Annotated in this window: 43 protein-coding genes; 21 read left to right on the top strand and 22 right to left on the bottom strand. The window is 64.8% G+C overall.

What is annotated here, in order from left to right; genetic code table 11:
* Window positions 1-119 precede the first annotated feature (119 nt).
* Window positions 120-305, top strand: a complete 186-nt coding sequence (locus AC1DVM_RS10635) for a hypothetical protein (protein WP_477254352.1) — start codon at window positions 120-122, stop codon at window positions 303-305.
* Between the two features lie 102 nt (window positions 306-407).
* On the top strand, window positions 408-1,418 hold the full coding sequence (locus AC1DVM_RS10640; protein ID WP_477254354.1) for a MaoC family dehydratase: 1,011 nt from the start codon (window positions 408-410) through the stop codon (window positions 1,416-1,418).
* A gap of 4 nt (window positions 1,419-1,422) precedes the next feature.
* Here AC1DVM_RS10640 and AC1DVM_RS10645 read toward each other — a convergent pair whose 3' ends face one another.
* The 6 genes from AC1DVM_RS10645 to AC1DVM_RS10670 form a co-directional block, all read right to left on the bottom strand.
* Window positions 1,423-1,968: an adenine phosphoribosyltransferase gene (locus tag AC1DVM_RS10645; protein ID WP_477254355.1), complete on the bottom strand. Its 546-nt coding sequence runs from the start codon at window positions 1,966-1,968 to the stop codon at window positions 1,423-1,425.
* 53 nt (window positions 1,969-2,021) lie between these two features.
* Window positions 2,022-2,897: an S-methyl-5'-thioadenosine phosphorylase gene (locus AC1DVM_RS10650; protein WP_477254357.1), complete on the bottom strand. Its 876-nt coding sequence runs from the start codon at window positions 2,895-2,897 to the stop codon at window positions 2,022-2,024.
* A gap of 63 nt (window positions 2,898-2,960) precedes the next feature.
* Window positions 2,961-3,839, bottom strand: a complete 879-nt coding sequence (locus tag AC1DVM_RS10655; protein WP_477254359.1) for a cytochrome c1 — start codon at window positions 3,837-3,839, stop codon at window positions 2,961-2,963.
* Window positions 3,840-3,862: 23 nt separating this feature from the next.
* Window positions 3,863-5,143 carry a cytochrome b gene (locus AC1DVM_RS10660; protein ID WP_477254360.1) on the bottom strand — a complete coding sequence of 427 codons (1,281 nt, stop codon included), beginning with the start codon at window positions 5,141-5,143 and terminating at the stop codon, window positions 3,863-3,865.
* A 72-nt stretch (window positions 5,144-5,215) separates the two neighbouring features.
* Window positions 5,216-5,764: a ubiquinol-cytochrome c reductase iron-sulfur subunit gene (gene petA, locus AC1DVM_RS10665; RefSeq protein ID WP_477254361.1), complete on the bottom strand. Its 549-nt coding sequence runs from the start codon at window positions 5,762-5,764 to the stop codon at window positions 5,216-5,218.
* A 206-nt stretch (window positions 5,765-5,970) separates the two neighbouring features.
* Window positions 5,971-7,818, bottom strand: coding sequence for an ABC transporter ATP-binding protein (locus AC1DVM_RS10670; RefSeq protein WP_477254363.1), 1,848 nt, complete (start codon window positions 7,816-7,818; stop codon window positions 5,971-5,973).
* Window positions 7,819-7,910: 92 nt separating this feature from the next.
* Here AC1DVM_RS10670 and AC1DVM_RS10675 point away from each other — a divergent pair, with 92 nt between their 5' ends.
* Complete coding sequence (locus tag AC1DVM_RS10675; protein ID WP_477254424.1) at window positions 7,911-8,393, top strand: tRNA (cytidine(34)-2'-O)-methyltransferase; 483 nt, start codon at window positions 7,911-7,913, stop codon at window positions 8,391-8,393.
* A 2-nt stretch (window positions 8,394-8,395) separates the two neighbouring features.
* Window positions 8,396-9,286, top strand: a complete 891-nt coding sequence (gene hemF / locus AC1DVM_RS10680) for an oxygen-dependent coproporphyrinogen oxidase (protein ID WP_477254426.1) — start codon at window positions 8,396-8,398, stop codon at window positions 9,284-9,286.
* Here the strand turns inward: hemF and AC1DVM_RS10685 are convergent, their stop codons facing one another.
* The 4 genes from AC1DVM_RS10685 to AC1DVM_RS10700 are packed head-to-tail and all read right to left on the bottom strand — an operon-like array spanning window position 9,287 to window position 12,007.
* A complete protein-coding gene (locus AC1DVM_RS10685; RefSeq protein WP_477254364.1) occupies window positions 9,287-10,528 on the bottom strand; it encodes a CCA tRNA nucleotidyltransferase in 1,242 nt (413 codons plus the stop codon).
* Entirely contained in the window at window positions 10,525-10,782 is a 258-nt protein-coding gene (locus AC1DVM_RS10690; RefSeq protein WP_477254366.1) for a DUF6111 family protein, read from the bottom strand. Before AC1DVM_RS10690 ends, AC1DVM_RS10685 begins: the two co-directional genes overlap by 4 nt.
* Window positions 10,779-11,408 (bottom strand): CoA pyrophosphatase, encoded by a 630-nt coding sequence (locus tag AC1DVM_RS10695; protein WP_477254368.1) that lies wholly within the window; start codon window positions 11,406-11,408, stop codon window positions 10,779-10,781. Before AC1DVM_RS10695 ends, AC1DVM_RS10690 begins: the two co-directional genes overlap by 4 nt.
* Window positions 11,408-12,007, bottom strand: a complete 600-nt coding sequence (locus AC1DVM_RS10700; RefSeq protein ID WP_477254369.1) for a DUF1285 domain-containing protein — start codon at window positions 12,005-12,007, stop codon at window positions 11,408-11,410. Before AC1DVM_RS10700 ends, AC1DVM_RS10695 begins: the two co-directional genes overlap by 1 nt.
* 192 nt (window positions 12,008-12,199) lie before the next feature.
* On the opposite strand from AC1DVM_RS10700, the gene AC1DVM_RS10705 reads away from it, so the two are divergent.
* Genes AC1DVM_RS10705 through AC1DVM_RS10720 form a run of 4 tightly spaced genes read left to right on the top strand, consistent with a single transcriptional unit; the run spans window position 12,200 to window position 19,045 of the window.
* The gene (locus AC1DVM_RS10705) at window positions 12,200-13,216 is read left to right on the top strand and encodes an AAA family ATPase (RefSeq protein ID WP_477254371.1); all 1,017 of its coding nucleotides are present in this window, start codon (window positions 12,200-12,202) and stop codon (window positions 13,214-13,216) included.
* Window positions 13,217-13,225: 9 nt separating this feature from the next.
* On the top strand, window positions 13,226-14,152 hold the full coding sequence (locus tag AC1DVM_RS10710; RefSeq protein WP_477254373.1) for a DUF58 domain-containing protein: 927 nt from the start codon (window positions 13,226-13,228) through the stop codon (window positions 14,150-14,152).
* Window positions 14,153-16,957, top strand: a complete 2,805-nt coding sequence (locus AC1DVM_RS10715) for a DUF4159 domain-containing protein (RefSeq protein ID WP_477254374.1) — start codon at window positions 14,153-14,155, stop codon at window positions 16,955-16,957.
* Between the two features lie 15 nt (window positions 16,958-16,972).
* Window positions 16,973-19,045: a hypothetical protein gene (locus AC1DVM_RS10720; protein WP_477254376.1), complete on the top strand. Its 2,073-nt coding sequence runs from the start codon at window positions 16,973-16,975 to the stop codon at window positions 19,043-19,045.
* 8 nt (window positions 19,046-19,053) lie between these two features.
* Here the strand turns inward: AC1DVM_RS10720 and AC1DVM_RS10725 are convergent, their stop codons facing one another.
* Window positions 19,054-19,557, bottom strand: a complete 504-nt coding sequence (locus tag AC1DVM_RS10725; RefSeq protein ID WP_477254378.1) for a GNAT family N-acetyltransferase — start codon at window positions 19,555-19,557, stop codon at window positions 19,054-19,056.
* Between the two features lie 149 nt (window positions 19,558-19,706).
* The gene (locus AC1DVM_RS10730; RefSeq protein ID WP_477254380.1) at window positions 19,707-20,195 is read right to left on the bottom strand and encodes an NUDIX domain-containing protein; all 489 of its coding nucleotides are present in this window, start codon (window positions 20,193-20,195) and stop codon (window positions 19,707-19,709) included.
* 499 nt (window positions 20,196-20,694) lie between these two features.
* Here AC1DVM_RS10730 and AC1DVM_RS10735 point away from each other — a divergent pair, with 499 nt between their 5' ends.
* The gene (locus AC1DVM_RS10735; RefSeq protein ID WP_477254428.1) at window positions 20,695-21,597 is read left to right on the top strand and encodes a metallophosphoesterase family protein; all 903 of its coding nucleotides are present in this window, start codon (window positions 20,695-20,697) and stop codon (window positions 21,595-21,597) included.
* Between the two features lie 6 nt (window positions 21,598-21,603).
* On the opposite strand, the gene AC1DVM_RS10740 is transcribed toward AC1DVM_RS10735, so the two are convergent.
* Window positions 21,604-22,662 (bottom strand): acyltransferase family protein, encoded by a 1,059-nt coding sequence (locus tag AC1DVM_RS10740; RefSeq protein WP_477254381.1) that lies wholly within the window; start codon window positions 22,660-22,662, stop codon window positions 21,604-21,606.
* A 267-nt stretch (window positions 22,663-22,929) separates the two neighbouring features.
* Here AC1DVM_RS10740 and AC1DVM_RS10745 point away from each other — a divergent pair, with 267 nt between their 5' ends.
* Window positions 22,930-23,616, top strand: coding sequence for a DUF4142 domain-containing protein (locus tag AC1DVM_RS10745; protein ID WP_477254383.1), 687 nt, complete (start codon window positions 22,930-22,932; stop codon window positions 23,614-23,616).
* Window positions 23,617-23,663: 47 nt separating this feature from the next.
* On the opposite strand, the gene AC1DVM_RS10750 is transcribed toward AC1DVM_RS10745, so the two are convergent.
* The gene (locus tag AC1DVM_RS10750) at window positions 23,664-24,587 is read right to left on the bottom strand and encodes a sugar kinase (RefSeq protein ID WP_477254385.1); all 924 of its coding nucleotides are present in this window, start codon (window positions 24,585-24,587) and stop codon (window positions 23,664-23,666) included.
* Entirely contained in the window at window positions 24,584-26,068 is a 1,485-nt protein-coding gene (locus AC1DVM_RS10755) for an FAD-binding oxidoreductase (RefSeq protein WP_477254387.1), read from the bottom strand. Before AC1DVM_RS10755 ends, AC1DVM_RS10750 begins: the two co-directional genes overlap by 4 nt.
* A 239-nt stretch (window positions 26,069-26,307) precedes the next feature.
* Between AC1DVM_RS10755 and AC1DVM_RS10760 the strand changes: the two genes are divergently transcribed.
* The 5 genes from AC1DVM_RS10760 (at window position 26,308) to AC1DVM_RS10780 (ending at window position 30,537) form a co-directional block, all read left to right on the top strand.
* On the top strand, window positions 26,308-27,153 hold the full coding sequence (locus AC1DVM_RS10760; protein WP_477254388.1) for a lysine/arginine/ornithine ABC transporter substrate-binding protein: 846 nt from the start codon (window positions 26,308-26,310) through the stop codon (window positions 27,151-27,153).
* A 230-nt stretch (window positions 27,154-27,383) separates the two neighbouring features.
* Window positions 27,384-28,229 carry a lysine/arginine/ornithine ABC transporter substrate-binding protein gene (locus tag AC1DVM_RS10765; RefSeq protein ID WP_477254390.1) on the top strand — a complete coding sequence of 282 codons (846 nt, stop codon included), beginning with the start codon at window positions 27,384-27,386 and terminating at the stop codon, window positions 28,227-28,229.
* A gap of 73 nt (window positions 28,230-28,302) precedes the next feature.
* Window positions 28,303-29,025, top strand: a complete 723-nt coding sequence (locus tag AC1DVM_RS10770) for an ABC transporter permease (protein WP_477254392.1) — start codon at window positions 28,303-28,305, stop codon at window positions 29,023-29,025.
* Window positions 29,025-29,750, top strand: a complete 726-nt coding sequence (locus AC1DVM_RS10775; protein WP_477254394.1) for an ABC transporter permease — start codon at window positions 29,025-29,027, stop codon at window positions 29,748-29,750. Before AC1DVM_RS10770 ends, AC1DVM_RS10775 begins: the two co-directional genes overlap by 1 nt.
* Window positions 29,743-30,537: an ABC transporter ATP-binding protein gene (locus tag AC1DVM_RS10780; RefSeq protein ID WP_477254396.1), complete on the top strand. Its 795-nt coding sequence runs from the start codon at window positions 29,743-29,745 to the stop codon at window positions 30,535-30,537. Before AC1DVM_RS10775 ends, AC1DVM_RS10780 begins: the two co-directional genes overlap by 8 nt.
* A gap of 25 nt (window positions 30,538-30,562) precedes the next feature.
* On the opposite strand, the gene AC1DVM_RS10785 is transcribed toward AC1DVM_RS10780, so the two are convergent.
* Together AC1DVM_RS10785 and AC1DVM_RS10790 are read right to left on the bottom strand one after the other, a co-directional pair.
* A complete protein-coding gene (locus AC1DVM_RS10785) occupies window positions 30,563-30,985 on the bottom strand; it encodes a hypothetical protein (RefSeq protein ID WP_477254398.1) in 423 nt (140 codons plus the stop codon).
* Window positions 30,982-31,425 carry a DUF4112 domain-containing protein gene (locus AC1DVM_RS10790; RefSeq protein WP_477254400.1) on the bottom strand — a complete coding sequence of 148 codons (444 nt, stop codon included), beginning with the start codon at window positions 31,423-31,425 and terminating at the stop codon, window positions 30,982-30,984. Before AC1DVM_RS10790 ends, AC1DVM_RS10785 begins: the two co-directional genes overlap by 4 nt.
* Before the next feature lie 295 nt (window positions 31,426-31,720).
* Between AC1DVM_RS10790 and AC1DVM_RS10795 the strand changes: the two genes are divergently transcribed.
* From AC1DVM_RS10795 to AC1DVM_RS10805, 3 genes are read left to right on the top strand one after another with little or no spacing between them, the layout of a single operon-like run.
* The gene (locus AC1DVM_RS10795; RefSeq protein ID WP_477254402.1) at window positions 31,721-32,230 is read left to right on the top strand and encodes a D-Ala-D-Ala carboxypeptidase family metallohydrolase; all 510 of its coding nucleotides are present in this window, start codon (window positions 31,721-31,723) and stop codon (window positions 32,228-32,230) included.
* Window positions 32,231-32,245: 15 nt separating this feature from the next.
* On the top strand, window positions 32,246-33,955 hold the full coding sequence (gene ade / locus AC1DVM_RS10800) for an adenine deaminase (protein WP_477254404.1): 1,710 nt from the start codon (window positions 32,246-32,248) through the stop codon (window positions 33,953-33,955).
* Window positions 33,952-34,833 carry an alpha/beta fold hydrolase gene (locus AC1DVM_RS10805; RefSeq protein ID WP_477254406.1) on the top strand — a complete coding sequence of 294 codons (882 nt, stop codon included), beginning with the start codon at window positions 33,952-33,954 and terminating at the stop codon, window positions 34,831-34,833. Before ade ends, AC1DVM_RS10805 begins: the two co-directional genes overlap by 4 nt.
* Here the strand turns inward: AC1DVM_RS10805 and AC1DVM_RS10810 are convergent.
* From AC1DVM_RS10810 to AC1DVM_RS10820, 3 genes are all read right to left on the bottom strand, one after another.
* Window positions 34,821-35,606, bottom strand: coding sequence for a LamB/YcsF family protein (locus AC1DVM_RS10810; RefSeq protein WP_477254408.1), 786 nt, complete (start codon window positions 35,604-35,606; stop codon window positions 34,821-34,823). The genes AC1DVM_RS10805 and AC1DVM_RS10810 overlap by 13 nt on opposite strands.
* A gap of 2 nt (window positions 35,607-35,608) precedes the next feature.
* Window positions 35,609-36,901, bottom strand: a complete 1,293-nt coding sequence (pncB, locus tag AC1DVM_RS10815; RefSeq protein WP_477254410.1) for a nicotinate phosphoribosyltransferase — start codon at window positions 36,899-36,901, stop codon at window positions 35,609-35,611.
* A gap of 118 nt (window positions 36,902-37,019) precedes the next feature.
* A complete protein-coding gene (locus AC1DVM_RS10820) occupies window positions 37,020-37,526 on the bottom strand; it encodes a pyridoxamine 5'-phosphate oxidase family protein (RefSeq protein WP_477254412.1) in 507 nt (168 codons plus the stop codon).
* A gap of 199 nt (window positions 37,527-37,725) precedes the next feature.
* Here AC1DVM_RS10820 and AC1DVM_RS10825 point away from each other — a divergent pair, with 199 nt between their 5' ends.
* Entirely contained in the window at window positions 37,726-38,847 is a 1,122-nt protein-coding gene (locus AC1DVM_RS10825) for an Mrp/NBP35 family ATP-binding protein (RefSeq protein ID WP_477254414.1), read from the top strand.
* Between the two features lie 13 nt (window positions 38,848-38,860).
* Window positions 38,861-39,130 (top strand): sulfurtransferase TusA family protein, encoded by a 270-nt coding sequence (locus AC1DVM_RS10830; RefSeq protein ID WP_477254416.1) that lies wholly within the window; start codon window positions 38,861-38,863, stop codon window positions 39,128-39,130.
* A 31-nt stretch (window positions 39,131-39,161) separates the two neighbouring features.
* Here the strand turns inward: AC1DVM_RS10830 and AC1DVM_RS10835 are convergent, their stop codons facing one another.
* Window positions 39,162-39,341 (bottom strand): CsbD family protein, encoded by a 180-nt coding sequence (locus tag AC1DVM_RS10835; protein WP_477254418.1) that lies wholly within the window; start codon window positions 39,339-39,341, stop codon window positions 39,162-39,164.
* A gap of 267 nt (window positions 39,342-39,608) precedes the next feature.
* Here AC1DVM_RS10835 and AC1DVM_RS10840 point away from each other — a divergent pair, with 267 nt between their 5' ends.
* On the top strand, window positions 39,609-40,268 hold the full coding sequence (locus tag AC1DVM_RS10840; protein WP_477254420.1) for a sensor histidine kinase: 660 nt from the start codon (window positions 39,609-39,611) through the stop codon (window positions 40,266-40,268).
* 18 nt (window positions 40,269-40,286) lie between these two features.
* Here the strand turns inward: AC1DVM_RS10840 and AC1DVM_RS10845 are convergent.
* Window positions 40,287-40,663: MOFRL family protein (locus AC1DVM_RS10845; RefSeq protein WP_477254422.1), on the bottom strand; the 377-nt coding region annotated here is incomplete at its 5' end.

A 40,663-nucleotide genomic window follows, 5' to 3' on the forward strand; every position in this document is an offset into this window, starting at 1 on the left:
ACCCGGTCAACGACGGCGACGTGCTGCACTTCCGCTTCGCCAACTGACGCTTTTGTGAACGCAAGCTTTGCCGTCCGTTCAGGCCGGTTATGCGTTCATCAGGCATGGAGGATCGGGCCATGCGGGAATCCGTGGAGAATATCGCCTATACGGTCGGCGGAGGTGTGGTGGCGCCGGGCATCGGCGCGGCCGAACTGCTCGTTGCGCTGGTCGTCGGGCTTGCCTTCGCGTGGAGCGCCATCCGCGCGGGCCTGTTCCGGCTTCATCATCACGGCCACGACGACTTGTCGGGACGGCGGGGCTAGCCTGCCGAGAAAGCGCTTGCGGCGTAAGAAGAGCTTGGCGCACAAGGCAGGGAGCATCGAGCTGCCGGACTTCCCGGAGCTCCCCTCCCCGCTGGACAGATCATGACCCGCTACGCGTTTGAAGATTTCACTCCGGGAATGTCGAAGGTCTTCGGTCCCGTATCGGTGTCGCAACAGGACATCGTCGCCTTTGCGACGGAGTTCGACCCGCAGCCCTTCCACATCGACGAAATCGCCGCGCGCGACAGCTTCGTCGGCACCCTGATCGCCTCCGGCTGGCATACCTGCGCGCTCAATATGCGTATGTTCGCCGACGGGATGCTGCTCGATTCGACGGCCCTCGGCGCGCCGGGGATCGAGACGCTGAAATGGCTGCGTCCCGTGAAGCCGGGGGACACCTTGCGTTCGCGCATGACGGTTCTCGATGCGCGCGAATCGAAGAGCCGGTCTCAGGTCGGCCTCGTGCAATTTCAATTCGACGTCGCCAACCAGCAGGACGAGACGGTCCTGATGCAAGGCAACTGGGTGATGTTCGGGAAGCGCGACGCCGCCCCCGTCGAGGCATCGCCCACACCCCCGCGCCCGACGGCGGAACCTGCGCCGCCGGTATCCTCCTCGCCCGAGGGAATTTCTGCGAACCCGTTCCTCGACGACCTGATCGTCGGCTCCACCGACGCGCTCGGCCACTTTACCTTTTCGGCCGAGGACATCGTGCGATTCGCCCGAGAGTTCGATCCGCAGCCGTTTCACCTCGATCCGGAGGCGGCGAAGAGGAGCCTGTTCGGCGGCCTCTGCGCGTCCGGCTGGCATACGGCCTCGGTCTGGATGAAGCTGCTCGCCGCCCATCGCGACCACGTGAGGTCTGAGACGCTTGCCCGGGGAGAGCGCCCGGCCCGCCTCGGGCCGTCGCCGGGCTTCACCAACCTGAAATGGCTGAAACCCGTCTATGCGGGCGACACGATCACCTTCAGCAGCACCCTGACGAGTAAGCGCGTGTCGGCCTCCCGTCCCGGCTGGGGAATTGCGGCGCACCACAATGAGGGCGTGAACCAGCACGGCGAGACGGTGATCGCGTTCGAGGGCGCCGTCTTCTGGGAGCGGCGGCCGACCTGAACCGTCAATGTCCCTCGAAGCTCACGAGGCTGCGGACGTCCACGCCGAGATCCCGCAGCTTCTGGGCTCCGCCAAGATCCGGCAGGTCGATGATGAAGCAGGCGGCCACGATCCTGGCGCCCATCTGGCGCAGGAGCTGCGTGGCGGCGATGGCGGTGCCGCCGGTGGCGATCAGGTCGTCGACCAGGATGACGCTGGCATCCTGCCCGAACGCATCGGAATGGATCTCCATCTCGTCGACGCCGTATTCCAGCGAATAGGCAATCCGGACGGTCTCGTGCGGCAGCTTTCCCTTCTTGCGGATCGGTACGAACCCGGCCGAGAGCTGGTGGGCGACCGCGCCGCCGATGATGAAGCCCCGGGCCTCGATGCCCGCCACCTTGTCGACCCGACCGCCCGCGAAGGGATGGACGAGCTCGTCCACCGCGCGGCGGAACGCACGCGGGTCTCCCAACAGCGTGGTGATGTCGCGGAAAATGATGCCGGGCTTGGGATAATCCGGAATCGAACGGATCGCGGCTTTGAGATCGGTGCGGAGGCGTCGGTCCATGTTGGGCTCGCGATATGCAATGAATGGGTCGGGCCGGAAGCCCGCGCGCTTTCTTAACCCGCGAGAACCCGACCCGCCACCGCGTCCAGTTTTTTCAACAGGGCGGGATTGCGCGCGGACGGCGCCGTCATGATGGCGCCGTCGAGCGCGCGGTCGGAGCCGACCGGGCATAGTGGGTGGTCGGCCGGGAAATCCCGCGCGACGCGGGCGATCAGTTTTGCGACCGTCGCGGCATTCCGTTGGGCGACCTTCACGACCGAGGCCACATCCACATCGTCATGCTCCGGGTGCCAGCAATCGAAATCCGTCACCATGGCGATGGTCGCGTAGGTGATCTCCGCCTCGCGGGCGAGCTTGGCCTCCGGCATCGCCGTCATGCCCACCACATCGTAGCCGAGGCCCTTGTAGGTCAGCGATTCGGCGTAGGTGGAGAATTGCGGGCCCTCGATGCACACATATGTGCCGCCCCGGGTGAATGGGATCGACTCGACTTTCGCCGCTTCCGCGATCGCCTCCTGCAGGAGCGGACCGACCGGGTGCGCCATCGGCACATGGCCGACGCAGCCTTGGCCGAAGAACGAGGTCTCGCGCCGGAAGGTGCGGTCGACGAACTGGTCCACGAGCACGAAGGAGCCGGGATAAAGCTCGGCCTTGAACGACCCGCAGGCCGAGACCGAGATGAGGTCGGTGACGCCGGCGCGCTTCAGGACGTCGATATTGGCCCGGTAGTTGATGTCGGACGGCGAGTGGACATGGCCCCGTCCATGGCGCGGCAGGAAGACCACGCGGGTCGAGCCGACGCGGCCCGTCCGGAGGGCGTCGGACGCCTCGCCCCAGGGCGACGCGATCCGCTCCTCCCGGAGATCCTCGATGCCGGGCAGGTCGTAGACGCCCGATCCGCCGATGATTCCGAGAACGGCCTTCGTCATGTCGGTGGCCCTCGATGATCCCGATGCGAAAAAGGCCCCGGAAAGGGGCCTTTTTCGAGAATGCTAATCCGGCAGGAAGGTCGCGGCCGGCGCCGTGTCCGAATGTCCGACCCTCGCCCAGACCTTCTTCTTGGTGAAGTAGAGGAGGCCGGAGAGCAGGATCAGGAACAGGATCGCCTGCAGGCCGAGGCGCTTGCGGGCCTCGAGATGGGGCTCGGCGGTCCACATCAGGAACGCCGTCAGGTCCCTCGCATATTGGTCCACCGTCTCGGGAACCTGCGGCTGGCCGCTCTCGAGCTTCGGATATTCCACCTGCCCGTCGCTCAGGGGCTTCGGCATGGCGATGATGTGGCCGGGGAAATATTCGTTGTAATGCCCGCCTTCCGGCAGGTTGAAGCCGGACGGGGGCTCCTTGTAGCCGTTCAGAATCGCCGCGACGTAATCGGGGCCGGTCTCGGCGAATTGCGTGAACATGTCGATGACGAACCAGGGGAAGCCGCGCTCATAGGTGCGGGCCTTGGCCATCAGCGACAAATCCGGGGGCGCCTTGCCGCCATTGGCCGCCGCGGCCGCATTCTCGTTCGGGAACGGGCTTGGGAAGCGGTCCGCCGCGCGACCGGGACGGTCGAACATGTCGCCGGCGTCGTTGGGGCCGTCCTTGATGGTGTATTCGGCCGCCAGCGCACGCACCTGCGCCTCGGAAAATTGCGGTCCGCCCGGCTCGCTCAGGTTGCGGAAGGCCACATAGCTCAGGCCATGGCAGGAGGCGCAGACCTCCCGGTAGACCTTGAAGCCGCGCTGAAGCTGGGCCCGATCGAAGGTGCCGAAGGGTCCGTGGAAGCTCCACTTGAGCTGCGGCGGCACCGGGGTGCCCTCGGCCGACAGGACGGGAGCCGAGAAGCCGAGAATCGCGGCGGCGATGAGAAGAGTACGCTTGATCATGATCTTGTTCTCCGGCGCTCTCATCAGCCTTTGGATTGCGGCTCGGCATTGGCGCCGGCTGGCATCCCCGCCCCGTGTTTCTTGCTCCCCATCACCGATTCGAGGATCGAATTGGGCAGGGGAAGCGGACGCTCGACGAAGCCGAGCACCGGCAGGATCACGAGGAAGTGGATGAAGTAATACGCCGTGGCGACCTGCGAAACGATGACGTACCAGCCTTCCGGCGGCTTCGCGCCGAGCCAGCCCAGAAGGACGGCGTCCGCCACGAGGATCCAGAAGAACTGCTTGTAGAGCGGGCGGTAGGCGGTCGAGCGGACGCGCGAGGTGTCGAGCCAGGGCACGAAGGCCAGGACCGCGATCGACGCGAACATGGCGATGACGCCCCCGAGCTTGTCGGGGATGGCGCGCAGGATCGCGTAGAACGGCAGGAAGTACCATTCCGGAACGATGTGGGCGGGCGTGACCGACGGGTTGGCCGGTACGTAATTGTCGGCGTGCCCCATGAAGTTCGGAATGTAGAAGACGAAATAGGCGAAGAAGATCAGGAACACGACCGTGGCGAAGACGTCCTTGATGGTCGCGTAGGGCGTGAACGGAACCGCGTCTTTGCCGGACTTGATCGGAACGCCCGTCGGGTTGTTCTGGCCCGGCACGTGCAGCGCCCAGACGTGGAGGATGACCACGCCGAAGATCATGAAGGGCAGCAGGTAATGGATCGAGAAGAAGCGGTTCAGGGTCGGGTTGCCGACCGAATAGCCGCCCCAGAGCAGGCTCTGGATGGTATCGCCGATCACCGGAATGGCCGCCAGGATGTTGGTGATGACGGTCGCGCCCCAATAGCTCATCTGGCCCCAGGGCAGCACGTAACCCATGAACGCGGTGGCCATCATCAGGCCGTAGATGATCACGCCGAGGATCCACAGGATCTCGCGGGGGGCCTTGTACGAGCCGTAATAGAGACCGCGGAAGATGTGGATATAGACCGCCACGAAGAACATCGAGGCGCCGTTGGCATGCAGATAGCGCAGGAGCCACCCGTAATTCACGTCCCGCATGATGTGCTCGACGGACTGGAAAGCCATCGAGGCGTTCGGCGCGTAGTACATCGCCAGGAACACGCCGGTCACGATCTGCGAGATCAGCATGAAGACGAGGATCGCGCCGAAGGTCCAGAAGTAGTTGAGGTTCCGGGGGACCGGGAACGCGATGAAGGACGAATGCACGAGGCCGGCGATGGGCAGCCGGCTTTCGAACCATTTGCCGAAGGCGCTCTTGGGAACGTAGGTGGTGGGATGCTGGCTCATGAATTTCGCCTGATCGAATGGACCGTCGCGGAAAGTTACGCCGTGGCCGGGAGTTACGCGGTAGCCTTGGAGTTACGCGGTAACCTCTTGGCCGATGACGATCTTCGTATCCGAAGTGAACGCATAGGGCGGAACGGGCAGATTGGTCGGGGCCGGGCCGCCGCGCACGCGTCCGGAGGTGTCGAACACCGATCCGTGGCAGGGGCAGAACCAGCCTTCATACTCGCCCTGGTGGCCGAGCGGCACGCAGCCCAGATGGGTGCAATTGCCGAACACCACCAGCCATTTGGCATGACCTTCCTTGACGCGCGCCGAATCCGCCTGCGGGTCGCGAAGGGTCGCGACGTTCACGTCCTCGGCGGCCTTGATCTCGGCTTCGGTGCGGTTGCGGATGAAGATCAGCTTCCCGCGCCAGAACACCTTGACGATCTGTCCGTCGACGATCGGCGTCAGATCGATCTCGACCGGCGCGCCTGCGGCGACCGTCGCGGCATCGGGCGTCAGGGACTGCACGAAGGGCCAGACAAGGGTTGCGGCGCCAACGGCTGCAACAGCGCCCGTGGCGATGTAAAGGAAATCGCGCCGTGTGGGCTCAACGAGGGTCGTGGTGGTCTCGGCCACTTGGCTCTCCAGCAAAACGTCAACAAACGAGAACCGCGCATATTCAGCGTCCTGAAGCTCAGGACACTCGGCACGCTGCTTCGTTTGCAACAAGCATACGCGCCAATGCGCGCGCAATGCGACTGGGCGTCGCCACGCGCAGGCTCTTTGACATGGCGAAGCTCGCCTGTCCATAGGCGGATTGGACTTGTTCCAACCTGAATCCCCTACGGCGCGACCCGTTCGTCCGCCCCGAGAAAGCCGCCGGATTGGCGTCGCCAGAAGCGGGCATACAAACCGCCATGGCGCAGCAATTCCGCATGGGTCCCCTCCTCGACGATCCGGCCCCGGTCGATCACGATCAGCCTGTCGAGAGCCGCGATGGTGGAGAGCCTGTGGGCGATGGCCACCACGGTCTTGCCCTCCATGAGCGTCGAAAGCGCTTCCTGAATCGCCGCCTCGACCTCTGAATCGAGGGCGGAGGTCGCCTCATCGAGCACCAGGATGGGCGCATCTTTCAGGATGACCCGCGCGATGGCGATGCGCTGGCGCTGGCCGCCGGAGAGCTTGACTCCGCGTTCCCCTACATGGGCGTCGTAGCCCCGCCGCCCCCGGTTGTCCTCGAGTTCGAGGATGAAATCGTGGGCATGGGCGAGCTTGGCCGCCCCCACGATGTCGCTCTCCTTCGCATCCGGGCGCCCATAGGCGATATTGTCGCGGATGGAGCGGTGCAGCAGGGATGTGTCCTGGGTCACCATCGCGATGGCGGAGCGCAGGCTGTCCTGCGTGACCGTGGCGATGTCCTGCCCGTCGATGAGGATTCGCCCCCTCTCGAGATCATGCAGCCGGAGAAGAAGCGACGTGATGGTGGTCTTGCCGGCGCCGCTGGTGCCCACGAGCCCGACCTTCTCGCCGGGCCTGATGGTGAGAGTCAGGTCCTCGATCACGCCGTCCTCGCGCCCATAATGGAACGAGACGTCCTCGAACCGCACTTCGCCCTCGGGCACCATCAAGACGGCGGCCTGAGGCGCATCCACGATGCCGTGCGGCCGGGCGATGGTGCGCATGCTCTCCTGCACCACCCCGATATTCTCGAAGAGCCCCCGCACCGATTGCATCACCCAGCCCGACATGGCGAGAATGCGCATCACCAGGGCGATGCCGGTGGCGGCCTCCCCGCTCGTCATCAGGCCGCGCATCCACAGGAGGATCGCAAGCGCGCCCGTCGCCACCAGCAGCATGCTGTTCATCACGGTGAGGACGACGCCCACCCCGGTGATCAGCCGGAAAGAATTGAGGAACGCGTCCGTGTGCGCGGCAATCGAATCCTTCACCGCCGAGCGCTCTTCGGCGCCACGGGCGAAGAGCTTCACGGTCAGGATGTTGGTGTAGCTGTCCACCACCCGGCCGACGAGGGCCGACCGGGTATCGGCGACCCGGAGCGACCGGATCTTGGCCCTCGGCACGAAATACCGCAGGAGCGCGATATAGGCGACGATCCAGAGCCCCATGGGCAAGGCGAGCCAGGGGCTGACGCGCGAGAACAGGCCCAAAGCCGTGAAGGCGAAGATCGCCACGTAGAGCAGCGTGTCGAGGACCGTGACGGCGATTTCGCGAATCGCCGGGCCGCCCTGCGTGATGCGGTTTGCCAGCCGCCCGGCGAAATCCGCCTGGAAATACCCGAGCGCATGGCCGAGCGTGTACAGATGGGTGCGCCAGCGGATCATGCTGGTGCTCTGCGGCACCAGGATCTGGTTGGTGATGAGCTCGTGGGCGAAATGCAGGACCGGCCGGACGAACAGGATCGCCGCGCCCGCCAGAAGCAGGCCCGTGCCGTGCTCGCTCCACAACCGGTCGGGCGTCGATTGTGCCAGCAGATCGACGACCCAGCCCATGATCACGTAAAGCGAGGTCTCGAAAAGCCCGACCGCAAGGGAGGCGACGAACAGCACCGCGAGCCAGAGCCGCGCCGGGCGCAGGTAGTACCAGGCGAACGCCGCCACGGTGGAGGGCGGCGTTTCTTCCTCGTCGAAGGGGGCGAACGGATCGATCCGCTTCTCAAGCCATTGGAACATTCAAACCTCGGATCCTTCCGCCCCCGTTTAACACGACGGGCGGCCATGCGTTCACTTGACGGGAGGGTCCGATTGCGCCGATGACCCATGGCATGCCCCGCCTCGCCATCTACCAGCCGGATATCCCGCAGAACACCGGCACGATGCTGCGCCTCGCCGCATGCCTGAATGTTCCGGTGGAGATCATCGAGCCCGCCGGGTTCGACGTGTCGGACCGGAACCTGCGCCGGTCGGGAATGGATTATCTCGACCGGGTGGCCATCACCCGGCACATCTCCTGGCGAGCCTTCGCCGAATGGCGCGGCACGACCGGGAGCCGCCTCGTCCTCGCCACCACAAAGGGCGCCGTGCCTTACGTGGATTTCTCGTTTCATGCGGACGATATCGTTCTCGTGGGGCGCGAATCCGCCGGCGTTCCAGACGAGGTGCATGAGGCCGCCGATGCGAGGCTGCTGGTGCCCATGCAGATGGGATTGCGCTCGCTCAATGTGGCGGTGACGGCCGGCATGATATTGGGCGAGGCCCTGAGGCAGACCGGCACTTTTCCTCACATACTTTCGGAGACCCGACCGTGATCATCGACCAAAGCGCCACCGAACGCCTTCAGACCGAAGCGCCCCTCTGGTTCGCGGCCCTGCGGGATCGGATCTGCGCGGCCTTCGAGGCGATCGAGGACGAGGTGTCGGCCCCGCTGCCGCCCGAGGAGCAATCGCCGGGGCGGTTCGAACGCAAACCCTGGGAGCGTCGGGACCACAGCGGCAATCCCGGCGGCGGCGGCACGATGGCGATGATGCGCGGGCGCGTCTTCGAAAAAGTGGGCGTGCATATTTCGACCGTCCACGGCGAGTTCGCGCCGGAATTCCGCGGCCAGATCCCCGGTTCCGACCAGGACCCGCGCTTCTGGGCGTCGGGCCTCTCGCTGATCGCCCATCCGTGGAACCCCAACGTGCCGACCGTCCACATGAACACGCGCTTCGTGGTGACGACCAAATCATGGTTCGGTGGCGGCGCCGATCTCACCCCGGTGCTCGACCGCCGCCGGACCCAGGAGGATCCCGACACCGTTGCGTTTCATGCAGCCATGAAGGCGGCCTGCGACGACCATGCGTCGGCGCCCTATGAGAAATACAAAACCTGGTGCGACGAGTACTTCTTCCTCAAGCACCGCAACGAGGCCCGCGGCATCGGCGGGATTTTCTACGATTATCATTGGACCGGCGATCCCGATGAAGATTTCGCCTTCACCCGCGACGTGGGCGAGGCCTTCCTGAGGATCTATCCCGACATCGTTCGCCACAACGTCTCGACGCCCTGGACCGAGCAGGACAGGATCGAGCAACAGGTGCGACGGGGTCGCTATGTGGAGTTCAATCTTCTGTACGACCGCGGCACGATATTCGGTTTGAAGACCGGCGGAAATATCGACTCGATCCTCTCATCCATGCCGCCGACGGTGCGCTGGCCCTGATCAGGCCTCGGCGATGGTGCGATCGAGCAGCAGACGCGCTGCCTGCTCGTCGGTCGGGCAGCCCTCTTCGATCCACGCGCTGCGCGCACGCGCCAGCAACCGGCCCATCCCCGGCCCGGGGCTGACGCCTCGCTCCAGCAGGTCCGAGCCGCGCAACGGAAAGATCGGAACGGGCTCGATCCCGTCCCGGTAATGGGCGATTGTGTTCAGCGCATCGTCGCGCAACACGGGGCGAGGCTCGCCCGATAGAGCCGCGATGGCGTGGGACAAAACGGCGATGCCGTGTTCCGCGACGAGGCGGCGGATCCCGAGCGCATCGAGCGGCGAGGCCGGCGATTTGAGGATTGCGAGCATCCCGCCATAGGCTTCCAGTCGCCGATGCTCGTCGTTGGAAAGTCGCAACCGATCCCGCAGGCGGTCCGAATCCTCCGGCACCATGACGGCAAGGGCTGCGATGCGAGATGTGGCATCGGCATCGGGCTCTGCGAAAATGCGCTCGAACCGCCCGAATTCCGCTACCCCGCCCAGGAGCCCGGCGAGAAATCCATGGTCGGCGAGGATGCGGATGGTCTGAGCGCCGTTGCGCGCCACGAGAATTTTCATCAGTTCGTGACGGATGCGCTCGCGCGACAGGAGCGCGAGGCCTTCGCGCTCGGACCCCGATGCGGCCAGACCCTCGGCGTCGGGCTCCACCTCGGCGTATTCCGCGTAGAACCTGAAGAAGCGCAGGATTCGCAGGTAGTCTTCGCGGATGCGCGTATGCGCGTTGCCGATGAAACGCACCCGCCGCGCCGCGAGGTCCGCGACGCCCTCGGTGTAGTCGTGGACGTGTCCGTCGCTATCGAGCGACAACGCATTGATGGTGAAGTCGCGCCGCAGCGCATCGACGGCGAAGTCGCGTCCGAAATGAACGACAGCGCGGCGTCCGTCGGTTTCCACGTCCTCCCGCAGGCTCGTGACCTCGAATGGCTCGCCCTCGACGATCACCGTGATGGTGCCGTGATCGATGCCGGTCGGCACGGTTTTCAGCCCGGCCCCTCTCGCCCGCGCGTCGACGACGGCAGGCGTCGCCGTGGTGGCGAGATCGACTTCGGTCACCGGCCTGTCGAGAAGCGCATTGCGCACGGCGCCGCCGACGATCCGGGTCTCCTCGCCCCCGCCGTTCAGGACCGCCATCAGGCGGCGAAGGCGCGGCCGTTTCAACAGGGCGGCTGGACCCGAATGGTGGATCGGATGAGTCACTGGAAATGCCCCGGAACCAGAACGCCGTTTTCCATGTGCGACGGCACGTAGGCGCCGGTGCGGCGCTCGGCCAGCAGGCCTCCCGCGAGCAGCGACAGGATGATAAATCCCAGGCCCGCGATGACGAGCCATGAGGTGTGCTTGCTCCACGAAGACCAGGCCAGCGGATCGCGCCGGGCAATCACGAGGAAAATGGCGTAGGCGGCGAAAGGCAGGAGAAACAGCAACAATTCCTGAATGATCGCCCGAGTCATGATGTGTAGAGCCTCTCGTAGAGATTTCGGACGATGCCGGCCGTTACCCCCCAGATGTAGTGTTCCCGGTATGGAATGGCATAGAAACGCCGCAGGCGGCCCTTCCATTCCCGCGAATGAAGTTCGTGGTGGCTCGGATCCATGAGAAATCCCAGCGGAACCTCGAAGGTATGAGCCACCTCGTGCGGATTGAGCGTGAGGGTATAGCCCGGCGTCACCGCGGCGACTACCGGCATGACCAGATAGTTCGTCGTCGACAGATAGGCGTCGAGATAGCCCAGGACCTCGATATGCCGCCCTTCGAGCCCGATCTCCTCCTCGGCCTCGCGATAGGCGGCAGCGGCGATCGACGCGTCGGTGGGATCCACCCGCCCACCGGGAAACGCGATCTGGCCCGAATGCTGGCGAAGGTCGGAGGAGCGTTCGGTGAACAGGAGGGTCGGTTCCGGCCGCATCACCACCGGCACCAGCACCGCCGCCGATTTGGGCTGGAGCGGATGAACGAGCGGCACCGCGTCGAGCGAATGATCACCCCGCGGGTTGGACAGCGAATCGGTCCAATCCGGAGGCTCGCGCCGAAGCCGCCCGGATGCGGTGGCAAGAAATTCCACGACGGAGAACTCCATCAGGCGAGATCCAGGCCGGACATCGTCGAGATGGAATAGAATCCTCCTCCGGCCGCGATCCCGAAAAGCTGCCCGCCATCGACGCTGCGCTCCTCGCCCATGGCCACGAGGTCGTGTGCCAGCGCCCGGGTGACGAGCGCCCAGAGATCGCCGCGAATGCGGATATAGGGCTTCACGCCGCCGCCTGCCTCCATGTCGAACCGCATCGGGTGGTCGGGCCCTGCCTGCACCACGTCGTCCACATTGGTGCGGAAGGCGATCTGGCGCGTGGCGCCTTCACCCTCCACCGCCATCTCGACCGCGAGAAACGGCGCGTCCTCGACCTCGATGCCGACGCGCTCGACCGGGGTCACCAGCACATAGCGGTCGGGGTCCCGCCGCAGCACCGTGGCAAAGAGTTTGACGAGCGCCGGGCGGGCAATCGGAGTGCCCATATAGAACCATGTCCCGTCGCGAGCGATCCGCATGTCGATCTCGCCGCAATAAGCCGGATTCCAGCGCTCGACCGGCGGCGGCCCTTTGCGTTTCGCATCGGGTCCCAACGCCTCGATCAGCCGTCCGAGAGCGCCCGTTGACGGGGGTGCGGGTTCGTTCGTCATGACGCAACAGTGAACAACAAAAAGCACCTTTGGGATCGACGAAATGCCATGAATCGCTACTTCCTTAAACCATAGTACCATCGGATGCCCCGTCCAGTTCCTTGGCCCGACGCTGCGGCGCGACATTCCCTTGCAAACCAATGGCAACCGACGGCACAGTGTGGCGGGGGCTTATGAGTGGAAGGACACCACATGACGGCTGGCACAGCTCAGGCACCCACCGCCCTCGACGACGCGATCATCCGCAATGCCGAGGCGACGCTTGAGACGGTGGGCCGGGCGCGGGAGGCCATCCACTCGGTCATTTTCGGGCAGGAACTGGTTGTCGACCTGACTCTCATCACGTTGCTGGCCGGCGGCCACGGGCTGCTCGTCGGCGTTCCGGGTCTGGCCAAGACGAAACTGGTGGAGACGCTCGGCACGGTGCTCGGCCTCGAGGCGCGCCGGGTGCAATTCACTCCCGACCTGATGCCGTCGGACATTCTGGGGTCCGAGATTCTCGACGAAGGTCCCGATCGCCGACGCTCCTTCCGCTTTGTCAAAGGGCCCATCTTCACCCAGCTTCTGATGGCGGACGAGATCAACCGCGCAAGCCCGCGCACCCAATCGGCGCTGCTCCAGGCGATGCAGGAGCATCACGTCTCGGTGGCGGGCGAACGCCACGATCTGCCCGAACCCTTCCACGTTCTGGCGACCCAGAATCCCATCGAGCAGGAAGGCACCTATCCGCTTCCCGAGGCGCAGCTCGATCGGTTTCTCCTGGAAATCGACATCGGTTATCCGGATCGAGAGGCCGAGCGGCGCATCCTCATCGAAACCACCGGCATCGACGCCCATGAGCCCGTCGCCGTCATGAGCGGCGACAGCCTGAGGACGGCCCAGCGCCTCGTTCGCCGGCTGCCGGTCGGCGAGAGCGTGGTGGAGACCATCCTCGACCTCGTGCGGTCGGCAAGGCCGGGCGGCGACGGCCTCGCGGGCGTCACCGACAAGCTGCTCTGGGGTCCGGGCCCGCGCGCCAGCCAGGCCTTGATGCTGGCGGTCCGCGCCCGGGCACTCATTGAGGGGCGCATCGCACCCTCCATCGAAGACGTGGTGGCGCTCGCCGAACCCGTGCTCAAGCACCGCATGGCCCTGACCTTCGCGGCCCGCGCCGACGGGGAGACGATCCCCAGCCTTATCGGCCGCCTGACGGCGCGGCTGGCGCGCTAGGATCAGCCCATGGCCCGCGTAAGGGTGCTGGAACCGCAAGCCCGGTCACCGGGACGAGTCGAGACCGAGACCGCGCTGACGCTCGCGCAGCGGATGCCCCGTCTCATTCTCGAATCCCGGCGCGTGGCGGCGAGCCTCTCGCACGGCATCCACGGGCGACGGCGCGCCGGCATCGGCGAGACGTTCTGGCAGTTCCGGCCCTTCGTCGTGGGCGAGGCCGCGCAGCGGGTGGATTGGCGTCGCTCCGGCCGCGACGACAGGCTGTATGTGCGCGAGCGCGAATGGGAGACCGCGCAGAGCATCTGGTTGTGGATCGACCGCTCGGCCTCCATGGGATTCGCATCCGATCTCGCACAGGCGCCGAAAATCGAGCGCGCGCTCGTGCTGGGTCTCGCCCTCGGCGACACCTTCGTGGAGGGCGGCGAGCGGGTGGGGCTGCTCGGCCTGATGTCGCCCCGCGCGACCACCCGCATCGCCGAGAACATGGCGCAGGCACTCGTCGCCGACACCCGCGCCCTCGACACCGACCTGCCGCCACAGCAATCCATCGCAACCCTCGACGAAGCGATCCTCGTCAGTGATTTCCTATCGGCTCCCAAAGACATCGCCGCCGCTGTCGAGGGTATCTCGGGCCGGGGTGCGCGGGGTCATCTGGTGATGATCGTCGATCCTGTCGAAGAGACCTTCCCGTTCCAGGGGCAGGCGGTCCTCCACGACCTCGAGGATGGATTGTCGCTGCGTGTCGGCGATGCAGCCGCCTGGGGCGAAGCCTATCGCAAACGAATCGCCCGCCACCGGGACGAGATCGGCGAGATCGCGCGCAGCCGCGGTTGGACCCTCACGATCCATCGCACCGACCGTCCTGCGAGCGAGGCGGCCTTGCGGATTCTCACCCTCGTCGCGACATCGCGCGGCATCAGCGCGGGAGGGCAGTAGATGCTGGGCCTTCCGCTGACCTTCGCGGCCCCTCTCGTGCTGGTGGCGCTGGCGGCGCTTCCGGCGATCTGGCTGCTCTTGCGGATCACCCCGCCGCAGCCCATGCGGGTCGATTTCCCGCCGCTGAAGATCATGGCGGACATGCGTCCCGAGCGCGAAACGCCGGCGCGGACGCCGTGGTGGCTTTTGCTTCTCCGGCTGCTGCTCGCGGCCTTCCTGATTCTGGCTGCGTCAGGTCCGATCTGGAACCCGCTCGCCGAGAGCGCCAGCAAGGCGCCGCTCCTGATGCTGGTCGATAATGGATTTACGGCCGCGCATGACTGGCGGGAGCGGACGAATTTGGCCGCTGCCCGGCTGGAAGCGGCCGGCCGCGAAGGTCGCGTCGTCGCCGTCCTTGCGACCGCCGGCGAGCCTGCCGAAATCACTGTCGCGAGCCCCGGCGCCGCCCTGGAGCGGCTGCGATCCTTCGAGCCGCAGCCATTCCTGCCGGACAGGAAGGCGCACGGGGATTCGATACGGCGCTTCCTGGAGGCGACACCCGAGGCGGAAATCGTCTGGATCAGCGACGGCGTCGCCGGAACCGACGACCAGGCTTTCGTGACATCGCTTTCGCAATGGGTGACGGGGAACCGTGTCAGCATTCTCAAGACCGAACGCGCGGGCGCCCTCGCGGTGTCGGGCATCCAGAGCAACGGCGGGCAGCTCAGCGCTCAGCTCGTGCGAGCCGAACCGAACGGCCGCGACGGCGGCACGATCCGTGCTCTCGATCTGAAGAACCTCCCCCTCGCCGATGCCCGCTTCGCCTTCACGCCGAACGCCACCGAGACGAGCGTCACGTTCGATGCCCCCACCGAGATCCGCAACGCGATGGCGCGGATCGAAATTCTCGGTGAGAGCTCGGCAGGCGCGGTCAATCTCGTCGACGAGCGCGGCAAGCGCCGGCGCGTGGGTCTCGTCTTCGGCGGCACCATCGATCAGGCGCAGCCTCTCCTGTCCCCGGTCTTCTATATCGAGCGCGCGCTCACGCCCTATGCGGAGATCCGCACCGGGCACGGCGGCGTGGCGGACGCGGTGAACCAGCTTGTGGACGAACAGGTCTCGATCCTCGTCCTCGCCGATGTGGGCGGCCTCGACCGCGAGACGCTTGCCAGGGTGACGTCGTTCGTCGAGAGCGGCGGAATGCTCCTGCGTTTCGCAGGCTCCCGCCTTGCCGCCGGCAACGATCCGCTGGTGCCGGTTCATCTGCGCCGGGGTGGCCGGACGCTGGGCGGCACCCTGTCATGGGACACGCCCAAGACTTTCGCGCCCTTCCCGCGCGAGAGCCCCTTTTTCGGCCTCGCCGTCCCGGAAGAGATCGGCATTCGCCGGCAGATCCTGGCCGAACCGGATGGAGAATTGCAGGCGAAGACCTGGGCCTCGCTGGTGGATGGCACGCCGATCGTTACCGCCGACAAGCGCGGCAACGGGCTCATCGTGCTGTATCATGTGACGGCGGACACCACCTGGTCGAACCTCCCGCTATCGGGACTGTTCGTCGACATGCTGCGGCGGATCACGGCGCTCGCAGGCTCGCCGCATGATATCGGGGGCGAAGCCCGCAACGCCGAAAATCAGACCATTGCGCCCCGCCTGACTTTGGACGGCTACGGCACGTTCGTCTCCCCACCGGCGAATGCCCGGCCGGTCGCCCGAAACTACGCCGACCGCGCGACCGCCGAGCATCCACCGGGCTTCTATGGTCCGGTGGATTCGAGCCTCGCAGTCAACGCCCTCGCGCCGGGCGACACCCTTGCGCCGCTGGACTTTGCGCCCTTGCAGGCCCGGATCATGCCACTTGCGGGCGCACGGACGGTCGATCTGCGCGCGCCGCTCCTGACGCTTGCGATTGGCCTGCTGCTCGTCGACACGCTGGCGTCGCTCTGGCTCGGTGGCCATCTTAGCAACCGTTTCCGTCGCTCGCGCCGCGTCGGCAGGGTCGCGGCGGCCATCGCGTCGGTTGCGATCCTGATGTCGATGTCCTCTCCCTCCGCCGAGGCGCAGGAGCGGCGGCCTCCGCTCTCCCGCGACAGCCTGCAATCCGCCCTCGTCACCCGCCTTGCCTATGTGGTCACGGGTGATGCGCAGGTGGACGAGACGAGCAAGGCCGGGTTGATCGGCCTGACCCAGGCGCTCGGCCAGCGCACCGCCCTGCAGCCGGGCGAGCCGATCGCCATCGATCCGGCGCGGGACGAACTGGCCTTCTATCCGCTGCTCTACTGGCCCATCGCCCCCAATCGGCCGGTCCCCAGCGAAGCCGCCATCCGCAAGCTCGACGGCTATATGAAGAGCGGCGGAACGGTCATTTTCGATACGCGCGACGCCTTCAACGCACGCCCGGACGGCGCGGTGAGCGCCGAGGGACGCTACCTGCGCAACATGCTGTCGACTCTCGACATCCCGGAGCTTGAGCAGGTCCCCCTCGACCACGTGCTGACCAAGACGTTCTACCTGCTGGACGATTTCCCGGGCCGATATGGCACCGGCCAGACATGGGTGGAAGCGCTGCCCCCGGCCGAGGACGAGGCAAGCCGGCCCGCCCGCTCGGGCGACGGCGTGTCGCCCATCATCATCACGTCCAACGATCTCGCGGGCGCCTGGGCCGTGGGGCCGCGAGGAGAGGCGCTCAACCCGCTCGTCGGCGGCAATCCGCGTCAGCGCGAAATGGCATTCCGCAGCGGCATCAATCTCGTGATGTATGCGCTCACCGGCAACTACAAGGCCGATCAGGTGCACGTTCCCGCCCTGCTCGAACGCCTTGGGCAATAGGGTGAGGACATAGCTTTGCTTTCCGTCAGCTTCGCCCCCCTGATTCCCTCCTACGCCCTCTGGGCTGTCGGCGCGCTCGCGGCGCTTCTCGCCGTCCTGGCGGTGTTTTCACGCGGTCCGGTCGCGCTGCTCCGCGCCCTTGCGCTGGGTCTCGTCGTGCTGGCGCTGGCCAATCCGTCGCTGGTCCAGGAGGAACGCGAGAAGGTCAAGGATATCGTCGCGGTCGTCATCGATCGCTCGACTTCGCAAACGCTCGGCGACCGGTTGCCCATGACCGAGCAGGTCCGCGCTGAGCTGCAGCGCCGCTTTGGCTCGATGGCCGACGTGGAACCCCGCTACATCCAGGCCGATGACAGCTCCGGTGACGACGGAACCCGTCTGTTCGCCGCGCTCTCGAACGGTCTCGCCGATGTGCCGCCGGAGCGGCTCGCCGGCGTGATCTTCGTAACCGACGGCGTCGTGCATGACATCCCGCCCTCGGTCGAGAGCCTCGGATTCCGCGCCCCCCTCCACGTGCTCGTCACCGGCAGGCCGGATGAACGCGATCGGCAGATCAAGCTGCTGGAGGCGCCACGGTTCGGCATCGTCGGCCGCGACCAGACGATCCGCGCCGTTGTCATGGAACGGGGCGGCACCGACTCGGCGCTCGTGACGGTTCGCCGGGACGGTCAGGAATTCGTCCGCCGACAGGTCCGCGCCGACACGCCTTTCTCCGTCGACGTTCGGGTCGAGCATGGGGGCGCGAACGTGGTGGAACTGGAAGTCGAGGGCCTTCCCGACGAATTGACCCTCGCCAACAACCGCGCGGTCATTCCCATCGAGGGCATCCGCGAGAAATTGCGCGTGCTGCTGGTGTCCGGCGAGCCCCACCCGGGCGAACGCACCTGGCGCAACCTTTTGAAATCCGACGCCAACGTGGATCTGGTGCATTTCACCATCCTGCGGCCGCCCGAGAAGCAGGACGGGACGCCGATCAACGAATTGTCGCTGATCGCCTTCCCGACCCGCGATCTGTTCCAGCAGAAGATCCGCGAATTCGACCTGATCATCTTCGACCGCTACGCCAACCAGAGCGTTCTGCCGCCGAGCTATTTCGACAACATCGTGCGGTATGTGCGCGACGGCGGGGCGGTTCTGGTGGCGGCCGGGCCCGAATTCGCCAGCGGCGGTTCGCTTGCCCAGACCCGCCTCGCCCCCATCATTCCGGGCGTGCCGAACGGCCGCATCGTCGAGGAACCCTACAAGGCCCGCATCACCGATACGGGCAACCGCCACCCCGTGACCCGCGAGCTTCCGGGCTCTGAAACGCAGCCCCCGGCCTGGGGCGAATGGCTGCGGATCATCGGATCGCAGGTTCAATCCGGCGCGGCCTTGATGTCGGGCGCGAACGACCTGCCGCTCCTCGTGTTGCGGCGCGAGGAGAAAGGGCGCGTCGCCCTGCTCCTGTCCGATCACGCCTGGCTGTGGGCCCGCGGCTATAACGACGGCGGTCCCCATCTCGATCTGCTGCGGCGCCTCGCCCATTGGCTGATGAAGGAGCCGGCGCTCGAGGAGGAAGCCCTTCGCGCCAACGCCATCGGCCGCGCCATTCGCGTCGAGCGGCAGACCATGAAGGATCAGGCCGAGCCCGTGACCCTGACGACCCCGACGGGCCAGCAGAGCGATGTGGCGCTGGCCGAGACCAAACCCGGCCTGTTCACAGCCCAGATCAACGCAACGGAGCTCGGATTACACACCCTGCGGTCAGGCGATCTCATCGCCTTCGTCAGCATCGGGCCGGCCAATCCGCGGGAATTGATGGACGTGTTCAGCAACACGGACGCGCTTCGCCCCATTGCCGAGGGCACCGGCGGCTCCATTCGTCGGGTGGCGATGGCAGGCGACAGGGGCGTCACCGTACCGCGCATCCTCGCGGTCCATTCCGGCGCGCGGCTTGCCGGCGGCGACTGGATCGGCATCCGGCCCAGCGAAAGCGCCATCGTGCGGGGCGTGTCGATCCTGCCGCTCGCCCTCGGCTTCCTCGGGCTGATCCTTCTTGTTGGCGCGACCCTGGTTGCGTGGATCGTCGAAGGGCGCCGGCGCGCCTGAGCGGAGTTTCAGCGCGGCAGCACCGAGACGAGCCCCCGCGCTTCCGCGAGCGCGCCCTCGCGAAGCTCATGGGCCAGGAACCGCATCGGATTGACGGGCCCCGGCAGCAGCAATTGCCCAGGCGGGATGCGCCGGAAGCCGAAGCGACTGTAATAAGGCTCGTCTCCGACCAGCAGGACCAACCCGTGTCCGTGAAGCTTTGCCGCCTCCAGCGAGCGCCGTATCAGCGCGGCGCCGATCCCGCGCCCCTCGAAAGCCGGTTCGACGGTCAGCGGGCCCAGCATCAGAGCGGGACTGTCGCCGGCCTTGACCATCGTCAGCCGCACGGAGCCGACCAGCAGCGTGCCCACGAGGGCCGTGAACGACAGTTCGGGGAGATGGGGGGCGCCTTCGCGCAACCGGGAGGCAGTGCGGGCGAAACGGCCGGGGCCGAAGGCACGCTCGTGCAGGCGATCGATGGCATCGCCATCGCTGGGCTGCTCGGCGCGGATCAAAAGGGAGAGCTCGGTCATGAACGGACTCGCAGGGACGTCGGAAAATGGGCTGAAAGGAACGTCAGCCGTGTCGTCGTCGCGGGATCCGGATCAGGAGCATGAGAGCGCGCATTTCCTAAGCTATCCCTCGCCCATAGCAGCGTCCTGCCCGCTCTGCAAACGCTTCCCTACCATGTCGGAATCCGGCCCTGGCCCTCGATGATCTCCGCGAGCCTGCGACGGGTCGCCTGGGTCGTGTTCTCCGGGAGGGAGTCCAGCGCGAAGAAACCGGCCTCGGCGATTTCCCGGTCGGGCTGCTTCACGCCGATGACCGTGAAGGCCCGGATCACGTAGACCACCACATGGTCGCGCTTGGACGCGCCCGAATTGTAGAAGACCCCATGGGTGACAGGCTCGCCCTCGATCCGGATGCAGGCCTCCTCGTGGAGTTCGCGCCGAAGGGCCTCTTCGGTGGTCTCTCCGGTCTCGACCCCGCCGCCCGGCAGGTGCCAGCCGGGCACATAGGTGTGGCGGATCAGAAAGACCCGTCCCTGCTCGTCCAGCACGACGGCCCGCACACCCATCGTCAGCCCACGGGAGAAGCGCCAATAGGTATGGAAAGCGCGGCGCAGGGCGCCGGACGCGAAGCTCGATCGGACGGGGTTGGGGAATCTCATGAGGAAAGCACAGCCAAGATTACAGAATGATGAACGGGCTTATTCAAAAAACGCATGGCTGATCCATTGTTTCAGCGCGTGACCTGCGTGGGGCGCGGGCGTATGAATCGCCCAGCAAAAAGGTGTTCCAATGTTCCTCTCACTCATTCTCTCCCGCCTCGTTCGTTCCGCCAGCTTCACCTGGTCGCCCGCTCTCGACCTGACCGATCACCGGATTCGCTCGACGCTCATCGCCGGCGCCCAGTACTGACCTTATTCGCCGCCGCGGCCAAGCTCCGTCTTCGGACCCGGAGTCGCGCGGCGTCGTAAAGGTGCGCGGCGGCTGGATGTGCGCCCGCCGGCCCGCGACGGTCATCCGGTCGTCATTGCGCGATGATTTCCGCCAGACGAACAACTCGGGACCTCTGCCGACTCCCATCGTCTCCCTCAGGCTCCTTCGGCGCTTGACCCGCAAGGGCACATGGGCGAACCCTCGATCTCATTCGTATATCGGGTCGCCATGCTCCGCCTCGCCCACCTGACCGATCCGCATCTGGGTCCTCTGCCGCGTCCGCAACTGCGGCAATTGCTCAGCAAGCGGCTGACCGGCTGGTATAACTGGCATCGCGGCCGACGCGGCATGCACGACATGGAAGTGCTGGCCCGGCTGGTCTTCGACATCCACGAACAGAACCCCGACCACATCGCCTGCACGGGCGACACCTGCAATATCGGCCTGCCCAGCGAATGGGCGGTGTCCCGGGTCTTCCTGGAAGGACTTGGCGGGCCCCAGCATGTCAGCTTCGTGCCCGGCAACCACGACGCCTATGTGCCGGGCGCGCTCGAAGGCCTGCTTCACGAGATCGGGCCCTGGACCCGGGGCGATAATGGATCGGAAGGTCTCTTTCCTTACCTGCGGCAGCACAAGGACATTGCCATCGTGGGGTTGTCCTCGGCGATCCCCACCCTCCCTTTCGTGGCCAGCGGCCGCGTGGGCGGACCGCAGATGCGGGCCGCGGAGGACCTGCTGGCCCGCCTTGGGCAGGACCGCAACCTCTTCCGCATCATCCTCATCCACCACCCGCCGCATATGGGCGGCGCGCAGCCCGGACGGGACTTGACGGATTCCAAGGCGTTCGAGGCGATGATCGGCCGGGTCGGCGCCGAATTGATCCTGCACGGCCACAACCATGTGGGCTCGGTCGCCCATATCCGCGGCCCGCGCGGTCCCGTCCCGGTCGTCGGCGCACCCTCCGCCTCGGCCCGCAGCGGAACCCTGACCCATCGAGCGGGCTATCTGCTGTTCGGCATCGATCACGACGAGAGCGGTTTTAGCCTCACGGCCGAAACGCGGGGGTTGCTGCCGGAAGGGAACATCGGCGCGATGGGAATGATCAGGCTCGGGCAGACCAGAGAGGCTTAGGCAGGCTCAGGCCGGCCGCTCGAGCCGTCGCCGCATGGAGGCCGTGGCGGGGCGTTCGAAAGCCCGGTGCACGATGACGGCCGCGATGACCGTTCCGGCCAGGGCCACAATCACGAAACCGATCGGACCGAGATGCGTCGCCACCCCCGTCCGGACGATGACCTCGCCGATCCCCCGGATCACGAAGGGGTGAATCAGGTAGATCGCGTAGGAAATGTCCCCGAGGAAGGCGCAGAACCGCGTAAAGGGACTGACCGCCATCGCGCGATCCTCCCGCAACGCGGCGGCCGCCACCAGCATCGCCGCGGGGATGCCCCAAACGAGCGGACGGATGAACGGCCCCGCGCCGGGATTGGGACCGGCGGCGAGGAGAATCCCGAAAGCCGCGACGGCAAGTCCCCACCTCGCCGGACGGCTCAAGCTGAAGCCCCTGTTCTGGAGCCAGCCAAGCCCGACCCCGAGGGCAAATTCCAGGATGATCGGGTCGGTCCAGAACGCGAGCGTGGCTGGAAGGCGGACAAACGCGCCGAGGACCGCGAGCCCCGCGAGGATCGCCATCAGGCGCGCCAACGCACTCCTCATCGGCAGAACGATCACCAGTGCAAACAGCACGTAGAAGAACATCTCGTAATTGAGCGTCCATCCCAGCGAATAGACCGGCTGAACGAGCCCGTCGCCCCGCGCGACAGGGACGAACAGGTAGGAGGCGATGACCATTCCGGCCGAAGGCTGCGGCTGGTTCAAGACGGCGGGCGCCACCAACCCGATAGCGAGGTAGAGCGTCGTCACCGCCCAATAAAGCGGGGCGATCCGGGCGAGCCGCCGGGCCAGAAACACGCCCCGTGCCTCCGGCTTGCCGAAGAGAGGCCGGGACGCATAGACCATGATGAAGCCCGAGATCACGAAGAACACGTCCACACCCGCCGTGAAGGGCAGCCGGGTGAACGGCTCGAAAGCCTGTCCCGTGCGCGCGGCGAGAGACACGGCATCATGCTGGGCATGGAGGCACGCCACGGACAGGGCCGCGAGGCCTCTCAGGAACTGGATGTGAAGCAGCTTTGACAACGGCATCTCGATTGAGGATGCCCCGCTCATAGACCATCCGATGCCCGAAATCATCCGGGCCATCGCATTGCGACATTTCGCCAGTATTCGCTGGAACGCGCGCATTCTCAACAGTTTTCGCGAACAAGCGTGAGCGTATTCGCAGTTTAACGACGCGGATCGGAACCCCGCAAAAGCCGGTTCGTTGATGCAATGCGGAAACGATCCGGGGCTCCGAACGCTTCTTTACTGCGCCCCAGCATTCCGAATTCACAAGGAGATCTTGCGATGAAAAAATACGTAGCCATGGCGGCATTGCTGATGACAGTCTCGGCTCCCGCTTTCGCGCAAAGCATGGATTCGACAACGTTTCGCCAGATGGCTTCGCAAGCGGACGCCTTCGAGATCGCTGCGAGCCGAATGGCCCTCGAACGGACGCAGAACCCGCGCGTCCGCGCCTTCGCCCAGAAGATGATCACGGACCACGGCCAGACGAGCCAGGCGCTCAATGGCGGACGTCCCATGTATTCAGCAAGCGGTGAATGGCTCGGCACGGCCGCGACCGGCACGCTCGCGGGGGCCGGCATCGGAGCGCTCATGGGCGGCCCTGTCGGAGCCGCTGTCGGCGCAGGGGTCGGCGCGACCGCGGGGACCGTCGCAGGCGCGGCGGCACAGAGGTCCGGCGACGTGCAGACGACGGGATCAGTCTCGGCGCCCATGCGCATGGGGGTTCCGCTGGATGCGCAGAAGACCGCCATGCTCAATGAATTGGCGGCGAGCCGCGGTCACCAGTTCGACCGCCTCTACGGGCGCTATCAGCAAGCCGCGCATCAGGAAACGCTCAACCTCTATCAATCCTACGCCCAGAACGGGACTGACCCGTCGCTCATGACCTTTGCGAAATCGGTCGTCCCGCATCTGGAGCAGCATCTCGCGGATGCCAACCGGCTTCCCGGGGCGACCCGGGGCCGTTAAGTCCTGATCGATAGGGCGATATGGCGGGTCTTCGGACCCGCCGTTTTTCATGTGCGCAGGAAAGCTTCGGTCGCGACCCGGCTGGGCATCGGCGCCACCGCTCCCTTGCCGAGGGTCGAGAGCGCCGCCGCCGCGTTCGCATACGCCGCCGCGCCGAAGGGGTCGCGGTCGCGGAGCCACTGGGCGAGGAACGCGCCGTCAAACGTGTCTCCCGCACCGGTCGCGTCGACAGCCTCCACCGGCCGGGCCGGGATCACCTCGCGTCGACCGTCGACCGCCACCATCGTGCCTGATTTTCCCATCGTCAGCGCGACGATGCCGCATCCGAGTTGGAGGTAGAAATCGCAGATCTCTTCGGGTCGTTCGAGGCCGGTGAGCTGCTGTGCGTCATCAAGCCCCGGCAGCGCGATATCGGAGAGTGCGACGGCGCCGTGGATGATCGCGCGGGCCCGGTCGAGCGGCCACAGCCGCAGGCGGAGGTTCGTGTCGTAGCTGATCGTGGTGCCGCTCTCCCGAGCATGCCGCATCGCTGCATAGGCCGCGTCAGCACAGCTCTCCGAAATCGCCTGACTGATCCCGGAGGCGTGGAGGATGTGCGACGCCGCGATCTGCGCCAACGGCAATTCCTCTCTTCGAACGAGGCTGGCGGCGGAACCTGCGCGCGCATACGAGAAGACGTGACCGTCCTCGCCGTAGCTGATGAAATAGGCGCCGGTTCGGCCCTCCGGTCGGACGATGACCGATGATCGGTCGATGGTCTCTCGGTCCCAGAGTCCGAGGAAATCCGTCCCGAAGGAATCGCCGCCCACGGCTGTAAAAATCGCAGCCCTTGCGCCCTGTCGCGCGGCGGCGACGGCGGCATTGGAGACATCGCCTCCGTGTCCCGGCAGATACAGCCGCTCTCCGGCGCGTTCGACTTCCGCGAACTCCATGAGAGGCTCGCCCATGGCCAGAATATCGATCGTTTTCATGTCGGACCTGTGCCTGTTGCGTGCATTGAGCCGGGCAAAGCCGCGGGATCGTCGCTGCCGACGGCCACGACCTTGCCGGGGTTGAGAAGATTGTGCGGATCGAGCGTGTGCTTGATGGCGCGCATGAGATCAAGGGCGACCGGATCCTTGTAATGGGCGAGTTCGTCGCGCTTGATCAGGCCGATGCCGTGCTCGGCCGCGATCGATCCGTTCATGCCGTCCACGATGTCATGAACGATCCGGTTGAACTGCGCCCATTCGTCGAGGAAATCGTTCTTGTCCATAGCGGGCGGCTGCGAAAGATTGAAGTGGATGTTGCCATCGCCGAAATGCCCGAACGCACAGACGCGAACACCCGGCATCGCCGCCTCGCACGCCATTGTGGCGGCCTCGATGAACTCGGCCACCCGCGACACCGGAACAGCGACGTCGTGCTTGATCGAGCCGCCCTCGAGCCGCTGAACTTCGGACAGGTTTTCGCGCAAGCTCCATAATGCGAGGCTTTGCGTCGCGCTCTCGCCCAGGGTCGCGTCCGCGATCGTACCGTCCCCGAGCGCGTCCGCGAGGAGAGTTTCGAGAAGGCCGCGCAGATCGGCGTCCGCCCGTGGCGAGGTCAGTTCGATGAGCGCATACGAAGCGTGGCGCTCCGCCAGCGGACGAACGGCGCCGGGGCGATGCTTCAAGACGATTTCGAGCCCGAACTCCGGAATGTATTCGAACGCCGTCAATTGGTCGCCCGCCTGGTCGCGGACCTTGTTGAACAAGGCGAGCGCATCTCCCGGCGCGGCGCAGCCGACAAAGGCCGTGACCTGCGCTTTCGGCGCGGGGGAGAGCTTGAGAACCGCCGCGGTGATGATGCCGAGAGTGCCTTCGGAACCGACGAAGAGGTCCCGCAGATCGTAACCCATATTGTCCTTGCGCAGGCCCTTCAGCCCGTTCCAGATCCGCCCGTCGGACAGCACGACCTCCAGCCCCAGCGTCAACTCGCGGGCATTGCCGTATCGCAGCACCGCGACACCGCCCGCATTCGTCGCCAGATTCCCGCCGATGGTGCAGGAGCCTTCAGATGCCAGCGACAGGGGAAACAGGTAACCGGCCGCCGCGGCCGCGGCCTGGACGGATTGCAGGACGCAGCCTGCCTCCGCGATCAGGGTCCCGTTGACGGGGTCGATCTCGCGGATACGGTTGAGCCGCGTCAGGGAGAGGACGATGCCGCCGAACGGCACACCGCCGCCCACAAGACCGGTATTACCGCCCTGAACGACGACGGGGACAGCCAGTCTGGCGCATTCCCGCATGGTGAAGGCGACCTCGTCGGTATTCCCCGGACGGACAAGCGCTGCCGCCCTGCCCCGATAGAGACCGCGCAATTCCACAAGCGCGCTTTCCATGTCGCCCTCGTTCGTGACGACGTAGCCTGCGCCCAATCGGCCCCGGAGGGTTTCGATCAGCGCCTTCGCGGTTTCATCCGAGACGTTCATCCGGTCTCCTCTCGATGCGGATACTCATCGCTTCTCGCAGGGTTGATCGCAAGATCTCGCGGCCTTATTCCTGACCCGGCACAGGCTTCCGGGCCTCCGCAACAAGCCGGATGTGGGCGCGACGACCTCACTCTTGCCTTTTCGTGCGCTTTGTCCGTTACTGAGTATCGGCGCGACCGGAACGGTCGCCGGATTCAACGCCTGCCTTTCGAGCAAGCGTTCAAAAACAGGGAACGAAGATGAATTTCTTTAAGACTGTCGGTCTCGCCCTTCTCGGCTCGGCGCTCGCCATCGGCGGAGCGGCGGCCCAGGGCAAGACCCTGAAGATCGCCACGGAAGGCGCCTACGCGCCGTGGAACTTCACCGGCGCTGGCGGCAAACTGGATGGCTTCGAGATCGAACTCGCGCAGGATCTGTGCGGACGCATCAAGATGAAGTGCGAGGTGGTGGCGCAGGATTGGGACGGCATCATTCCGGCGCTTAACGCCAAGAAGTACGACGCCATCATGGCCGGCATGAGCATCACCGAGGACCGTAAGAAGGTCATCGACTTCTCCACCTCTTATGCCAACTCCCCGAACGGCTTCCTGGTGGCCAAGAACTCGCCCCTCGCCAAGATGCCCGGCACCGGCCAGGCCTTCAATCTCGGCTCCCAGAAAGAGGCCGCCGAAAAGGCCGTCGATGCGCTCAAGCCGGTCCTGAAGGGCAAGACCATCGGCGTCCAGGGCTCGACGATCCATTCGAACTTCGCCGACAAGTACTTCAAGGGTACGGCCGAGGTCCGCGAGTACAAGTCCACCGAAGCGCATGACCTCGATCTGGCCGCCGGCCGGATCGACGCCATTCTGGCGGATTCCACCGCCATCATCGGGACGCTGGAGAAGCCGGAATTCAAGGATTACGTCATGGTCGGGCCTTCGATCACCGGCGGGATGCTCGGCGCGGGCGTCGGCATCGGCCTGCGCAAGACCGACCCGGAGCTGAAGAAGAGCTTCGACGAGGCCATCAAGGCGGCCATCGCCGACGGCACGATCAAGAAGCTGTCGCTCAAGTGGTTCAAGATCGACACCACGCCGTCCAGCTAAGGGCGGACCTGAACGGTTGAGACGGGGCGCGGTGAAGACCGCGCCCTTTTTCCGTCGCGATCGCTGCGATCTGCGACCGAAAAGATCAGCCGAGGGCGCTTATTCGGCCGGAAGGGGACTTGCGCGAGCTCGGCATTTGCCTGTTAGCTTTGGTCAACCGGGCAGTCGCCGCAGGCATGGGCCGAGGGCCACCCGGAATGGTTCGGTTAAACTGACCACAGGGAACGACGATGACATTCTTCAGGACTATCGGTCTCGGATTGCTGGCCTCCGCCCTCGCCTTCGGTGGCGCCGCGGCGCAGGACAAGACGATCAAGATTGCCACCGAGGGCGCCTATGCGCCCTGGAACTTCACCGGCGCCGGCGGCAAGCTGGAAGGCTTCGAGATCGACCTCGCGGCCGACCTCTGCGCCCGGATCAAGGTCAAGTGCGAGGTGGTGGCGCAGGATTGGGACGGCATCATTCCGGCCCTCAACGCCAAGAAATACGACGCCATCATGGCCGGCATGAACATCACCGACAAACGCCTCGAAGTCGTTGCGTTCACGCGCCCCTACGCGTCCGGTTTGCACGGCTTCGCGGTCATGAAGGATTCGCCGCTGGCCAAGCTCGCGGGCACGGGCGAGCGCGCCAATCTCGACAAGGATCCCGAGGCCGCGCAGAAAATCATCGATGCGTGGAAGCCGCTCCTGAAAGGCAAGACGGTCGGCACGCAAGGTTCGACCGTGAACTCGCAGTTCCTGGAAAAGTATCTCAAGGACACCGTGACGATCCGCGAATACAAGACCACCGAGCAGCACGATCTCGATCTCGGGGCCGGCCGCGTCGACGCGATCTTCGCCGCGCATTCCTCCTTGAAGGCCACCCTCGATCAGCCTGAGTTCAAGGGCATGATGATCGCCGGCGCCGGCGTGACGGGCGGCATCCTCGGCCGCGGCGTCGCGGTTGCGGTGCGCAAGGACGACGCCGACCTCAAGGGTAAGTTCGATTCCGCCATTCAGGCGGCTATCGCCGACGGCACCATCGCGAAATTGACCCAGAAATGGTTCAAGGTCGATATGACGCCGCAGGGCTGAACGTTCAGGCAAAAATCATCGCGAAACGCGTCATCCCCACCGGGGATGACGCACATAGCAGGATAAGCAGAACGTGCAGCAACCGAGCTATTTCGAGCTCATCGGTTTTGGACCGGCGGGCTGGGGCCTTGCCCTCCTGTCTGCCACGGGAATGACGCTGGCAGTCGCCCTTTGCGGCTTTCTCGCAGGATCGGTCGTCGGAACTCTGGTGGCCTGGGCGAAGCTTTCGCGAAGCGTGGTGGCCCGCACCTTCGGCGACGGCTACACCACCATTCTTCGCGGCATTCCCGACCTCCTCGTCATCTACCTGTTCTATTTCGGCGGCAGCGCCGCGTTGGGCGCCATCGGCGGGCTCTTCGGCGCGGAAGGATTCATTGGCGTTCCGGCCTTCGTCACGGGCGCGCTTGCCATCGGCATCGTCTCGGGCGCCTATCAGGCTGAGGTCTTTCGCGGCGCCTATCAGATTCTCAATCGCGGTGAGCTCGAGGCTGCACGATCGGTCGGCATGCATCGCTGGCTGATGTTCCGACGCATCATCGCCCCACAGGTGCTGCGCTACGCGATCCCGGGACTTGGCAATACCTGGCAGCTCGTCCTCAAGGAATCGGCACTGATCTCGGTGACGGGTCTGGTGGAATTGCTGCGCCAATCGCACATCGCCGCGGGCTCGACCCGCCGGCCGTTCGACTTCTACATCACGGCCGCAATTCTCTACCTCGTGATCACCTGGGTTTCCACCTATCTGTTCCAGCGCGCCGAGACCCATTCGCTGCGCGGCATCAGGAGGGCTTCCTGATGGATTTCGGCTTCATGTGGGAGACCTTCCTGCAATTGCTCAGCGGCGTTCCGCTGACGCTCAATCTCGCATTCACGTCGGTGGCATTCGGAGCCGTCCTCGCCATGATCCTTGCGCTCATGCGCATGTCGGGCGTCGGGATCATCGAGGGGATCGCGAAGGCGTATGTGTTCGTGTTCCGCGGCACGCCGCTTCTGGTGCAGATCTTCCTGATCTATTACGGCCTCGGGCAGTTCCGGCCGACCTTGCAGGAATTCGGCCTGTGGACGTTCTTCCGGGAACCTTACTGGTGCGCGATCCTGGCGCTGACGTTGAACACCGGCGCCTATGCGAGCGAGATCATTCGCGGCGGTCTGCAATCCGTGCCGCACCAGCAGGTGGAGGCGGCGAAAGCCTGCGGCATGTCGGGTTTCCTGCTCTTCCGCCGGATCGTCTTTCCCATCGCGGTGCGTCAGGCCCTGCCGGCCTATGGCAGCGAGATCATCCTGATGGTGAAGGCGACGTCGCTGGCATCGATCATCACGATGATGGAGGTCACCGGCCTTGCCGCCAAGTTGATCTCGCAAACTTTCCGCGCCGTGGAAGTGTTCGTCGTCGCCGGCCTGATCTACCTCATCCTGAACTTCGCCATCACGCGCATGATCATGGCGATAGAGTGGTGGTTATCTCCTCATCTGCGACGCGCGACGCCTGTCGAGCCTCGCCTGGAAGCCGCCCATGTCTGATGGAGCATCGAACGTGACGACAGCAACCATTCCTGCCGTCTCGGTGGAAAACCTTCGCAAGAGTTTTGGCTCCCTCGAAGTTCTCAAGGGCGTATCGCTCTCGGCCAAAGACGGCGACGTCATTTCCATTCTTGGCGCGTCGGGCTCGGGCAAATCCACCATGCTTCGCTGCATCAACATGCTCGAAGTGCCGGATTCGGGCGAGATCCGCATCGGCGGTGAGGCCATCGGCATCAAGCGCACGCGGCGCGGGATGGAACCGGCCGACCAGTCGCAGGTGGACCGCATACGGTCGCGGGTCGCCATGGTGTTCCAGAGTTTCAACCTCTGGTCCCACATGACGATCCTCGAAAATGTCATCGAGGCTCCGATCCACGTGCAGAAACGGCCTCGGGCCGAATGCATCGCCGAGGCCGAGGCGATCCTCCAGAAAGTCGGCATCGTCGACAAGCGCAACCAATACCCCTCGCACCTGTCCGGGGGGCAACAGCAGCGCGCCGCGATCGCGCGGGCCCTCGCCATGCGACCGCAGGTGATGCTGTTCGACGAGCCGACCTCGGCGCTCGACCCGGAATTGGTGGGCGAGGTGCTGCGCGTGATGCGCGCGCTCGCCGAAGAAGGCCGCACCATGCTCGTTGTCACGCACGAAATGGGTTTCGCGCGGGACGTGTCGAACCGGGTGATGTTCCTGCATCAGGGAATGGTGGAAGAAGAAGGCCCGCCTGCCGACGTTTTTGGCGCACCGAAATCCGAGCGCTTCAAGCAGTTCATCTCGAGCCACCGCTAAGCAGCGTCAGCCGCCTGGCGACGACCTACCGTCGTTCGATCAGCCGGATATCGTCGTCGTCCGACGCGGGCTTGTGCGGCGTCACATCGCGATATCCTGGACGCGGCTCGTCGGAGGGCCACGCGGGCTGCGGAGGCCACGCCATGGGCTCGCGGATTATCCGGCCACCGCGGCCGAGCGCACCCAGCGCGAGGCTCAACAGCGTCGGCACGGCGAGGATCGCCGCCGACACCACGCCCCAAACCAGCAGCACCGCCGCCAACCCGACATTGCGCAGGGCCGACACGCCCCAGGAGAGCCACTCGACGCTCGCCGGGTGGCTGGTGACCACGTCGGCATTTCGCGCAGCCGTATCGCCGAAAAAGCCGATCAGGCCATACACGCCCCACGCAAGAAGCGTCCACAACCCAACCACCGTGAGGGCGAAGAACCACAACACCCGTGTCATCGCTTTTGCTCGCCCCTCCGGAACGCCGTGCCGTCGATCTCGCGCGGGCCGCGTTTCGGCATGCCGAGATGCTCGTGAATGATGCGCAGATTACGTTCGTTCGACTTGAAGTACACGTCGAAGAAATCGCCCGCCAGTGGAATGGCGCCGATGGCCGTATCGACCGCCACGTTGCCGATCATCCGAGCAATCTTTCGACGCGGCAAGCCGAGCCCGCGCGCTTCCCAGATGATGTAGCTGGCAAGCACGGCCGAGACGGCATCGCCGATTCCCGGCACCAGCCCGATGACGGAATCGAGGCCGACGCGGCGATTGATCCCGGGGATCAAGAACGCGCTGTCGAGCAGACGCGCCACCATCGTGACCCGCGCGACCGCATCGACCTGATCGCGGTCCCGGATCCTCGTGATGTCAAAGGGTGCGCCTTGCGCAGCGTTCATGGCCGTCTCCCGATGTCCCCGGAATGGCGACATACCTGCCGACATGTGTGCATTGGCCGGGGCCATCGCAAGATCTTGTCGCCGTCTCGTACATGGACCCTCACGCGGCCGGCCGGGGCTGCTGCTACTTCCAAAGAACCATTCTCCGAAAGCCGCAACGTCTTGCCGCCAGACATCACCACCTTAGCTTGCAGTTCTACGGAAACACAAACTGTAGTTACATAATATCGAAGGCCGCCGCGCGCAGATGGCGACAAGCGGCCCGTCAAGAAGGGGGCTCGAATGGGGAAACCTCATGAGCACCGATCGCATACGGCTGATTTCGACTTCACTTGTCCTGAGCGGTCTCGTCACCTTTGGCAGCGGAAGCGGCCGGGCCGAAGGCGGCGAGCAGCCTCCGGCGCATTATGCCAGCCTCCCGGGCGATGGAGCCTCGCCGGACCGGGGCCGATCCGGAAACGACGGCACGACGGTGGGGCGACAAATTCAACGGGGCGCCATCATCCTGCGACCGCGCGCGCCTCTCACATGCCTGCCTGGCAGTTTGCGGCTCGTCATGGCGGATGTGGCGGTCCGGTTCGGCAGCATCAGCGTCGAATCCACGCATCGCAGCAGAAGCCATAACGGTCGAGCGGGCGGCGCCCGCCATTCGCTCCATCTCTCCTGCCGCGCCGTGGATCTGCGTGTGCGCACGCGTGCCCAAGGCGTGATGGCGTATTTACGCTCGCGTCCCGAAGTAGGCGGCCTTAAGATGTACGGGACCGGCATCATCCACATCGACAACGGAGAACGCCGCAGCTGGTGAGGATCTCTGAGCCGCATGGGACATCATGATGCAGAAACGCTCCGGCGTCGGATCGCGCAAGGCAAAGGATCGGAGCCAGCCGATCTCGTCATCTCCGACATACGACTGTTCGATCTCGTCACCGGAGCGCTGATCAAAACGGATATCGCCATCTGCGGCGACACCATCGTCGGCACCTATGGCCGATATCGCGCCAAGCGCACGATCGATGGCCGCGGTCGCATCGCGGTACCGGGCTTCATCGATACGCATCTGCATGTGGAATCGTCGCTCGTCACGCCCTTCGAGTTTGATCGCTGCGTGCTTCCGCACGGCGTCACCACGGCGATCTGCGATCCGCACGAAATGGCCAACGTCATCGGGACCGCAGCGTTCGACTATTTCCTTGCGGCGGCCGAGCGCACCATCATGGATCTGCGCGTGCAGCTATCGAGTTGCGTGCCCGCCACGCATCTGGAGACATCCGGCGCCAGGATCAGCGCGGCGGAACTCGTGCGTTATCTCGATCATCCCAAGGTGATCGGGCTTGCGGAGTTCATGAACTTTCCTGGCGTTCTCGCGGGCGATCCAGCCTGTCTTGCCAAGATCGCGGCGTTCGCCGAACGGCATATCGACGGTCACGCACCTCTCGTGCGCGGACTGGACCTCAACGGCTACCTCGCGGCAGGCATTCGAACCGATCACGAAACCACCACGGCCGATGAAGCGTTGGAAAAGATCCGCAAGGGCATGACCGTCCTCATCCGGGAGGGATCGGTGTCGAAGGATCTGCACGCTTTGGCGCCCCTGCTGTCCGTCCCGACGTCACCCTTTCTCGCCCTGTGCACGGACGATCGAAACCCTCTCGACATCGCCGAAGAGGGCCATCTGGACTACATGATCCGCACATTGATATCGCTCGGTTGCGAGCCGCTCGCAGCGTATCGCGCCGCCTCGCTCACCGCGGCGCAAGCCTTCGGATTGAAGGACCGCGGCATGATCGCGCCGGGCAAGCGCGCCGATATCGTGCTGCTTGACGATTTGAACGATTGCGTCGTCTCCGACGTGGTGAGCGCGGGTTGCCTCGTCGACGACGATCTGTTCGCGTCCCGCCGCGTGATCGCCCCGGTGGGTCGCGACAGCGTCAAGATCAAGCAAGCGCTGGCGGGTGATTTCGCGGTTGTGGCATCCTCGGGGGAGATGCCGGTGATCGGCGTCATTCCGGGCAAGATCATCACCGCCAGACTTGCCGCCACGCTCCCGTCCGAAGGCGGATATGCGATGTGCGATGTAGCCCATGACATCGTCAAGGTGGCGGTAGTCGCGCGTCATGGCATCAACGACAATATCGGACGCGCGTTCGTCAAAGGTTTCGGGATGAAACGCGGCGCCATCGCCTCGTCGGTGGGGCACGACAGTCACAACATCTGCGTGGTGGGCGCCGACGATTCGGATATGGCGATCGCGGTCAATCGGCTGCACGATCTGCAGGGTGGTTTCGTCGTGGTCGCCGACGGCAAGGTGCTGGCCGAGCTGCCGCTTCCCATCGCGGGCCTGATGAGCGATCTCCCGTTTGAGGATGTGCGGGAGGCGCTCTACCTGCTCCGGAAGGCCGCGAAACAACTCGGGGTCACGCTTGCGGAGCCTTTCCTCCAGGTCGCCTTCCTGCCGCTTCCCGTGATTCCGCATCTCAAGATCACGGATTTCGGCCTTGTGGATGTCGACACCATGACATTGGTCCCATGACGTTGTTCGAAGGTTTCACCCATCGACAGATCGCGACACCCGAGGCGATGATCAATCTGCGCCACGCCGGCGACGGTCCGCCGCTGCTGCTCCTGCACGGCCATCCGCAGACACATGCCATGTGGCATCGCATCGCGCCGGCGCTGACGAAGGATTTCACCGTGGTATGCGCTGATCTGCGCGGCTACGGCGACAGTTCCAAACCGCCGACGAATCCGGACCACGAGCCTTATTCGAAACGGGCCATGGCGCGCGACCAGATCGCGGTCATGCGCGATCTCGGGTTCGATCGGTTCGCCGTCGTGGGGCACGATCGCGGCGGCCGCTGCGCCTATCGGATGGCGCTCGATCATCCAGACGCAATCGCCGCCCTGTCGGTTCTCGACATTCTCCCAACGGCGGAGCATTTCCAGCGCACCGACATGTCGTTCGCGCTGGGCTATTGGCATTGGTTCTTCCTCGCGCAGCCGTTCGATCTACCGGAGCGCCTCATCGGCGCGGATCCCGATGCATTCTATCTGCGGCGGGGAACCTCGATGTTCGATCCCGCGGCTCTCGCCGAATACCGCCGGTGTTTTACGAACCCGGAAACCATTCACGCCATGTGCGAGGATTATCGCGCGGGCGCCGGCATCGACATGCAGCTCGATCTGGCCGATCACAAATCCGGACGCCGGATCGCCTGCCCGATTCAGGCCTTGTGGGGGCTGCGCGGTCCGATTGCCCGTTGGTACGACGTGCCGGCAATCTGGCGGGACTGGGCAGACGGCGCGGTCGAAGGCCAAGGCATCGATTGCGGGCACTATCTCGCCGAGGAAGCCCCGGAGGAGACACTTTCGGCGATCCAGGATTTTCTGGCGCGCAGCTACAGGCTGTGACCGCCCTCGCCCGCCGTGAAAGGCGCAATCGAAAAACCGTTGGCTTCGAGTTTGGCGCGGATGGCCCGCGCCATGTCGACCGCGCTCGGCTCATCCCCATGGACGCAAATCGTGTCGATCGTCAGCGGAATGCGGCGCCCCGATTGCGTGACGATCGCGCCCTCTTGCAGCGTGCGAAGCACCCTCTCGGCGGCAGCGTCCGGATCGTGCAGGACGGCTCCGGTCTTCTTGCGACTCATGAGTGCGCCATTCTCCTCATAGGCGCGGTCCGCGAAGAACTCGCGCGCGACCCGGAGCCCGATTTTCTCTGACGCCGCTTCCATGAGGAGACCCGGCATGCAAACGTTCACCAATGTGGGATCGACGCCCTTGATCGCACGGGCGATGGCGATCGCCAGGCTCTCGTCTTCGTTCGCCATATTGTTGAGCGCCCCGTGCGCCTTCACATATGAGACTCGGTGGCCCGCAAGCGCCGCGACGCCCTGCAGCGCGCCGATCTGATAGGCGATCATGCGCTCGATCTCGGCCGGGGAATCACCCACGACGACGCGGCGTCCAAATCCCGCCAGATCGTTGAAGCCGGGATGCGCGCCCAGCGCCACGCCTCTCTGTTTAGCCATGACCGCCGTGCGAAACATGATGGAGGGATCGCCGGCGTGAAAGCCGCACGCCACGTTGGCCGACGACACGATGTCGAGCATCGCCGCATCGTCGCCCATTGGCCAGGGTCCGAAACCTTCACCCATGTCGCAATTGAGGTCGATGGTTGCCATCATCACACCAGAACCGGTTGCGGCTTCTGGCTCCCCACATGGAACACGCGCTTGTAGCGCTCGATCTCAGCGGAGGGGCCCATCGCCTTTGTGGGATTGTCGGAGAGTTTCACCGTGGGGTGGCCGTTGGCGGAGATGACCTTGCAGACGATCGAGATGGGATCGAGCCCGCCATCCGGCGCAAGACCGCGAAAGTCATTGGTCAGAAGCGTTCCCCAGCCGTAACCGATGCGCATCCGTCCGTTGAAATGCCGATGGACCCGCTCGATGACGTCGACGTCCAGCCCATCGGAAAAGATCGCGAGCTTATCCTTGGGATTCTGTCCCCGCGCGCGCCACCACGCAATCGCCTCTTCGCCGCCCTCGATGGGATCTTTCGAATCGATGCGGATACCCGTCCAGTTCGGCACCCAATCAGGAGCGTTCGCGAGAAAGTTGGACGTGCCATAAGTATCAGGGAGGATGACCAGCAGGTTGCCCTGATAATCCTCCTGCCAGTCCTCAAGGACCCGATACGGCGCGGTCGCCATCTCGGCGTCGGTCGCGGCGAGCGCCGTGTAGACCATCGGCAGTTCGTGGGCGTTCGTGCCGACCGCTTCCACTTCGCGCCGCAACGCAATGAGACAATTGGACGTGCCAAGGAAGGATGAGCCAAGCCCTTCGAGCATGGCCTGAACGCACCAATCCTGCCACAGGAAGCCATGCCGCCGCCGGGTTCCGAAATCCGAGATGGAGAGATCGGGCAGCGTCTTGAGGTGGTTGATCTTCTCCCACACCCGCGTCATCGCCCGCGCATACAGGACCTGGAGCTCGAACTTGCCCATATCCTTGAGCACGCCGCGCGAACGAAGTTCGTTCAGGATCGCCAGGGCGGGAATCTCCCACATGGTCGTCTCGATCCAGGGGCCGTGGAAGGTCAGAACATACTGGCCTTCCTCTTTCTCGAGCAGATATTCCGGAAACCGGAAGGCCTCGAGCCAATCCATGAATTCCGGCGAGAACATCTGCCGCTTGCCGTAGAACGTGTTGCCCCGCAGCCAGGTCGACTCGCCGCGGGTGAGCGAGAGCGAGCGGACGTGATCGAGCTGTTCGCGCAGCTCCTGGGCATCGATGAGATCCGCCAGGCGGATGCGCGTGGTCCTGTTGTGAATCCCGAACGTGACCTGCACGTCGCGATGCCGGCGGAAGATCGTCTGCGCCATCAGCAGTTTGTAGAAGTCCGTATCGAGCACGGAGCGCACGATCGGGTCGATTTTCCAAGTGTGGTTGTACACCCGGGTCGCGATATCCGCCAAGGCAAGCTCCCTGCAAGGTCGGAAAAGGCGACAATAGCGAAGCGTCGGGCCTCGCGAAAGGCGGAGTTTCTCTTAAGGGGCCGTTCCCCTCGCGGGACGCGCGACGGGAACGCAGCGGTCAGCCGTGGAGGTCCACCTTGGCGTGGTCACCGGGATCGGCGCGCTCGCCCGTCACCACGGCTTTCACGTAGCCCACGAGATTGACGATGGTGGATGAAGGACTGTCCCAGAACTCGCCACGCTCCGGGTGGACTCGGAGGAGGCAGATCTGCGGGTCATCCTTGCCCTTGGGAAACCATGCCTTCATGGGCTCTGACCATTTTTCGTCGATCTTGGCTTTGTCGCGGACGATTTCGGCCTTCCCGACCACAGCCACATAGGTGTTGCTCGCGGGGTCGGCGTAGCCGAGGCTGACCTCATTGTCCCGGGTGATTTCCTGCGTCTTCGAGGAACCGACCTGGGTGAAGAACCAAAGATCGCCGTGCTCGTCCGCTTCCAGATTATACATGGGTCGCGTATGGAGCTTCCCGCCGTTCTCGGCGGTGGTCATCATGGCGATCTTCACGTCCTTGATCAGCGTGTAGAGCTTTTTCGCATTCGGATCGTCGTGGCCATGCTGGTGCATCGTAAACTCCTCGTTGTCTTGCAAAGCTTCGGAAAGCCGGCGCGGACAATCTGGGTGAGGACGCCCGCGAATGTGGGGACAACACCGCAATATCCCATTGGTTCGGGATATTGCGCGGGCTCTGCTGCTAGGCCTTAACTCCGGGTCCCGGGGCCTATACATGCAAGCAGAGCAGATATCTGAGCCAAGGAGGCCCATCGTGACGGTGACACGTGAGCGCGTGATGCAGGCATTGGCCGACATCGCCGTGGATGAGAGCGGCGCAAGATTGGTCGAGTCCGGCCGCCTGTCCGATATCGTCATCGATGCGAGCGGTCGGGTGATGTTCTCGATCTTCATCGATCCGCCCGAAGCGCCGAGGTTGGAAAATGTCCGCCTCGCGGCCGAAAAGTCCGTTCGGGCCGTACCGGGGGTGATGGGCGTGTTTGCGACGCTGACAGCCGAACGAGCCGGCGGCGGCGAACCGGCGAGGACGGCAGCGCCATCGCCGCGTCCGGGCCCGTCGAAACAGCCGAAAACCCAGCGCATACCCGGTGTGGCCCATGTGATCGCGGTGGCATCCGGCAAAGGCGGCGTCGGAAAATCGACGACCGCCGTCAATCTGGCGCTGGGGCTGGGGACATTGGGCCTTCGCGTCGGCCTGCTCGACGCCGACATCTACGGTCCCTCGATCCCAAAGCTTCTCGGCATCCACGGCAAGCCGAAGCTCCTCGAGGGGCGGATCCTGGAACCGATGGAAGCCTACGGGCTCAAGGTGATGTCCATCGGCTTCCTGGTCGAGGAAGAGGCCGCGATGATCTGGCGGGGCCCGATGGTCATGTCGGCCATCACCCAGATGCTGCGCGAAGTCGCCTGGGGCGAACTCGATGTTCTGGTCGTCGACATGCCCCCGGGCACCGGCGATGCCCAACTCACCATGGCGCAGGCGACGCCGCTTTCCGGCGCCGTCATCGTTTCGACCCCGCAGGACCTCGCCCTCATCGATGCGCGCCGCGGTGTTTCGATGTTCCGGCGGGTGGAAATCCCGATCCTCGGCATCGTCGAGAACATGGCGACATTCGTCTGCCCGAATTGTGGAAAGGCATCCGATATCTTCGGTCACGGCGGTGCGCGGCACGAGGCGGAAAGGCTCGGCGTTGCATTTCTCGGCGAGGTGCCATTGACGATGTCGATCCGCGAATCCTCCGACGCCGGTCGCCCCGTCGTGGCGGTCGAACCGGAAAGCGCGCAGGCTGCGATCTATAAAGCCATGGCGCGGCAGGTCCACACGGCGTTATCCGGTGCGGGCACACGCGCAGCGCCGCGTATCGTCATTGAATGAGGGCAGCCTGGCCATGACCGAGTCTCACGCGGGCGTTCGGGAACTCGACCTGTCGGGGTTGAAATGTCCCCTGCCGGTGCTGCGCACGCGCAAGGTTTTGGAGCACGCGCAGGCTGGTGACAGGATTCGCCTGATCTGCACCGACCCGCTCACGTCGATCGATATTCCACACTTGCTGCGGGAAACGGGCGATCTGCTCGAAGAGCACGTCGTTCGGGCCGACAAGCAGGTCTTTCTGATCCGCCGAAATCCTCGTACTGAAACGCAAAACGGCCCGGCTTGAAGCCGGGCCGTTTTGCTGGAAACGGGACCGATCAGTCGCGCTTTCCGCGTAGCGAATCCTTGATGCCGCCGACGGTGTTCTGCACCTTGCCTTCGACCTTATCCATCTTGCCTTCGGCCTCGAGCTTGCTGTCGCCAATGGCCTTGCCGACACCTTCTTTAACGGTGCCCTTGATATTCTTCATGCTGCCTTCGACGCGATCTTTATCCATCTCGTGGAATCTCCATTCGTCCTGAAAGGTACGGGGTGGAAACGCGGCATTCGGGAAAGGGTTTCGCACCTGCGTCGTCGGGCCGCCGCCCGTGCCATGGCGCACACGGCGGACCCGAGCCGGGAAACCACCGGCAATGAAACAACGTTATACCGTGAATTTCATGGAAATAGCGTGTCAGATCCCCATCCACCCTCGAAAAAACCGCGGAAACCGGCCAAGGCGCGTGCCGCCCGTCTGGCTAAATCAGGTTCGAACCTCGATCGCATGACGCTGCTTGCACACCAGTTGCGGGCACCCTTGGCGGTGATCTCGGCGCTTGCGCAAGGCCTCGCCCGGCGGGTTCATCGCATGTCGCCTGACGATGTTCGGGAGCGTGCGAAAAAAATTTGGAATGCCAGTCGTCGCCTCGACGAACTGATTGGCACGATCATGAATTACACCCGCGCCAATGCCGGCGGAATCGTACTGCACCGGACGAACTTCGACATCAAGATCGTCCTGCGGCGGATTTCCAAAGAGCACGAACGGCTGTCCGGCGGTCGGCGCTGCGAACTCGACATCGCGGTCTTGCCCGATAAAATCAGCGGAGATGCGGTGCTCATCGAGCAGGCGCTTGGAATCGTGCTCGCCAACGCCCTGCGATACTCTTCTGAAGGAAGTCCCATCCTCGTCACGGGCCGTCTGTGCGACCGAGCGATCACCATCACGATCAGAGATGCGGGTGTCGGCATTTCCTCGCGGGACCTGCCCTTTGTCGGCCAGCCCTTTTTCCGGGGCGCCAATACGCGAAACCTGCCCGGTACTGGCCTCGGATTGAGCCTTGCACGGCATATCGTGTCGCTTCACGAAGGCAGATTGCTGATCGAGAGCGAAGAAGGCGAAGGCACCACCGTGCGCATCAAGCTGCCGCTTGAAGCCCAGTAATCGCGCTTCCAATCGCCATCATCCGGAACGGACGAGAATGCATCTGAAATCATTGACGTTGGTCAGCGTCGGACCGCTGACGACCAACCGATCGAGCGCCTCGAACGCCGTGTAGGCATCGTTTTGTTCAAGAGCGAGTGCGAGATCGATGCCCTGCCGCTTGGCGCGAACGATCATGTCGGCGTCGAACCATGCGCCCGCATTCTCCTCCGAGCCATCGATTCCATCCGTGTCGCAGGCGATTGCAGAAACGCGGCTGTCTTCCCCGATCTCCAGGGCGAGCGCCAGAAGGAACTCGGCATTGCGACCGCCACGGCCATTGCCGCGCATCGTCACGGTCGTCTCTCCGCCGGACAGCAGGACGCAGGGTGCCGCAAGGGGCGCACCATGGGTGA

The sequence above is a fragment of the Microvirga sp. P4_A5 genome (assembly GCF_056402495.1).

What these genes read in the sequence shown, in the direction of transcription:
- AC1DVM_RS10635 (WP_477254352.1), top strand. Translation starts at nt 120, where the DNA reads ATGCGGGAATCCGTGGAGAATATCGCCTATACGGTCGGCGGAGGTGTG.
- AC1DVM_RS10640 (WP_477254354.1), top strand. Translation starts at nt 408, where the DNA reads ATGACCCGCTACGCGTTTGAAGATTTCACTCCGGGAATGTCGAAGGTC.
- AC1DVM_RS10645 (WP_477254355.1), bottom strand. Translation starts at nt 1,968, where the DNA reads ATGGACCGACGCCTCCGCACCGATCTCAAAGCCGCGATCCGTTCGATT.
- AC1DVM_RS10650 (WP_477254357.1), bottom strand. Translation starts at nt 2,897, where the DNA reads ATGACGAAGGCCGTTCTCGGAATCATCGGCGGATCGGGCGTCTACGAC.
- AC1DVM_RS10655 (WP_477254359.1), bottom strand. Translation starts at nt 3,839, where the DNA reads ATGATCAAGCGTACTCTTCTCATCGCCGCCGCGATTCTCGGCTTCTCG.
- AC1DVM_RS10660 (WP_477254360.1), bottom strand. Translation starts at nt 5,143, where the DNA reads ATGAGCCAGCATCCCACCACCTACGTTCCCAAGAGCGCCTTCGGCAAA.
- AC1DVM_RS10670 (WP_477254363.1), bottom strand. Translation starts at nt 7,818, where the DNA reads ATGTTCCAATGGCTTGAGAAGCGGATCGATCCGTTCGCCCCCTTCGAC.
- AC1DVM_RS10675 (WP_477254424.1), top strand. Translation starts at nt 7,911, where the DNA reads ATGCCCCGCCTCGCCATCTACCAGCCGGATATCCCGCAGAACACCGGC.
- AC1DVM_RS10690 (WP_477254366.1), bottom strand. Translation starts at nt 10,782, where the DNA reads ATGACTCGGGCGATCATTCAGGAATTGTTGCTGTTTCTCCTGCCTTTC.
- AC1DVM_RS10695 (WP_477254368.1), bottom strand. Translation starts at nt 11,408, where the DNA reads ATGGAGTTCTCCGTCGTGGAATTTCTTGCCACCGCATCCGGGCGGCTT.
- AC1DVM_RS10700 (WP_477254369.1), bottom strand. Translation starts at nt 12,007, where the DNA reads ATGACGAACGAACCCGCACCCCCGTCAACGGGCGCTCTCGGACGGCTG.
- AC1DVM_RS10705 (WP_477254371.1), top strand. Translation starts at nt 12,200, where the DNA reads ATGACGGCTGGCACAGCTCAGGCACCCACCGCCCTCGACGACGCGATC.
- AC1DVM_RS10710 (WP_477254373.1), top strand. Translation starts at nt 13,226, where the DNA reads ATGGCCCGCGTAAGGGTGCTGGAACCGCAAGCCCGGTCACCGGGACGA.
- AC1DVM_RS10715 (WP_477254374.1), top strand. Translation starts at nt 14,153, where the DNA reads ATGCTGGGCCTTCCGCTGACCTTCGCGGCCCCTCTCGTGCTGGTGGCG.
- AC1DVM_RS10725 (WP_477254378.1), bottom strand. Translation starts at nt 19,557, where the DNA reads ATGACCGAGCTCTCCCTTTTGATCCGCGCCGAGCAGCCCAGCGATGGC.
- AC1DVM_RS10730 (WP_477254380.1), bottom strand. Translation starts at nt 20,195, where the DNA reads ATGAGATTCCCCAACCCCGTCCGATCGAGCTTCGCGTCCGGCGCCCTG.
- AC1DVM_RS10735 (WP_477254428.1), top strand. Translation starts at nt 20,695, where the DNA reads ATGCTCCGCCTCGCCCACCTGACCGATCCGCATCTGGGTCCTCTGCCG.
- AC1DVM_RS10745 (WP_477254383.1), top strand. Translation starts at nt 22,930, where the DNA reads ATGAAAAAATACGTAGCCATGGCGGCATTGCTGATGACAGTCTCGGCT.
- AC1DVM_RS10750 (WP_477254385.1), bottom strand. Translation starts at nt 24,587, where the DNA reads ATGAAAACGATCGATATTCTGGCCATGGGCGAGCCTCTCATGGAGTTC.
- AC1DVM_RS10755 (WP_477254387.1), bottom strand. Translation starts at nt 26,068, where the DNA reads ATGAACGTCTCGGATGAAACCGCGAAGGCGCTGATCGAAACCCTCCGG.
- AC1DVM_RS10760 (WP_477254388.1), top strand. Translation starts at nt 26,308, where the DNA reads ATGAATTTCTTTAAGACTGTCGGTCTCGCCCTTCTCGGCTCGGCGCTC.
- AC1DVM_RS10765 (WP_477254390.1), top strand. Translation starts at nt 27,384, where the DNA reads ATGACATTCTTCAGGACTATCGGTCTCGGATTGCTGGCCTCCGCCCTC.
- AC1DVM_RS10775 (WP_477254394.1), top strand. Translation starts at nt 29,025, where the DNA reads ATGGATTTCGGCTTCATGTGGGAGACCTTCCTGCAATTGCTCAGCGGC.
- AC1DVM_RS10780 (WP_477254396.1), top strand. Translation starts at nt 29,743, where the DNA reads ATGTCTGATGGAGCATCGAACGTGACGACAGCAACCATTCCTGCCGTC.
- AC1DVM_RS10785 (WP_477254398.1), bottom strand. Translation starts at nt 30,985, where the DNA reads ATGACACGGGTGTTGTGGTTCTTCGCCCTCACGGTGGTTGGGTTGTGG.
- AC1DVM_RS10790 (WP_477254400.1), bottom strand. Translation starts at nt 31,425, where the DNA reads ATGAACGCTGCGCAAGGCGCACCCTTTGACATCACGAGGATCCGGGAC.
- AC1DVM_RS10795 (WP_477254402.1), top strand. Translation starts at nt 31,721, where the DNA reads ATGAGCACCGATCGCATACGGCTGATTTCGACTTCACTTGTCCTGAGC.
- ade (WP_477254404.1), top strand. Translation starts at nt 32,246, where the DNA reads ATGGGACATCATGATGCAGAAACGCTCCGGCGTCGGATCGCGCAAGGC.
- AC1DVM_RS10805 (WP_477254406.1), top strand. Translation starts at nt 33,952, where the DNA reads ATGACGTTGTTCGAAGGTTTCACCCATCGACAGATCGCGACACCCGAG.
- AC1DVM_RS10810 (WP_477254408.1), bottom strand. Translation starts at nt 35,606, where the DNA reads ATGGCAACCATCGACCTCAATTGCGACATGGGTGAAGGTTTCGGACCC.
- AC1DVM_RS10820 (WP_477254412.1), bottom strand. Translation starts at nt 37,526, where the DNA reads ATGCACCAGCATGGCCACGACGATCCGAATGCGAAAAAGCTCTACACG.
- AC1DVM_RS10830 (WP_477254416.1), top strand. Translation starts at nt 38,861, where the DNA reads ATGACCGAGTCTCACGCGGGCGTTCGGGAACTCGACCTGTCGGGGTTG.
- AC1DVM_RS10835 (WP_477254418.1), bottom strand. Translation starts at nt 39,341, where the DNA reads ATGGATAAAGATCGCGTCGAAGGCAGCATGAAGAATATCAAGGGCACC.
- AC1DVM_RS10840 (WP_477254420.1), top strand. Translation starts at nt 39,609, where the DNA reads ATGACGCTGCTTGCACACCAGTTGCGGGCACCCTTGGCGGTGATCTCG.